Here is a 49,886-nt window from a genome sequence, read left to right on the forward strand (position 1 = left end):
CGGGTGCCGGGGTCGTGTCCTCCTGCCGGCAGGAGGACACGACCCCGGCACCCGGATACCAGAAACTCGTTACTCAGTGTCGCGTGACATTCGATGCGTCTAGGGCGCGTATCGCGTTGCGATCTCTTCATGATCGATTTTCGTGGTGGGTTCGGGTCCGGTAGGTCCCCGTGTATGACGCGCGCGCAGGTGACGGACGAGGAGTGGGCGTTCATCGAGCCCTACCTGCCGGTCGGGGAGTTCGGTCCGTATCCGGCCAGGTTGCGGGCGCAGTTCGAGGGTGTGGTGTGGCGGTTTCGGACGGGCAGCCAGTGGCGGGAGATACCGGAGCAGTTCGGGGCCTGGTCGACGGTGCACAACCGGTTCCGGCAGTGGCGGGACGCCGGGGTCTTCGCGGCCCTGCTGGAAGGCATGATCGCCGAGGCCGCGAAGCGGGGTGCGGTGGACCTGTCCCTGGTCAGTGTGGACTCGACCACGTCCCGCGCCCATCACGACGCCGCGGGGATGCATCTGGATCCCGACGTGTTGGCGGCGGTGGAGAAGGCCGCCGTCGAACAGGAGAAGGCCAGGCAAAAAGGGGTGAGGCGGAAGCACAATCCGGACGCGGAGTCGAGGACGGCGACGGGCGGGAGGAACGGCGACGGGTCCGACGCCGGCACAGGGCCCGGCTAAAGGCCGCACTGCTGGGACGGTCACGGGGCGGGCAGACCAGCAAGATCCACCTTGCCGCCGACCGGCGGTGTCGACCGTTGGCGTTCGTGTTGACCGAGGGCCAGGCCGCGGACAGCCCGCAGTTCGTCCCCGTGCTGAAGAAGGTCCGGGTCAGGGGGCCTGTCGGGCGTCCCCGCGTCCGGCCCGACGCGGTCGCCGCGGACAAGGCGTACTCGTCCCGCGGTAACCGCGCCCACCTGCGCGGGCGCGGTATCAGGGCTGTCATCCCGCAGAAGGCCGACCAGGCCGCCAACCGGAAGAAGAAGGGCCGCGGGGGTGGTCGGCCGGTCCGCCACGATATCGACCTCTACAAGGAGCGGAACACCGTCGAGCGTCTGATCAACAAGCTGAAGGCCTGGCGAGGTATCGCCACCCGCTACGACAAGACCCCGGGCAGCTACCTCGCCGGCCTCCACCTCCGCGCCTCCATGATCTGGATCAAGGAACTTGCGTGACCCATCCCTTGATCACAACCAAATACGCGCCCTAGGACGCTACCTCGCCCTGTCGATCCGTTGACCAGCGCGGATAACCCGAAGTGACGGGAGTAGGGGCGACCGTGAGTAACTAATTGTGGACGGTACCGTACCCGACGGTGGTGAAACCGTACGGCTGCGGCTTGTGGTAGGTGAAGTGGTAGGTGCCGCTGTTTCCTACACCGATCCAGCAGTAGCCGTGCTGGCCGCCGGTCGTCGGGTAGGCGATCGCCGAGTAGTCGGTGCTGCCCTTGTGGAGCTGGATCACGATGTAGGTTTGTGGACCCGCGCTCGACGTCGCCGTGAAATCGTTGCAGAAAATCCCGTTGGGCGACGCGTTCATGTCGCGACCCCGCAGGTTGCTGTCGAATTCGACGGTGTAGTTGAACGGCAGGCTCGCTCCGAAAGTGCTGACTCCGCCGCCGCTCTCGGTGGTGGTGACGGTCGTGCCGCCCGGGCCCTGCGTGTAGTGATCGACAGCGATCCCGCTGGGCGCGACGTAGCTCGACGGCTTCGCGGTGGCGGTAGGGACTGGGACCGCCTTCGTCACGGGAGCGGTGTCAGCGGCACTCGCCTGCCCCGCCATGGCCAGCGCACCGATCAGCGCGGCCAACGGAACCATCAAGCGCAGCCTTCTTGAACTCACGTTGAACCCCTCACAACAGATAAGGAAACAAGAGAGCGCAGCGCAATACGCCACCGACACAGCCCAAGGGTGACGTGATTGCGGCAGCGGAAAACAACCTAGTCGACCTCTCTACGGTCAGTGTGCGTTTCGGAAAAATTTCCGCCAGAACTAGCTCGACCCTTGACGGCCCACGCGCTGCAGGGATGATGCCCGAGCGCAGGCTTCGGCGGGCCACTAAAACTACAGGGAGTAGCGACTGTCGTTGACTGTCTGTGACCATTCTTCCTATTTGAGGTGGCGGACTTTCATCGGCTTCCCGGTCCTTGTCTCGACTGTTCTCCCTGCTTAGTTCGTAGATCAATACAATGGTTATTGATCCCCAGCGCGGTCGGATGCTGGGCCAGGTGGGAACAGCGTGTATGCGATCTACCGAGGATCTTGTGGCGTATGTCGCTGTCAGTTACTGGCGCAGTGCGCGGTTAGGTCTACGCCGGAGACCGGGACAGGCTGTGGAGGGTCAAGGCGGCGCAGCCCGCTTCCTCGGCCGACGGCTGACCCGCCGGCTGGTCGACCAGGACATCGGGTTTGGCCTCGGAGGGGGCGCGCGGCGCCACCTCCATAGGTGGCCGTCGGACGGCGGTGACCACGCGGGGGCTGGCGGCGGGCCGTGCTGGGGTTGCCGGGCGTCGGCCTGGGCCCGGGCCGACGGCAGGGCCTTGCGAAGGTATGGCCCTTTCGGAGGGCACTGCCGGTCGTCTACCCGGTTGGTGACCTCGATCGTGATCCGGACGTTGCGTGACGCGCGGGTCAGCGGGATCGCGATGGTCAGGTCGGCCGGCGGGATGGCTCGGGCGTGGGGAGGACGAATCGGCCGGCCATCAGGTCCGCCTCGTCGTCGGATCACCCCCACGGGCTTGGAAGGACGTCGCGATTCCAGACATCTACGTCTGCTTCGCCGGATTACCCCTGCGGCGTGGGGAGGACATGTCGTCAAGGTCGACGAGGATCCCCGCAGGGGATCATCCCAACGGGCGTGGGGAGGACGCCCGCACGGAGGTGAGTCTGATGTCGCTGGTCGGATCACCCCCACGGGCATGGGGAGGACGTCGAACTGGGCCGGCCAGGACAGCGGGCACGTCGGCCATCGTCAGCCCTAGCGAGCGCGCGTACAGCGCGGCCCGCATCCCGCCGGCCATGGGTCGTGGAATCTACCGGTCTGCGGGTGTTCGGGCGTTGTGGAGCATGGCGGCGAGTTCGTCGAGTTCGGGCAGGTCTGGGCGGCGGCGGGTGAGGGCGGTGTGCAGGTGGCTGATCCGCTGGATCACTGCCTCGCCGGGGGAGCCGGCCATGACGGCCAGGGCGTACCGGCCGGCGTCGGCCGCGGCGACCGGGTTGTTGGGGACGAGGTTCTCGGCGAGTGCGGCCCACACGGCGCCCGCGGTGGTGGCTTGTGTGGCGTCGCGGGCGCCCAGGGTGGCGCAGGCGTGCCACTCGGCTGACTCGCCGGTGCGGAGGTCGGTGGGGGTGAGGGCGGCGTGGAGGCGGTCGCGGGTGTGGTCGAACATCCAGGAATCGGGGTGTTTGGCCAGGGTGTCGCGCAGGGTGAGGAAGGCTTCGCGGGCCTGCGCCATGTCGCCGGCGCCAGCGTGGGCGGCGGCCTCGAAGGCAGTCAGTCGGGCCCGCAGGAACGGGTGCGCTGGTGGCTGGGTCGACCTCCGGGCCGCGGCGGCCGTGTCGGCGGCGCTGCTGAAGCACCCGTTGTGGAAGGACATGCACGTCTGTAGCAGTGCGACCGAACCAGCCAGGAGCGGGTCCTCGCCTTTGGCGTGCTGCGCGGCGAGCGCCGCGAACGTGGCGGCGTTGGCGCCGTGACCTATGTGGAAGGCGAGCCGGGCGAGCAGATAGGAGGACTGCCCGCCGAGCAGGCGAAGCTCCTGATGGACGCGGAGGCTGACGCGGCGGTGGAGCGCACGGTGGATCTGCCGCTGCCGGTGAGCGAGCACCGAGAGCAGCAGGTCGGAGTCGGCCGTGTAGTAGGTGGCCATGACCTTCTCGAGATCTTCGCCGATCTCGATCAGAGTGATCGGGTCAGGGTCCGCGTGGTGCATCAGCCGGGATACGGTCGCCGCCATCGTGGCGAGGTCGCGCAGCGTCTGATCGGGAGTACCCGCTGTCGGTTCGTCGGCACCGTCCTCACCGAGGCCGAGTTCCTTGAGGTGCTGGTCGTGCCAGGCACGCCAGCGCAGGGTGAGTAGCTCCCCGGCACCGCCCAGCACGGCCTGGAGCGCGCAGACCAGGTGAACAGAGGGCAGCTCCCGCCCGTTCTCGATCCGGGACAGCCGCGCCCGGTCGCATCCGGCGAGCCGGGCGACGACCTGTTCCTGCGTCAGACAAGCGTCGCCGCGCAGTTCGCGGACTCGCCTCCCGAGTCTTTCCAGCGAGGTCCCCTGCAGGTCATCGAGGTCACCCATGTCGCCTTTTCTCCGTGCCCGTGTGGTGGCGGATCATCAGACGACGAGCATCATGCCACCCTAAGTAGAGGTGTCAGCACTCAGGAGTTGCGATCTTGTCGCAAACGGAGCTGGTCCGGTGACGAGCCGCATTCGGCCGTTGACCGCGCCTGCCGATAGGCCGCGGCAAGGTCCCGGACGAGCTCTGCCTGGCTGATGTGCCCGGCGGCGGACGGTTCGGCCGTCGCAGCCGCCGTATCAAGGATGAAGGCGAGCGGCATCCGCTGCTTCGCGTGGCTACGCCGTCGGTCGGAAGAGTTCCCGTGTCGCCGCGGACGGTCGGGCCGCCCGTGCGCCGCATCGGAAGTAGCGGGTCGACATCAGCCACAGCAGCGTGCCGCCCGGCCTCGGCGTGGTGTTTCCGTGACCCGTGATCCCGACGGTGCGCCGAACCGGACGCGCTGAGGCGGTGGCGGACGGCTCGGCCGTCACGGTTGCCGCATCACCCCGCCGCCCCCAGGACGGGGAGGGTTCTGCGTTGGCCGCGGACGGTCGGGCCGGCCAGCGCGCCGCACCAGAAGTGAAAGGCCAACTCCGGCCACGTCGGCCAGCCATCGGCTCGCCGCGGGAACCTGAAAGAAAGGGCTGGGCTATGAACAGCGAAACCGCGATCCTCGTCGAGGACATCACCACCCGAGTGCAGCGCGCCATCCGCGTCGGCGACTACCCCGCCATCGTCGGGCTGCACGGCGAGCGGACGCTGATCCTCAGCGACTACGACTACCTGACCAACTGGGTGACCAGCCTGGACTTCGAGATCCGCGCCGCCGCGAAAGCCCAGGTCAACACCACCCACCGATGGGTCTTCGCCGTCGCCCAGGTCTGGCACGACGACGGCGACACCATCCAGGCCCGGCCCCTGTTCACCGGCCCCCTTCAGCCGGGCGAGACCGAGACGATCCACTGGATGAGCTGCGACGCCGACGACGGCATCGACTACGGCCGCGTCCAGTTCGCCCGCCGCCCAGACGGCGAACCCGTCTTCGACGACGCCGAATACTTCGCCTGCCCCATGGACGCCGGCAACCGGCTGCCCGGCGCCGCCATGCACCGCCTCCTGACCGCCGGCATCCCCGACCTGGCCACAGCCATCCAGCAGCGACCCCGGATGGCAGCGATCAACAACCCGGGATGATCACTCCGGCGGTACCCCCGAAGCGGAGTGATGATCACCGAGTCGGGCGCGGTGCTGTGAACCGGTGGTTGAAGCCACCCAGACGATGAAGGCGGGTCAGACCGAGAGGTGGGCGTTCATGGCGCGGGCCTGCTCGGCGAGTTCGGGTAGTTCCACGACGGTGACGCCGGCTTGGGTGAGGAGCTCGTAGCCTTGGCAGTCGGCGACGAAGAGGCTGGGCTCGCGCCAGGCGATGACCACCCGGGGGATCTTCGCGTCCAGGATGTGCTGGGTGCAGGTGCGCGGCCGGGACTTGCGCTGGGAGCAGGGTTCAAGGGTGCTGTAGATCGTCGCGGTGGCGAGCCGGGGGTCGTCAGGGGCGATCTTCGCGAGTGCGGACTCCTCGGCGTGTACCGCGTCGTCGACCTCGCGGGAGAAGCCGAAGGCGATCTCCTCGTTGTTCTCGTCGACGATGACGGCGCCCACCGAGTAGGCGCCGTCGGCGGGCGGGCAGCGGTGGGCGAGTTCGATAGCCCGGGTCATCCAACGGTGGTCATCGAGCTGGGGCATGGAACGGCTCGTCCTTCCCTGGGTCCGGTCCCGGCACGGGTGGTGCGTCGGATGGCCGGTGGGTGGCGGTCAGGCGGTCACGGCTGTGGGGATCTGGTCCATCGCCTGGCGGAACTCGCGTACCTGAGGGACAGTCTTCCATCCGGCGACTGCTTCGTGCAGTGACCGCAGGCTGGTCATGATGCGGCCGGAATGCGTGTGGGCACCAACCGTGAGTGCGTGGAGACCGAGCGTCGCGGCTTGCTCTGGTTCGCGTGCTCCTGCGTGTGCGAGGGCTTCGCGGGCGAGGTAGACGCCGCGGTCGCGGTGGAAGGCGGGGGGCAGGCCGTCGATCGCGGTCCGGAACCCGGTGGCCGCGGCCGGGTAGTCACCGAGTGCGGCGAGGCTGTGCGCCCGCTGGACTTCGATGTAGGCGGGGCTGAAGAACTGCCCCCAGGGGTCGGTGTCGGGTTCGGCCCGGCCGAGGATGTCGTGGGCCCGGTCGTAGAGCGTCAGGCATGTGGTCTTCTCGCCGCGTAGCGCGTGGCCGTGCGCGCTGTAGGTCGCGGCGATGGCGGCGAGGCGGCCGGTCGGCTCGGCGCTGGTCAACGCTGCGTCGGCAACATCAATTGCTTCGCCTGGGTCGCCGCGGTCCGCGGCGAGTTGGCTCTTGCGGGCGAGGATGAACACGGTCGCTTTGGGGTCGCTTGCTCGGTGTGACCACTCCAACGCTCGGTCGAGCCAGTATCCAGCCGTGGCGTGATCTCCGGTGTCCTGGTGGAGCCATCCGAGGAGATCGGCGAACTGCGTTTGGATATGGAGCAGCGTCTGCCGCTGTGGGGTGGAACTCGCGCTGTGGCGGAGGTGGGTGGCGATGAGGCCGGTCTGTTCCTGTGCCGCGGTGATGACCTGGCGCGGTCCGAAGAGGTTGTCGTTCTCCGCGAGCACGGCGCGCAGCCGGGCGAAGTGGTCGACGACGCGTGGGTCCAGCGAAGCCGATCCGGGCGCGATCATCGCCATCGTGGCGAGCGGGCTGAGGGTTGCTCCGCCTGCGGCGGTGAGGCCCAGGCCGCGCAGGAATCCCCGGCGATCGAGCGGCATGAGGACGGTCCTCCCATCCGGGGCGAGCTGAGGAATAAGGATCAAGTCGCCTGGGTCCGTGAGACCGGCTGTGGCGAGGGCTTGCGTTGACGCCGAGGTTTTCCCAGTTCTGGCGGTGCTGGAGTCGGCTTTGACCGGTCGGTCGGTGGCCGATCCCCATCGTGTCGCCGTGAGCGTGATCGAGGAGCCCGCCGAGGTCCCGGCGGCTCCATCCGGCTGGCGGCGCATGCTGTTGATCAGGAACATGTCTGCCGGGGAGAAGTGTTCACGGTCCTCGACGTCGAGCAGGGCGTGGAGATCGCATCCGTACACCTCGGCGAGCACGGCGAGGATCTGCGGGGTAGGACGTCGGCGGGCTGGGTGAGGCCAGTTCTCCACCTCGCACAACCGTGGCGCGGTCATCGGGGCGGCGCCGTCCGGGTCGAGGTCGGCCTGGGTGGCGTAGGCGTTGATGTGGTCGGCGGCCTGCTGCTGTGTCCAGCCGTGTGCGACGCGGTAGGCGGCGCGGGGGCGTAGCCGAAAGCGGCGGGCGAACTCGATCGCGATCTCGTGGTGACTCATGCCGCTCGCGCGCATCCGAGTCCGCAACTCGTCCTGCTCAACCCTTTGGCTGGGCCTGTTCATGGCGGCGTCGCCACCCCTTCCAGGTCAAGGATGCTCGCTGATCCGGCAGGGGTCGCCCACCGATCGGGCCTCGACCGGAACCCGCCCACAGTAACCGGATCCTCACGATAAGGGTGGTAGGTTGCCACCCTTCGCGACCGCCTCGCCCTGCGTCCCGGCGCGACGCTGACGAGTCTGCGGCGGGCTGCCACGCGGGAACGCGGGTGACAGGCGTCCTGGACGGGACTGGCTGCGTACTGTTAGTAGCGCAGTACCAGCCGGTTCTCGGGCTTGGTTATGATCTTGCCTCTCATCTGGCTGGGGATGGGCGCGCCGGCCGGGAAGGCGAGGATTTCAGGGTCGGCGGTGCGGTCCCGGTCCCAGGCGTCGATCTGGTCGACGATGCGCGAGGCGAGATGGTGGCCGAGGGGTCCATGCCCGATGGCGCCGAGCTGCCAGCGCCCCGGGGTGGAGCTGCGCTGGATGGTGAAGTAGGCCAGTGATCCGTCTTTGGCCAGGGCTGGGCTGCGTGAGGCGATCGCGGGTGTGCACAGCCCGGTGGCGACGGCCTGTTGGTCGGCCTCGATGCGGACCGTGCCGTCGTCCACGGCGCTGAGGTGCAGCCAGACGCGGTCGAATGGTTCGTGGCCATGCACGGTCACGTCGGACCAGACGGTGGACTTCTCCTGGTCGAGGACGCCGCGCAGGGCGTCCGCGTCGATGGGCTGGTCCAGGTCGTGGTGCAGGGCGGCGAGGCCGTCGGGGTGGATGATGGTCTTCTGCTCGCCGGGTTGGCCGAGCATGGGTACGAAGCCGCACAGGAAGACCCAGTCGGACTTCCAGTGGTCTTGGTGTTTGGTGAGCGCGACGGCGCGGGTGGTGCCACGCCAGCGCAGCGGGAGGACGAGGCGGCCGTCGGGGGCGAGTTGGTCCCACCAGGTCCGGGGGATGTCCCAGGCGCCGACCGTGACGATGATCCGGTCGAACGGGCCGTGTTCGGTGGCGCCGTCGGCGCCGTCGCGGGTGAGGACCCGGACGTGAGGAAAGCCGGTGTCGTCGAGGTTGCGGCGCGCCGCGGCGGTGACGTCGGCGTTGATGTCGATGGTGGTGACCTGGCCATCGGCTCCCGCGAGCGTGGCGAGAAGGGCGGCGTTGTACCCGGTGCCGGCGCCGATCTCCAGGATGCGCTGGCCGGGCTGGATGTCGAGGGCGGTGAGCATGGCGGCCACGATGGTGGGGCCGGAGGCGCAGCTGAGGTGGGTGCCGTCGGGGAAGGTGTGGGTGATGACCGCCTTCTCGTCGTAGGCGTCGGCAAGCGGTGCGTCGGGGACGTAGCGGTGGCGTTCAATTCGTCGCAGCGCCGTTTCGACCGGCCGGGGCAGGCGCTGGCTGGTGAGGATGCGGTCGACCATCTGGTCGCGGAGAGCTTCCGGCGATGCGGCGGCGGTAGTGGTGTCCATCGGTCTCCTTCGCGGTGTGCGGGATGTGCGGTCTGCGGCGGCGTCGCCCGGTCGCGGCTGCTAGCTGATCAGGAGGCAGCGGTCCCAGCCTGGCAGCGCCGGGTTGGGTGCGATGTCCAGGCTCGCGGCGACGAGCGCGATACCGGCCGCGCCGTCCAAGAACCCCTCGCTGGTGGGTTCACCCTGGTCTCGGAGGTACTGGCGCATCTGGGCTTCGGCGGCGCCGAGCACGGCGTGGAGTTTGTCGGTGTTGGTGTCGGCTGCGGCTCGGTGGGCGGTCAGAAGCAGGCCGGCCCAGCCGTGGCAGAGTCCCGCGTCGGTGAGCCGGGCGAGTCGGCGGACGTCGGTGAGGCATCCGATCATGGTCTCTACCGCGTCGGATGCCCGTTGCCGGTCGCCAATGGCGAGGGCGGCAAGGTGCTGGGCTCGGGCGATTCCGGGACTGCCGTAGCACCAGGAAGGTCGATGCGGTCCCGGGCGGGCGATGTTGCTGGTGTGCAGCTCGTCGTGGTCGATCACCTCGGGCCACCAGGCGGTCTGCCCTTGGCCCCTGCGCCACTGGTCGAGCCACACGAGGAGGGTGTGCAGCGCGTCGGCCTGTCCGGCAACGACGATGCCCTGCCGCAGGGTGATGGCCAGGAGTGCCAGCGGTCCGGCGACGCCGTGGGCCATGCCGAAGCCGGCATGGCCGGCGTTCCACCGAGTGGATGCGTGTCGGTCGGGGCTGCCCGTCGCCCACCAGCCGGGCAGGTCGCGGCCGTCGACACGGATCGGCAGGGTCAGCCGCACCAGGTACGCGAGTACGTCCCGGAGAAGATCGCCCTCCCGGCCGCGGTGCAGGACGAGAGCACCGAGGCCGGTGAGCCCGTTGATCAGGTCATATTCGTGGGCGTAGGGCAGCTGACCATGGTCGATGCGGCGGTGGGCGGCGTGCAGGCGGCAGCGGATGATGGTGGCGATGGCGTCGTCGAGGGTGGCCAGCGCGGTGTGGTAGCCGGGATGGCCGGCGGTGTGCAGCGCATAGGCGACGGCCGGCGCGCCCTGGTACAAGCTGGCGGTGTCCGGCTGGGCGTTCAGCGGGCTTCGTGCCATCGCCGCCGCGAGGTGGTGCACCGTCCCCCAGCCTTCGATGCCAGCACGGGCATGAGCGATCTGCGCCAGCGCGATGCCTGGTGCTCCCTCACCGAGGGACTGGGCCCACTGTGCCGATCCAGCGCTTCCCAAGACCGGGATTGCTGGGAGGCGGAGCGTGTTCATGCGCTGTGCGCCGTGGTGTGCGCGCGTCGGGTGAGGGCGATCTGCCGGGCCAGGCGCCGGCAGGTGGCCTCGTCGACGCGGTCGGCGAGCCTGGCGCGGTTGTGGTGCATGTGCAGGAGCGCGGACAGAACCTGGTCGGCATCGGTGTCGCCGGCTAGGGCGAGCCGATAGCGGGTCAGCGCTTCCCGGCGGGCCTCCCACGCCTGGACGAGGACGTCGGGCAGGGAGGTATCGCCCGGGAGGGTTCCTCGCGTTGCCCAGCGGGTGACCTGCTCGGTGACGGTCCGATCCGCGGACGACGCGGTTTTGGCCGCGAGGTGTTCCAGGAGCCAGCCGTTCGCGCGGACAGGGTCGGGGTGGAAGCTGTCGGCGATCTCCACCATGCCGATGGCGGTGAGCGCCATCGGGTGGACGGCGAGTGGCGTCGCGAGTTGGAGCGCGACCACGTGCGAGTCGGCCGCGAACACCGCTTCGGCGGCGTCCATCGCGGCGCCGTTGCCGTAGCGGCCGACCTCGGGGTGATAGGTCGCCAGGGACAGCCGGGACGCCACGCCCGCGTCGCAGAGCTGCTGCCCCCACTGACCGACCGCACAGGCCACCGCGGCGTACTCCTCGGGGCCGGCGGCCCGAATCCGCAGCCGTAGATGATCGGTCTCGCGGACGCTGCGGTAGCGGGCGAACCAGTACGGCCGGTCGCCGTCGAACAGGGCAAGCAACTGGGGCAGGTGCGTGCGGAGGATGTCGTCGAGACGTTCGGGATGGGTGAAGATCTGCGCGTAGAGCCAGGAACTGTGCGGCGAGGCTGGCCGGTGCGCGACGTTCGCGTTGGTCACGAGTGGCAGGGCGCCAGTGACGAGGTTTGGCGCCGCTGGCACCGCGCGGACGAACGGCATGACGATCTCGTGCACGTGGCCGCCGATCCACCGCGTGCCCTCGGCGGTGTCGGCCTCGGTCAGCGTCGCGTGGCCGTGTTTGTCCAGGTGTTCGCGCAGGATCGCCAGGTGCGCGTCCACGGTGAGATCCAGGCGTAGTGACCGGTGATCGTCATGGAGCTCTACCGTGTCCGGGCAGGCCCATCGCTGCCGCCATCGGGCGAATGCCTGTTCCCAGCAGTGGGCGCCGGCGTGGAGGGCTGTGTGGTCCGCGGCGCTGATCCGCCACGTCGCGGGCGACAGGATCGCGCGCCGGTAGCGCACCCGAGGCATGTAGGGCAGGCGCGCGGCCAGCGGTCCCCAGTCGAACTCGGTGAAGCGGGCGAGGAAGCCACGGGTCAGCGTGGCGAGGAACCGGGCCAGCGGCGGTGCCTGCTTGCGCAGGGCGAGCGCGTGGAAGACCTGCGGTTCGACGAGCTGGCGCCGCGAGATGCTGACCAGGTGCAGCCCATCGGCCACCGCGACGATACCGAGGTCATCCAGGCGGATCGCGGTCGCGTCGTCAGTCCGGTGCTCGCCGACCGGTAGCACGTGAGGCAGCCAACGGGGAACTCGAGAGACGTTCTCCGAATGGGGGAACAGCGGCGGGAACGACAGCTGGACCGGCAGCGCGCCCTCGACGGCCGTAGGCGCGGCGGCGAAGACGGAGTCCAGGCCGGCGCGGCTGACGGCCGAGCCGAACCGGCAGGTGAGCGTGCCGAACGCCCACGCAGGGTGGACGCTGAACGTGTAGTCCCCTGCCGCAAGCGCCTGGACGGTGGAAGCGTGCACACGGGCGCCCAGCTCGACGTGCGGCGGAATCCAGCGCGGGTCCACCGGAGTGTCCGCCGTGATCACGGCGATGAGCTCGTCGGTGAGCACGAGCTCGCGCTGTCCTGCGGTGACCGCGTCCCAGGCCAGGCGCAGCAGTTCCTCGTCGCGGCGGCTGACCGTGACCTCGGGCTCGGCCAGCATGGTGCCCGGGAAGCCCGCTGGCCAGCCGATGCCTGTATCGGGATGCACCGCGTCCCGGACGGGCACGAGCGCTCCTGTGCCGTAGCGGTCCCAGAACTCGCGGCACCAGTCGTTCCACCCCTGGTCCGGACGCGGCTGGCGGGTAAGCCGCAGTAAAGCACCTACCGCGTAGGCCATCTCGCCAGCGAGGTCGACGGAGACGGCAACATCACAGTCGAGGTGAAGATCACCCGCCAGTGGTGTCCGGCCAGCCGGCGACAGACGACGCATGCGGGCCGATGCCTCGTCCCGTAGCCGTGGCCGCGCCCGCGACGCGGCGTCCTCGGCGTTGTGGGCGCGGATCACCCGTTGGATGGCACGTAGCTCGCTCAGCGTGGTACCCGCCGCTTCAACACCGCCGGCCACCGCGCGTTCGACCGTCGCGACCATGTGCTCCAGCGGGTCGGTCACCGTCATGGGCGCACGAAGGCTTGTGATCAGAATGCCCTGCGTGACCAGATCGCCGAGGGTCTGGCGGACGGCCGAGAAAGGTACGGCCGGGAACGCCATCGCGACCTGGTCGAGCAGGACGTGGAACGGGATCGGCTTGGCGGCCAGGCCGCGGACGAGGCGCATGACGGAGGTGTTGCGTACCGTCACCCGCCCCGGGCCGCGGGGCATCTCGATCCGGTCGCCGCGTTCGACCAGCAGGTCGCAGGCCACGACATCCAGATGCGTGAGCAGGTCGGGCAGCGCCTCGAGCCGTTCGGCGACATCGTCCAACCACAGTGTGTCCGCCCGCAGGACCAGCCGGTGGCCCACACCCCAGCGCACCCGCACGTCCTCGCCGACCTGGACCCCGGCAACCCCCGCGAACAGGCCGAACGGGGTAGGGCGTCCCATCGAACGCAACAGGTACCGGACGACCGCCGAGGTCACCCGCCGAACCTGCCTTCCGCCCGCCGGCTGGCCGTCGAGCACAGCCTCGACCTGAGCGGCAAACGAACCGCTCGCGTAGCGGATCGCATCGGCGAACCCGGGCAGCGCCCAGACAGCGCGTAGCCACGACCGGCACGAGTCCGGATCAGACAACGTCGGCCATTCTCCCGGCTGCTGGGACAGCGGAAGGACCGCCGCCCGCAGCATCGCACCACCAGCGTGGCGGTACAGCCGCACGTTCGCGTCGATCATCACCCCTCCGTCGAACGCCGCAGCCGCCGGCCCACCGCGCGGAGACAACCGGTGAGCCGGAGCCGCAGCCCCTACCCGATCAGTCGCTGATACACGCGGACCCACAGGTCGAACCGCAGGTGTCACTGGTGTCGCACGCCCGGATCGTGTAGCCGGGCGCCGCGTCGACCGTCACCTGCACATCCAGCTGGAACTCGTCCAGCAGGCCGAGCGGCGCCGGATCGGTCCGCTCCAGAACCGCGCTGGCGGAACCATCGAGCGTCATGGTCATCAACTCCTTCAAAGGAGGACAAACAGGGCCGCGCCCGGAGGGCGTGCCGCAAGGATGCTCCGCCCCGGCCCGTGAATCATTCCCTCGACCCAGAATCTTGTAATTCGTGCTCCTGGTGCGCTTGACCTGCGAAAACAGCGTCCGTAGCCAGATTCTGTTCGGCGCTGAGCCCGGGATTGACGTCGAATCGTTCGTCAGCCACGAATCGGCATGCCCCGCGTGACCGCACGCGCGGCGGCCGCCACGTCGCGGCGGCGCGCAGGCCTCGGCGAGGGTCTGCAGGGCGAGCCGGTGGGCAGACTGCACGGTGATGCCTGGTGCCACCGCGTGCTACCGATCTCTCTTGGTGAAAAAGTAAGATCCACGACATGGGTACGGACGGCTTTTCGGGGCGTCCGGTGCTCTTCCTCGATGTCGACGGACCGCTCATTCCTTTCGGCCGGTCGGCGGCGGAGTACCCGACCTACCGGGGTGGCTCTGTATTGGGTGGGTGCGGTGCGAACCCGCTGCTGGGCCGGATCAACCCGGACCACGGGCTGCGGTTAGCCGCGCTATCGTGCGAGCTCGTCTGGGCGACGTCCTGGATGGCCGAGGCGAACGACTGCGTCGCGCCCTGGATGGGCCTGCCCGAGTTGGCCGTCGTGACCTGGCCGGACCCCTGTGACCTCGACGAGTGCGACGAGCGCGAGGGCCTGCATTGGAAGACGCGCACGCTGGTCGGCTGGGCGGCCGGGCGCCCCTTCGTCTGGCTCGACGACGAGCTGACCGATGCCGACCGGGTCTGGGTCGCGGCACATCATCGAGGGCACGCCTACCTTCACCGGGTCGACCCGCGATGTGGCCTCGCTGACGCCGACTACGTTGCCGTCCAGCAGTGGCTGACTGACAGGACGAGATCGGAATAGAGGCTCGCCGGCCCGAAGCCATTGTCGATCTTCCTGGGGTGGAGAGATCCGCTCGTTGGTGGCGCGCAGGAGCTGCGGTCCGATCGCCTGCCGGCGACACCTGTAAGGCGGAGGATCGCGGTCCGCCCCGCCCCTGCTGCCTGTGGCGATCCGTGGTTCGCAGGAGACGCTGCACTCGTGGACAGCGCGTTAGGCCGGTGGGCGGAGCAGGTCGGGTAGTTCGGTGAGGGAGTTGATGCGCCAGTCGGCGGTGTCGAGGATGGCGGGGTCGTTGGCCCAGAGGTGGCCGACGGGTCCGCGGCGGATGTGTGCGGTGCGCATGCCGGCTTTGTGGGCGGGGAGGATGTCGTGGTCGCGGTGGTCGCCAACGTAGAGGATCTTGGAGCGGTCGGCGGGGGCGAGGTGGGCGACGTGGTCGAAGAATGCCTGGTCGGGTTTGGTGGCGCCCCATTCGCCTGAGGTGGCGATCGCGTCGGCTGGGAGGTCGAGGGCGCGTAGCATGCGGCCTGCTTTGGCGGTCTGGTTGCCGGCGATGGCGACCCACAGGCCGCGTGCGCGTAGTTCGGAAAGCGCGGGGCGGACGTCGGGGTAGAGATCGGTGTCCTCGATCGTCTCGCCGGCCCCGGTCTCCTCGCGTCGTTGTCGTTCGGTGGCGACGTCGAAGCCGGGGCGGAAGTACTGGAAGGTGTCGGTGTTGCGGCGGCCAGCGGCGATGACGGCGCCGAGTACCGCGGAGAAGGTGTGGCGTGGGACGCCGATCCAGTCGGCCCAGGCGCCGTACTCCCGGGTGTCGTCGAGCAGGGTCTCGCCGACGTCGAACACCACCGCGGTGACCATGATCTTCTCCTGTCTTGGCAGCGGTGCTCGCCGTCGACGAGGCGCGGTTGGCGGGACCGGTTCAAAGCGGGCTGGTCGTCGGTCAGATGGCCACTTCCTGGCCCGCGGGCAGAGCGAGGGTTGGTAGGCGGTCGCCGAGGTCCTGGACGGCTGGTAATCGGGCCCAGTTCGGGTTGGCGTTCAGGTGGTGGTAGATCGCGTGGGCGCGGGTGGTCGTGCGGATGTGGTCCTTGCCAGCCGCGGCGCGCAGGGCGTCGTTGACGGCGCTGGCGGCCTGTTCGGGGTCTGGTGTCTGGCGGCGGATGAAGGCTCGTGCGAGGGCGAGGTGGGTTCCGGCGAGCTGGGCGTACCGGCCGGTCTGTCCCAGGAGGGTGAGGGAGTTTCGGGCGTGGGGTTCGGCTTGGTCGCCGCGGTTGAGGTAGCCGAGGGTGACGGCGCTGAAGGCCTCGTAGGTTTCCTCGTCGCCGGGTTCTGGGCCGGGTAGCGGGGGTCCGGTCCAGATGTTGTCGCGCATCGTCCGTAGCGCGGCGAGGGCACCGTCGGCGTCGCCGGTCTGCGCGAGTGCTCGTGCCAGTGAGCTGGCTAGCGTCGGTACGACGTAGGGATGTGCGCCGGGTTGGGCGCGGCGGGCGATGTCCGCCGCCGTGGCGAATTCGCCGGCGAAGAACGCGACCATCGACCGCAGGACGGCGACCGAACCGGCCAGCAGCGAGTCGCGCGCCGCTTCGGCGTGCTGTCCGGCCAGTACCAGGAACGTCAGTGCCGCGTGGTCGTCACCCATACCGAAGGCTAGAAGTCCCCGATACAGCGCGTACTGGCCGGCGACGAGTTCCAGGTCGGTGCGGGTGGGGCCGGTGACGCGGCTGTCGAGGAGGGCCTCGGCGGTGGTCCAGGCCTGCTCGATCGGCGCGACCAGTTCGGCGTGCGGGGTGATGGCGTACCGGGTCGTGAGGCGGTGGATGCCGTGTTGGAGCTGGGCGAGAGTGAGCGGGTCGGGTGTCGAGGCGGCGATCACGCGGGAGATCCGCGCTGCCTGGTCGACGGGTCCGAGCGTGGTGGCGGACGTGGTGAACAGCAGGCCGGTGGCGAGCAGGGTGCGGCGATCCGTGGGACTCACCTCCTCGGCGGCGGGGAGGTTTCCATCGTCGCTCCCACTGCGGGTCGTGGTCTGCCCATCCGGCCGGCCCGCCGGATTCGGGGTGTGTCCGCCGGGTGGGGCGAGTAGGGCTGTGGCGGTGGTGTCGAACATCGTCTCGAGGACGCGGCAGGACGCGGGGTGAGGGAGTGAGGGTAGGCGGCCGGCGACCCAGCGGGTGGCCTGGCGGCGGCTGATGGCGTGGTCGCGTCGGTCGGGGCCGGAGCGGCGGCCGGCGCGGTTGAACTGGCGGACGAACTCGTCGACGGTCCAGTGCCGTTCGGCGAGCAGGTGGGCGAGCAGGGTTCGGGGGACGGTGACCGAGGGCATGCGGCGCCTCCCAAGGGGTGGGTCGAACCGGGCATCCCTCACGATCCGGGTCGGTTGGCGTGTTGTCACGGCTCCACAGCGCCGCGTGTCGAAACGTCGGTGAGAAGTCCCCCGAACGGCACCCGGACAGCGCCAATACGTCCTCGTCATGGCTGTAGCCGTGGCTTGGTGGACGCCGGCTGGGCAGGGCGGGGCCTGTCCGTAGGGGTCGTGGAGGAGTCGCTCGGAACGGCCGGCGGTCGCGGTGATCGTGGCGAGCGCGGGCCCGGCCGGTGGTCACCCCCACACCGCTGGTCGGGTCCGTCCACGCGACGACGGAAGGGCCCTCGATGCACGTGATGATGGAGATTGACGGCGGGTTCGGTGGGCTGGACACCGTCGACCTGGAGCCGTTCTCGTTGCCGGCCAGGCCGGGGGTGGTGCTCGACCGGCCCGCGGAGGTCGGCCCGGTGTTCGTGGCGTCGCATCCGTTCCCGCCGGAGAGCGCGGCCCGGTCGCTGGCCGCGATGCGTGGGGAGCGGGTGCTGGTCGCCTGCCCGTGGCCGGTCTCGCCGGCGCGCACACGGCTGGCTCTGGCGGTGGGCCGCCAGCTCGCCGGCGCGCGGGAGGCGGGCTGGCCTGGACCATTGCCGGTGGTGGTCTGTCCGGTCCGGCCGCGCTGCGCCTGGCAGTCAGGTGGGGTTGTGGTGCCGCACCTGGTGTCGGTGGTGACCGAGCAGGCGGCGCAGGTCCGGGTCGTGTGGGAGATCACCGACCACGGCCAGACCCCCGGCTGGCTGTCCGGCGTGGCCCCGGCAGGTGCACTGTCCATTGCGGTGATGGCGTGACGCGGGCGTTCGCGGCCCCGGCGGGCCGCCCTTCGGAGGGGGCGGGATCCGAGGTGAGGCTCCTGCCTGCCGCGGAGGTGGCCGCCGCGGGTGGTGGAGAGGACTGGGCGGCGGTCGCGGGGGCGCTCAATGCCCGGATGGCGTTGTGCCGGATGGGTCAGCACCGGCTCGCCGAGGCGTCGGGGATCTCGGTCGCCACCGTCAGACTGCTCCAATGCGGCACCGGGCGTCGTCGGACCCGCGACGCGACCCTGGCCGCGCTGTCGCGGGCGCTCGGCTGGCCTGATGGCCATCTGGTCCACGTCCTGCTCGGCCAGCAGCCCGTCGAGAACGACGGCGCGCGGCTGCGCGCCGTTGGCGCCCGAATCCGCCCGCCCCACCAGCCCCGCCGTTCCGAGGCGCGCCGGCCCGTGTCGGGCGACGCGAAAGACGCGCAGCGGGCCTCCGACCGCGTCGGCAACCTGCCAGCGCTGGCCGCCGTCACCGAGGACCTGGCCGTCGTCGCCGATCTGCTCGCCGACGTGCTCGGCCACCTGACCCGGATCGCCGCGACGGGTCCACAGACAGCTCGGCAGTAAAGCAAGCCCACAGGCAGCCCGGCAGCAAAGGAGGAACGACATGTCCGACGTCGCACCCGTCACACGGCCCGAGGCGACCCACCTGGCCGCGTCGCCGGTCTGGTCCCGGCTGGCCATCGGCTATGTCTGCCCCATCGGTGATGGGTACGTCACTGCTGGGTTAGGCACTCCCGGGGTCCGGATTGTCGGTGTGTGACTGTAGGTTGCCGGTATGGGTGATCCGTTGAACCCGCATGACGCGGTGTTCCGCCGGGTGCTGGGCGAGCCGGCGCACGCGGCCTCCGAGCTTCGGTCGGTGCTGCCGGCCGGGCTGGTCGAGCGCCTCGAGCTGGACCGGCTGGCCCCGGTGCCGGGCAGCTTCGTCGACGAGACGCTGCGGTGGCGGCATTCCGACCTGCTGTTCACCGTCCCGATCGACGACCGCGAGGCGTTCATCTACGTCCTGGTCGAGCACCAGAGCAGCAACGACGCGCTGATGGCGTTCCGGATGTTGCGGTACGTCACCCGGATCTGGGACCGGTTCCTCGTCGACCATCCCAAAGCGACCCGGCTGCCAGCGGTGATCCCGCTGGTCGTACACCACCACCGGCGCCCGTGGGCCGCGCCCACCCGGCTGGAGGACCTGGTGGACCTTGACGGCCAGGCCGCCGAGGCGGTCTGGGAATACCTGCCCCGGTTCGGTTACCTGCTGGACGACCTGGCGGTCGTGGACGGCCCGGTGTTGCGGGCCCGGCCACTGACCCCGGCGGTGCGGCTGACCCTGCTGCTGCTGAAGATCGCCCCGGGGAACCGGGCGCTCGCCGGCGACCTGCATGGCTGGGACGAGGACATGCGGGCCGTCATGGCCAACAACATCGAGCTGTTCAGCGCACTCCTGTACTACATTCAGGTCGTGGGTGAGACGCCCATCGACGACCTCCACGACCTGGTCGCCTGGCTGGGACCGGAAGCGGAGAAGGCATACATGACCACCGCAGAAATGCTCCGTGCCGAGGGTGAGGCCCGTGGCCGCGCCGAGATGCTGGTGAAGCTGCTGACGATCAGGTTCGGCCCGGTCCCGCAGACCGCGCTCGACCTCATCCACGCCGCGTCCATCGACCAGCTCGAGACCTGGGCCACCCGGGTCCTGACCGAGCCGACGCTGCAGGACGCCCTGCGCTAGACCGCGCTGACCGACACCGCTGAGGCTGACCCGCGGCGGTCACCGCGACACGCGGCGAGTTGCCCGACCTGGTCACCTGGCTGGGACCGGAAGCGGAGAAGGCCCACATGACTACCGCAGATGTGCTCCGCGCCGAGGGTGAGATCCGCGGTCGCGTCGAGATGCTCATGAAGCAGCTGACGATCAGGTTCGGCCCGGTCCCGCAGACCGCGCTCGACCTCATCCACGCCGCGTCCATCGACCAGCTCGAGACCTGGGCCACCCGGGTCCTGACCGGGCCGACGCTGCAGGACGTCCTGCGCTAGACCGGCGCCGGCCGAGCTGGGTCTCCCAGCGCGAGACTCGGCGAGGGCGCACCGACCGAGCCGTGGGGCTGCGACGCCCAGGCCCTTGGCAGCAGGGCCAGGGGGCGGCGATGCCGTGGGCGACGCCGTTGTTGCCATGCCCGTCGTCGATCGCCTCGCCGGCGGGCCCGGCCGCCGACCACCAGCCGGGCAGCGTCCGGCCGGCGGCCCGGACCGGCCGTGCCAGGGCGACCAGGTAGGCCAGCGCCTTCCGGAGCGGCGGCCCGGTGACGTCGCGGGTCAGCAGCAGCGCGCCGAGGCCGGTCAGGCCCTGGACGAGATCGAATTCCGCCAGCCGCGGCGGCAGGCTGGCGGCACCTTCGCGGCGGCGCTGCGCGAGACCGGCTCAGTGGCGGCCGGTGAGGTGCCCTGGGACCAGCCGGGAAGCCTGACGATTCTCGCCGACCTGCTGAACAGCGGCGTGGACCGCCGACGCTTCCTCTCGGCCGGCGCCGCGCTCTCGGCCTCGGCGAACAACTGGTCCAAGGCCCTGGACACGGTCCCCGCGACCGGGCCGTCCGCGCACTTCCCCGACGGCCCGGCCCCGTTAGCCCATGTCGACGACCGCCTTGACCACCTCAGGCATCTCGACGACGAACTTGGCAGCGGCCAGGTGCACCAGCTGGCCCGCGGCGAGCTGTCCCTGATCGTCAATCTGATCAGGTCTCGGCGCTACGATGGGCCAACCACGCGCCTCCTGTACACGATGGCGTCCGAAGCGGCGCGGCAGGTGGCCTGGAGCGCCTTCGACCAGGGCCGTTCCGGCGTCGCCCAGCGCTTCTTCGACGGTTCCCTGCGCGCCTCCGTGGAGGCCGGCGACCCGATCAGCGGCGCCTACGCATTGTCCTTTGCCGCGGTCCAGTGCTACTCCACCCCGCAACACGCGGGCCGGGCGATGGCCCTGCTGGAAACAGCACAACGACAGGTGAACCGGAAGACGACTCCACGTCTGCGCGCCATGCTGGCCGCCCGCACCGCCCGCGCGCTGTCGAAGACCGGCGCGCGCAAGGAGTGCGCGCACCAGCTGAACCTCGCCCGCGCCGCCCTGGACGAAGGAACACATGACGACGACCCGAAGACCCTCTACTGGGTCGACTACGGCGAGATCGAAATGATCGCCGGCTCCGCCGCCCTCCAGCTCGGGGACCCGGCCGAGGCGGTGCGCCGCTTCCAAGCCGCCATGGAGGCGTCGTACCCCGGCGATGACGAGTATCCCCGCAGCCACGCGATCTACCTGGCCCGCGCCGCCGAGGCCCATCTCGCGCTCCGCGACCTCGACGCCGCCGTCGCGACCGCCCGCCACGCGGCCAGGTGCCTCGGATCCGTGGACTCCGCGCGCTCGGCCTCCGAACTCAAGGAGCTTCGCGCCAAGCTGGCGATGCACGTCGCGCATGGACCGGTGCGGGAGTTCCTACAGGTCGGATAGGCCGAGCAGTTCACGGAGGCGAGCAGCCACGACCTTCTCGTCCAGCGCCAGCAGCGGTGTCATTCCCAGCCGGTACGCGGCGGCGAGGTTCTCTTCGGTGTCATCGACGACCAGGCAGCGGTCGGCCGCAACGCCGAGCTTGCCGAGGGTGAGGTGGAAGATCTCGGCGCTGGGCTTGCGCACCCCGTGCTCCGCGGAGAACACGATCTCGTCGAACGTGCCGCGCAGGTCGATCCCCGAGTAGGGGTCGTAAGGCTTGCGCCCGAGGCTGTTCGAAAGGACCGCGGTCCTGATCCCGGCCGCCCGTGCCCGGCGCGCGACCTTGAGCACCTGGTAGGCGGGGAACGCGTCGTGCAGATAGCGGCCCATCAGGTTGTCGGGCGCGACGCCGATCAGGGCGGCGAACCCGAGGTTCCAGTCGGTCTGGGTGATCTCCCCAAGCTCGAGCCGCCGGAACAGCTCCCGCCCTCGAGGGTCCGCCCAGGCGCGCAGGAAGGTCCCCCGCCGGAGCCTCTCCCGGTCCTCGAAGTAGGAGATCACCTCGACCATGTTGAAGGTCAGAACCCCGAAGAAATCGAAGATCACGCCATCGAACGCGGGCTTCGCGGTTGTCGCCACTCCCAAAGGCTACGATCGGCCTGCCGCCCGCGCTGGTGCGCGCCTCACGGTAAACATTCAGATCGCTTGATCTTTTATAGATGATCTCGTTGAGGCCCCGCGTGATCAGAAGATGCCGTCCGTCCACCATTGGGCGCTCCGGTCGTCCCCTACGGCTATCCGTACGGCCCAGTTCGCATACACCCGTAGAGCAGGGGTCGCATGGGGCCGGCCAGCGTCGAAGATCCGTCCCTGGTGGCGGGACGACCTCACTTACGGAAGCTGACTCGTACAGGCCGAGTTTGCCGGTGTGACCGGGGGACGGCTGCTGGAGGTCGCGCACCAGGTACCCGAACACGCCGGCGATGCGGCCAGAGCCTGTGAGCGCAGCAAATGACCAGAATCAGAGCTGCGTGGGGAGGAACGGGCTGGCGTTGCCGTGGTAGGTGATGACGAGGGCGTCGCGGGCGCGGGTGGCGGCGACGAAGAGCAGGGAGCGGTCCTTCTTGCGCTCACGGTCGTAGCGGTGCGGGTCAGTGTCCTGGATGCGGTCGAGGAAACCGCGGGGGATGTAGCCCTGGCTGGCGGCGGCGATGATCAGCTGTCGGTATTCGAGGCCTTTGAAGCGATGCATCGTACCGACGTGGACGGCGTTCGCGCCCGCGCTGGCGGCCGGGCCGTCGGATCCGATCTCGACGGCTTCGACGCCGTCGGCCGTCAGGGTGGCGAGTACGTCAGCGGCCAAGGCACGGGTGGGAACGCAGACGGCGATCCGGCCACCGGTTTGGGTGACGGCGCCGGGCTGTGCGTCGCCGAGCCATGCCCGGACCTGGGCGCTGATCGTGCGCTGCTCGTCGTCCCAGGTGACGTGGGGGACGAGCTCGGGCTCACCGCCACTGAGCAGGCTGCGGTAGCCGGCGAGGTCCTCGGTGCCGTCGTCGAGGTTGTCGTAGCTCTCACCATGCAGGAGTTGGAGCGCGAGCTTCAGGATCTGGCGGGTAGTCCGATAGCTGAGCGTCAGCTTGTGGGAGCGGCCCCGGATGTTCACGCCCAGACTGCCGAGGCTGACGACGTTGTCGTAGATCCGCTGATGGGTGTCGCCAACGAGGAACATGTCGTTGACACTGGGTGCGACCATGGCGCGTAGCAGCTTCCAGTGCGCCGGGCTGAGATCCTGGGCCTCGTCGACGATCACATGCTGGTAGCGGTAGCGCGTGCCAGGACCGGACTGCTCCGTCGCACTGTCGGAGGAAGCCGCCGTGGCTCGGTCAGCGCGGGCGATCTCTAGTTCGGCGGCGCGTTCGGCGACCTGCTGCCATGTCCACACGTTCTGATCGGCAAGCCGCTTGGTGAACCGTTCGGTCAGCTGCCAGACCACGTCGCGGTCCTGGCGGGTGAGCTGCCGGCCGCGGCCTGGGCGCCGCGCCCGGAAGTAGTCGGCGCGGGAGCCCAGCACCTGTCCGAGGATGACCTGGGACCATTCGGCGGCGAGGAACTCGGCGGAGAAGCGGGTCTCGCCGAGTTCAAGGAGCATCGCCTTCCACTCACGGATCTCGGCCTCCTGGCCGATGGTGCTCCGCCGAGAGTCGTCGGCGTCGGACACAACCCGGGCGGCGAGACTGTCAATATTGACGATCTCGACGCGCGCGGTGTGTTCGGGACCGGCCAGCTCAAGCAGCCGGGTGCGCAGGTCGGCGGCGAGGTTGCGGTTGAACGTGGTGAGCAGAATCGGCCGACCGGTCGTTCCTGCCGGCAGGTCGATCGCCAGGTGCAGCGCCCGGTGCAGGGCGACGATCGTCTTGCCGGTTCCGGGGCCGCCGCTGATCCGCGCCGGTCCGTTGTAGGTGTTGTCCGCGAGCTTGCGCTGGGTCGGGTGCAGGAAGACCTGCCACCGGGCGAACGACTCGGCGAGGATCGCGCGCAGCGCCTCGTCGTCGCTCGTCACCGGTGTCGACGGCCGGGCGACGGCGGCGGCGTAGTCGGTGGTGTCGACGGGTTCCGGCGCGGCGACCGGAGCGGTGACGATCTCCATGACCTCGTCGACGGTCTTGCCGTCGTGGAGCGCCATGAGGACATCGGACGTCAGTTGCGGCACGCAGTCGACGAATTGGAGCAGCTGGTCCTCGGTGGTGAGCTTCCGGATCGACGGGAGCAACGGCTCCGCGACGCCGAGCTGCAGCAGCATGGCGTCGTCGACGTGCCGGAAGAGACCTCCACCCTGTTCCGGGATGGCCGGGTCGGCTGAGGTGAACCTGGGCGACGTCCCAGTCCGCGGTTCGGCTTTGCCAAGGACGCGGCCGACGACGCTGTCTCCTACGGCGGCCAGGTCGACGACCTCGATGCCGCCGGTCACCCGGTTGATCTCGTAGGCATAGCGGTCGAGGTCGTCGTACACCTCTTTGCGGTCCTTGACCGAGACCAGCAGATAGTCGCCGCCGCCGACGTGCAGCAGCAGCGCCCGGTGGTCGTGGCCGACACGGGCCGAGTAGAGGCGTGAGCCGCCCTTGAGCTGCTTGAACCGCAGTGAAGGGTGGTTAGGGTCCGCACGGAACTTCGACTGGAACTCGTAGACCGCGCCCTTCACGACCCGCGGGAGCTCGAGGATCTCCTTGTCAGCCCGGTCGAGGATCCGCAGGGTAACTCGGACCTGGGTATTCACCGTGTGCCTTCCTCTTCCTCGGCCAGGCTGGCTTCGCCGACGGTGCCGACATGGCTGTTGTCAGGGATGTCCGCCGGACGGGGCCGACGGACGGCGCCACGGCCGATTCGGGCGGCCAGGTCCGCGGCGGTCCAGCCGGTCGCCGGGCGGACGTCCCAGCCGGCCGCCCGGTAGGCGTCGTCCCGGTCGGCGGCCTCCTGGTCGGACCGGTCGACAGAGGCGAGCACGACACCGACCCGCGTGTCCGGCCAGGCCAGCTCCGCCTGCCAGGCACCGGCCCCCAGCTCGAATCCGACCTCGGGCACCGGAACGGCTCCGGCGGCGTCGGCGGCCAGGGCCTGGACAAGATCGGCGATGCCTGGTTCGTCGGGGTCGACCAGGGCAAGCACTTCCCGCCATACGGGGTCGGCGAGAGCGCCAGGCCTACTCGCGGACCGCGCGGGCGTCGTCGGGCGGCCGAGCCAGGTGGACGTCTCCTGGTCGAGCGCCCGCGCCGCTTGCGCCTCGTCGAAACCGCCTCCCTCGGCCGCGGCGAGCAGGGTCGGGTCGAAGTCGTCGAGGCCGGTGACGGTCAGCTGGACGGCGTCGCCGGCGCCGTCCGCGAGGAACTGGACCAGGTTCGTCCAGGCCAGCCATGACGCCCACCGGCGGCCATGGACCGACGTGATCCCGGCCGCGTCGAGCCCTCCCGGTGCCTGGCCGTGGGACTCGTGACCCGCTGTTCCACCAGCTTGTTCGCTCGCCGAGCCGACGGCCTCGTCCCGGTCGTCGACGACGACCAGCGCGGAGAACACCCGGTTCGCCACGCCGGCCCGGTCGTCGATCAGGGCAAGCACCGGGCAGCCGGCATCATCGTGCGCCCGCACCACGGTGATCGCTCCGGTGGAACGTGCCAGCTGCCCGCCGCGCAGCCCGGCGACGATAGCCGCGGGAACACCGGGCGCGTCGACCTGTGTGCGCCGGACGCCTGCGGTCGCGAGCAGACCGGCGACCGTCGCTTCGGCCCGCATCCGCCACTGGCCGCTGTCCGGGTCCGCGAGGAAGGCGAGGAGCTGGTCGACCGGGTTGACCCAGACGTACCGGTCGAGCTCGTCGGCCGGTCGCGAGGCTGTGAGGTGCCGGTACATGCGGTGTGCCAGCTGCTGGGCCTGGCCCTGGTAAGGAGCACGTGGCGGGGAGGGCGCGCCCGGCGTCCTGGTTCGCCACTCGTCGACGTCGTTCCAGGTGAGCTGGAAGACCCGCACCCCGTGGGCACGTAGCCGGGAACGTTTGTCGGCGTCGTCGGCGAGCCGGTTGTGCTCGGCGGAGGCGTGGTAGCGGAAGCCGTCGAGGTAGACGGCGACTTCCATGGGCGGGCCGTCGAGCCGGGCGAAATGCACATCGGGCCGGGTGCCGGCGATGGTGTGCTGCAGCCGCATCCGCCAGTGCGCGATCCCGCCGTCGGGCCCGGTGATCCGAAGTTCGGCGACCCGGACGCCGCCCGCGATGGTCGCGCTCGCGCTCAGCGTCCCGGGAGTGTCCGTTCGGGCGGCCCAGGTCCGCAGGCCGTTGAGGAACCGAGCCTCCAGCTCGCTTTCCACCAGATGGATCATCGATGCCTGGTCGGCGGGAGCGCTGTCAGCGACCTCCCAGCCATCGAGCAGTTCGCGCAGAACGGCGACGGCCTCGGCCCGCTGGATCTGGGCGAACTCGTCGCGGCGGGCGTAGCGCAGCAGGCAGCGAGGACAGCCGGGCCGGCCGGCGTCTACGCATGGGCAGGTCTCGATCGCGTCCAGAGCGGCGGTCAGGACCTTGTGGAAACTGTCCGGGTCGGCGAGCCGGTGCAGGTAGCCGGTGCCGCCCGGCTGGCTGTCGTAGAGGACGAGGAACTGCCGGGTCGTGCCGGTCGCGCTGTCGGGCATGACCGTGGACGTGAGCCGCAGATGGTCGGGGCTGCCCCGGTACGCGCGGGAGATCCCAAGCCGCAGCGCCGCCGCGAAGGATGCCCGCCGGGTCGTGATCGACTGTGTCAGGGCGGGCACCAGGATGCGGATCGCCTCGGTGTGCAACTCGTCGGCGAGCAGCACCGGCTGGTGGCGTGCCGACGTGGGGTTACGGCGGTGCCGGCAGTAGAGCCGGTGGTGCTCGTGGCCGCGCAGCCCGTCGCCGGACTCCGACCGCTCGCCGTTCACGGTCCCTGGGCCTTCAGCTATCTGGCCGAAGCCGGTGCCGCTGGCCGTGGTCGCGGGTGGGCCGTCCACCGCGGTGCCGCCGCAGTCGACGCACACCTGGAACGGGTTGAGCGACACCGTGTCGCCGGCGAAGAGATCTGTCGGGTTCCGATCGGGCCGGGTCGCGCCGAGGTTGAACGTGCGGACGGCCGCGGGACGGGCATAGTCGACGCCGAACGTCGCTCCGGTGTGCCGCCAGGAGCGCAGGATCCGCGCCGGGTCGACGTCGACGGTGGTCAGGGTCGTGTAGAAACGGCCCTCGCGGTCGTCGACCTCGTCGCGGATCCGGACATCCTCACGCCGGTCGATCGCGGTGACCCTGGTCGGGCGAAGCACGGTGAACTTCGAGCCGGAGTCGCCGATGCCGGTGTGCCGGCAGCGCTCGCACGGCCCGGTGTTGTCAACAAGGTGACCGTAGGACTCCTGCGGCCCGGCCGACGCGCCGGCGGCCAGCTCGGGCTGGGGGGTCCGCACGAAGCCACAGGCGGGGCAGATTCGCCACGTCTCCCAGGCGGGCTTCGTGCGCGGGCCGATATCGAGGCCGGTGACGCGGTGGGCGTAGCCGCGCACGTAGTACGTGTTCCCGGGAGCGATCTCGGTCAGGGCCTGGCGGACGGGGCGGTCGTACTCGCGGACCTCGCTGATGTACCGGCGCTCGCCGTTGGCGCTCTGCTCTTCCCAGGTGAGGGTGGCCTCCAGCGTCGTCGCGCCGTCGAACAACGCGTAGTTCGGCAGCAGCCCCAGGTCGACGAGGGTGCCGTGCGCCGACCGCCCGGTGATCTGGCCGGCGAGGCGGGCGAGCGCGCCCCGCTGCGCGGACAGGGCCCGGTAGTCGCGCCGCTGGTCGTCGTCGGACTGCAGCAGACCGGCGCGGGCCAGGTCGATGGTGTCGAGCCGGCCGCGCAGGCCCGCGATCCGCTGCTCCCACGCCGCCACGGCCGCGTCGATGACGTCTCTGAGCCCGCCGACGGCGAACTCTCGCAACTCGGCGGCGGCGGTCGCGCTCAGCTGCGCGCCGCCCGCGCTGGCTTCGGTCGTGCCCCCAGTCCAGGGGATGTCGTCGCCGGTCGCGGTACCGCTGTCGGTGCCGACGGCTGGCTCGTTCCCGGCAGGACTGTCGTCGGTGACGCCGAACAGGGCCAGGAAGTTCTCGACTTCGGCCGCGCCGGTCTTCAGCGCGGCGAGGGTGAAGTCCGTGAGCCAGCTGTCGAGCCCGAACAGCGCTCCCGCCCGGCGCGGCAGCGGGCGGGCTCCGGGCAGGCGATCGCGGGCCGCGAGGTCGATCAGGTGGGCGAGGTACTGGCGGCGCAGGATCTCGATGGCCGACAGGTATGTGCCCGGCGGCGCGATCTCCCCGGCGATCATGTCGCGGGGCTCTGTCAGGTAGTACTGCTCCCGCTCGCCCCGGCCCAGCAGCGTAAGTACGAACGCGTTGCCGCTGGCCCGGCCCGCGCGGCCGGCGCGTTGGACGTAGTTCGCCGGTCCGGCGGGCAGCGACGCGAGTAGCACCGTCTCCAGTTCGCCGATGTCGATGCCCAGTTCGAGCGTCGGCGTACAGGAGAGCACGTTCGGGTCGGTGTAATGGGCGCCGTCGCGGAACCTCCGCTCCACGGTCTCCCGCTGCTCCCGGGTGAGCAGGCCGGTGTGCTCGTCGGTGACGACCCGGAACGCGCCACTCTCCCGGTAGAGACGCCGGTAGTAGTCAGCGGAGGCCCGCGGCAGGACGGCGTGCCGCAGCGTGCCGGGGCAGCGGTAGCGGTGGCACGGCTGGCCGACCCAGTCGGCGATCCGTGCTGGTGGAACGGTCTGCGTCCACGCGCAGGCGTCGCAGCGTACGCCCGCGTCCCGTGCCTGCTCATCATCGAGGCCTAGGACGGTGATGTGCCCGGGCTGCAGGCCGTAGACGGTGATCCCCGAGGCCGGCGTCGCGCCCCGGCGGGGCTGGTGTGAGTTGCCGAGCGGGCGGACGATGACCCGCTGGGCGACCGCGCCCTCCTCGGCGAGCCGAGGCAGCAGGGCGCGCAGGTAGTCCGACGCGTGGTCGCGGCCCAGCCCGAGCGTGCGGGCCGTCCAGTCCTGGTACCAGTTGCCGGTGCTGGCCAGCAGGTCGAACTGGGTGCGTGGCCGGGATGCCGTCATGAGGAACGCCGGGGCCGCCAGGCTGCGGGGGAACGCGGGCATGCCGTTCGGCCGGCCACCCCAGATCCGGAAACGCCGGCCGCCTTCGGCCAGGTACTTGTCCAACCAATGGTGATACACGGCGCCGCGGATCCGCAGCCGCTCCAGCAGGCCCCGCAGGTAGGCGTCGTAACGCGCGTCCGTCAGCTCGTCGGGTGACAGCGGCTGAACCTGGGTGCGCAGGAGGGTGTCGCGGGCTAGGCCGCGGATCCGCGCGGCGTCCCGCAGATCGACCTCGGCCGCGACCGAGCGGGTCAGCTCCAGCGTGCGGCCATTGCGGGACCGCAGGCCGAACTCGAGCACGGTGGCGAAACCGAGCCGGTCGGCCAGCAGCCGCCAGGTGGCGCGCCGGCCCCGTTCCCGGCCTGACAGCAGCGCGTCGACGCCTTCGACGTCGTGCAGTTCGGGCGGGACCAGGGCTGCCAGCGTTTCCGGGTCGGCGGCGTCGGCGATCAGGTCCGCGATCAGGTCGTTGAGCGCGACCGGCCGTCCGTCCGTCAGCTGGGCCGCGAGCAGCGCCCGAAGCGAGAACGTGAAGGCACGGGCCGCCACGAACCCGGCCCGGTGGGCCGCGTCCTGAACCGAGTCGTTGAACAGCAGGGTGTGGCGGGACTTCGGCGTCGGCAGCTCGCCGCCGGTGAACAGCTGGCTGATCGAGACGGACGCCAGCGCCGCGAGGCCGGCGCCCAGGTAGCGGATGCCCTGTTCCAGGCCGCAGGCAGGGCAGCGGTCCGCCTCCGCGCCGGCCTCGTCGGCGAACGCGCACAGCACCGCCACGCCCGGCTGTTCGACCGCGGGGTCGTAGACATGTAGCGCGGTGCCCGCGGCGTCGAGGATCATCACCGGGTTCTCGGCCGGCGCGCCGCGTTCGTGCTCGGTCGCCTGGATCAGCGCCCGGACTCGCCGCTTCTCCCGGCCGACCCCGGCCCGGTAGATCTTGGTCGGATCGGTGACGAGCTCGTACGGATTGCGCTCTGGGGAGAGTGCCGCCCAGCCGGACCGGCCGCAGTGACGGCAGTACACGGCTGGCAGCAGCGGCTGCCCGCTGTCCGCGACCACCGAGGCCGCCGACACCGCCGCGCCGCCGGGCATGGCTGGGACCGTTGGGGCGTCGCCGTCGTCCATCGCGACCGTCGTCGCGAGGTCCAGCGCCGGCGTCGGCGCGGGACGCTGCTCGCCGTCCCACGCGAAGGCGGGATGTACGGCGACCGCGCGCAGCAGCCGGGAGACCGCCCGCACCCACAGGTGGGTCTCCACCGCGACGAGTGGGCGGCGCGGGTCGTCCGGGTCGCGGGCCGTCGAGAGCAGCGCGACGAACCGGGCCAGCGCCGCCGCCGCGACCTCCGGCTGGTTGGTCAGGGCCAGACCCCAGGCACGCAGGTCCTCGCGGGGGAAACCTTCCAGTGCCTCATCGGCGGTCCGGGGCAGGTCGCCGAGCAGGCGCAGCACGGCACGCGTCAGCTTGTGCCGGCGTAGGAACGTGCCCAGCAGCGTCGGCGTCAGCGGCCCCTCGGCCGCCGGGCCGAGAACGGCGACAGCCAGGGGGCGCATCGCCGCCAGTTGGCGGGCACGAACAGCCTCGTCATCGGCGGGGCCGGCGAAGCCAAGGGCGGGACCATCGAAAGGCAGCGTGGCGAGAGCGGCCGGATCTGGGTCGGGTAGCGAGAGGTCCGGCTCCTGGAGCACCTCGCCTGGGGACAGCCGGTCCTCGCCGATCACCGAGGTCTCGTCGAACGGCGTTCCAAAGATCTCCTCGGCGACGGCGCGGATCGCCAGCACCGTGTCGTCCGCGAGCGCGCCCGAGCCGAGCGTCGCCGACGTCGCCACCGGGCAGACCGGGCCGAGCGGCCGGCCGGGCTGAGCCACGCCGATGACCGCGCCGAGGCGGCGCAGCAGCATCGCGACGTCGGTGCCCTGCGCGCCGTCGTAGGTGTGGAACTCGTCAAGAACAACGTAGGCCAGGCTGCTGTCCTGCCAGAGGGGGACGTCCTCTGAGCGCTGCAGCAGCTGGTCGAGCATCTTGTAGTTCGTGATCAGAATGTCGGGCGGGCTTCGGCGGATTGCCGCCCGGTCGGTCAGCACCCGGCGGTAGCCCTCCGCCGGGGTGTCCCCGATGTAGAGGCCGGCCGTGACGGCAGCCAAGTCCGGGTGCTCCAGGTAGGCGTTCAGACGGGCCGTCTGGTCGGAGGCCAGCGCGTTCATCGGGTAGAGCAACAGCGCCTTCACACCCGGACGGCCCACGGCGGCTTCACGGCGGCAGTGGTCCAGGATCGGTACCAAGAACGCCTCGGTCTTGCCCGAACCGGTGCCCGTCGTGAGCACTGTCGGCTCGGCCGGGCCGTGCTTCGTCGACAGCCGCGCGAACGCCTTCGCCTGATGCGCCCGCGGCGTCCAGTCTTCCGGCGCCCAGTCGACGTGCTCCCGCCAGCCGGCCTCGGCGTCGCGGAACGGCATCCGGACGCGGACATACGGACCGCGGTAAATCCCGTACTCCGGGTCGTCGAGAAACGCGGCCAGCGCCTCCTGCTCACCGGAGTCCGTCAGCGCGAACGTCGTCGTCAGATACTGCGTCAACGACCGCCGCAGCCCCTCGGCGGCAATGGTGGGCCTCATCCGACGGCCTCCAAGCTCACAGGATCCTCGGACTCCCGCCAGCCAGCTTCACGGGCCGCCTGCAGCCGAGCCGAGAAGACCGCGTGCGCGGCCCGCATCTCGGCCTCGCGATCGGCCTTGTAGAAGGGAGCGGCGTAACCGGCCGGCGGCAGTTTGTGGGTAGGGCGCTCAAGGTGTTCCTGGAGTTCGATGAAGTCTTCCTTCGTCTGGCCGTGACCGTAAGTGTTGAAGTTCGCCGCGATCTTCCGCCCGTTCGCGTCGAACCACGTCTGCGCGTCGTAGTCCACGAGCTGCGGGAACCGGGACCGGTAGATCGCCACGAGTGCGTCAATGCTGATCCCCAGCCAGACGGACACCAGAGCGTCGATCTCGACCAACGCCGCCCGCCGTGCATACTCCGCCCGCAACGGAGTCTCGCGTCCCCACTCTGGCCCGACGTCCGTCAACGGCTCCAGCTGCGGCCAGGCCACCGCCCAACCGTCCCGATCAACACAATTGGCGTCGTACAACTCGGTCCATAGCGGAGCGTAAGAGGTGGTCAGGCAGTTTAGTCGTAGCGTGCGAAAAATCAGCGCAGATGCCAATGGGTGATCGAGAGAGCCATTTGGCATCGCTCTCGCTTCCGTGACATGCAAGTGCGCCCGTCCTGCGATTCGCAACACATAGTCAAGAGGAAGCGCACTCCAGAAGCCGGCTACGAGTACGGTCATCTGGTTGCTGGGAGCGGCGAGGGAGTGGACGGCATCCACATGCGACGGCCCGGGTGGCAATATGGCGGCGAACAGTGACCGTTCGGTGTTCGTGGCAATCATGGATCGCCAGAAGAGGCGGAAATAGTCGGAGAATGGCTTGTCGTTCCACACGTCCTGTGCTGCCACGAACCGATCGGGTTGGCAGGCGGGGACGTAATCTGTGGCGGGAATGTAGTTCCCGGACAACCTCACAAGACCGACCGGCTTGTCGGTGTGCTTCGTCTCGGGTGGCTGCTTCGCTATCGGCGTCGATATCGCGAACTGGGGTCCACGGATAATGACTTCGCGCCAGTCTGCCGAACTTCGAGTTTCCGCCCGGATCAAACCGGCTTTCTTGGCTCCCGATTCGTTGTAGCCTCGGCTCATCCACAAGACGTCGTCGCCGACCCGATGGCGCCACGATGACAGCGACTCGATCGCGTTCTGCTCGTCCGAACTTAGCGGAAAAAGGAGACGCGCCTGCTGTGGGTCGTCGGCCTTATCGCCAATAAGACCGTTCCACTCCGCGAGTGTCTTCATGTTAACGTCTATCAGACGCCTGCGATGCGGCCGCAGGTCCCAGGTCCCGAAGCGCTTCATTCCAGGCGTGCCACCGGTACCATCATGGTCAATCGACGCGGCCAGCGTCGCGGGATCACATAGCCAGTTTACGTGACCGAAAGAGGGTTCCCGGATTCCCCCATAAATATGAACGCCGAACTCCGTGTTCCAGTTGATGTCACTGAAGATCAATAGTCTATTATGGAAGTGGGCGTGGAGGCGGAGGTGGCCGTACGCTGCCGCACGCAGACGCGCCTCCTGGGTACCTGAAAAGTGCGTGTCTGGGTGTATGAGACCGCCAGTTCCTTGCCGATGGGCATGCCGGAATACTTGGACCATGAAGGCGCGGTACAGGTTTGGCTGTGATCCGGACAGCAGGTCATATGTTGCCCCCGAACCAAGAGATGCGACCAGTCCCGCATTGGAGGCGAGTTCCGAGAGTAGGTACGCGCGCGAGCTAGGCGCGGAAATCCATTCCTTCTTCCTGGAGTTCCAAACCTCTACAGGCGGCTGTTCATGCAATGTGAACCACGGGTCATATTCCCCAAGGATGACTCCTTCGTCCCAGCGTGGACGGAACCATGGAGGATTACCGACCTGGAGGTCGAAGCCGCCGTGTTGGAAGACTTGGCCGAACTCGACCTCCCAGTGGAAGAAGCCCTGGCGCTTGGCGATCTGGTCGACCGTTTCTAGCCAGGGGAAGAGCTCCGGGAGACGCGTCCAGTCCTCCTGGCCCATCCACGCGGCCAGGCCGTCCTCGTGGTCCTCGAGGGCGTCGAGGGACGTGAACTGGCTGATCAGGGAATCCTGGGCGACGTCGCCCCGGCCGATCAGGGCTGTGGCGAAGCGGATCCAGTGGTCGAGGCTCGCCAGCGGGACTGCGCCGCGGGATCGTTCTGGTCGCTTCGCCGACTTCCCGCTGGACAGCGTGGACCGGCCGTTCGCGGCGGCGGGCGCGGCGAGCGCCAGGCCGGTCTCCTCTCCGAAGATCGACAGTTCTTCCCACGTCACGACCCTGGTCGCGTCGTCGTCAGCTGCGCGGAGACGCTCGGCCGCCGGCTCGGGGACAACGCTGGTGACGGTGAGCGGGGCGCGTCCGTAGTCGAGACCGGTGCCGTCCAGCAGACCGGCGCCGTCGACGGGCCAGAACCAGAGAGCGCACCAGGCGTCCATCAGCTTCTTCAGCCGCCAGTACGGCGTGCCGGGCGCCTCCAGGTCGTCTTTGATCTTCTGGCGGGAGACCAGTTCGCGGACCTCGGGGAGGTCGTCGGCGCCCCAGACGTCGATCTGGCGGCGGATCTCGCGTTCGGAGATCTCCAGGCGCTGCTGGACGAGGCTCCACAGGTACTCGACGCGCCGGGCGAGCGCCGCCAGCTGGTCGGCCTGGCTGGGCTTGCTCTTCGTGCCCTTCGTCGTCGGCGCCTTGGTGATGGCGCGGCGCCACGTGGCGAGCTTCTTCGCGTCGTCGGGCGCGAGCTCCTTAGCTTCCTTCTCGGCGGCGACCGCACCCCAGCCGGCGGCGGGCAGCAGGAAGTGGTGAATGGCCCCGGCGGGCAGCTCGCCGTCGCGGAACGGGTGGTCGACCGGGGCGCTGTTCAGCCATGAGCGGTCGGCCAGCGTGGCGGGCAGGTAGTAGCGGCGGCCGGCGCCGACGAGGGAGTTGCCGCGGCGCAGGTGCAGGCCGAACCAGGGGGCCTGTAGGCCGGCGTGCATGACGTTCAGCCAGAGCGAGACGTCGGCGAGCTCGATGGCGGTGGCGTTCAGGTCGACGCCGTAGCTGTTGTGCAGGGCAATGTAGGCCTTGACCTTCTGCAGCTCGACGGCGTAGCTCTCCGGGTCGAGCAGATTGTCGAGGGTGCCCTCCTTCTGCTTCTCCTCCTGGCGACGGCGCAGGTACTCGGCGGCGACCTGGTTGATCGCCTCGTTGAGGAACGCGCCGGAGCCGAGAGCGGGCTCACAGATCGTCCAGTCGAGCATGTCCCGGGCCTTGAAGTCCGGCCCGGCCTCCTCGATCCGGTACTTCAGCGCGAGCTGGACGGTGACCTCGGTAAGCGACTGCGGGGTGTAGTAGGAGGCCGACGTCTGCCGGTCGCGTCCGGAGAGCCGGTAGACGAACGACCCGGCCGGATAGCGGCGACGCTGCTCCGTACGGTGGCCGTCGTCGTCGATCTCGCGTACGAAGACGTCGTCGTCTTCGTACGCGTGGGCCTTCGAGGCGGGCACCATCCAGCTGCCGTCCTTCGGGTCGCCGCCCTTAGCGACCTCGTAGAGGTCTTCGCCGGCGATGAAGCCGGAGTAGGACATCAGCCCCTCATAGACGGCGCCCAGCTGGTTGATGCCGAGCTGGGCGTAGGAGATGAAACCAGCCCGCCTGCGCCCACCGCCCTTGATCTTCCGACCACCCTTGGTGATCATAAGGCGGCGCAGAACCCGGTAGAGGACGGCGTTGCGTAGCCGGGTGTCGATCGTCCGCTGCGGACCGTCGGCGCCGTCCTCGTCCTCGTCATCGGGCCACGGCAATGACTGGCCGATCAGCGTGATGGCGTCAGGGGCGAACAGGTCGGAGCGCAGCGGCTCGAACCGGATGCCCTCACCCTCACTGACCTTCGGCGCCGCCCGTCCGGCTCGCCGCCGCGCCTCGGTGTCGGCTTTCGCCTTCTCAGTCACCGCCTCGTCGGAGGCCGGCCCCCCCTCGGGAACCGCGGCGTCGGTGCCGGCGGGCGTCTGGCTGTCGGGCGGCGTCGTGCCATGCGCGCGGTAGCCATCATTGACGACGCGGAACAGTAGGTCCAGCGAGTCGAACAGGTGGGTGCCGTTGCGTGACGCCGGGCTGGGGGGCAGCCGCCGGGCGACCAGGTCGCCGAGCCGGGCCAGGCTGTACCCGTCGACGTATTCGGGATGGTCAACCGGGAGCACGTGCAGTTCGGGGCGGGCCTCGGCGTAGAGAAGGACGAGGATCCGGTACAGGTAGCGCAGCGACTCCTGGGTCAGCCGGGTGCCGAGAGACGCCAGGTCATCGATCTGCTCGGGGCGGACGCCGGCCTCCGCGAGCCGGGCGAGGATCTCGTTCGCGATCAGCTCGACGGACTCACGCAGCCCGTTGCGCAGCTCAGCGGTGACCCCGACGGCCTGCTTCTGCGAACCCGCGATCAGCTCCGCGAGCGGCTCGGCGCCGCCGGCCTCGGGCGGGCAGAGAGCGTCCGCGCCGAACAGCGCCGCGATCACCTCGAGCTCGCCGCCGGGCTTCGTGTCGTTGCGGCCGAATGCCACGTCGAGGTTCGCGGCGAGGAAGCGCGCCTCGCCCCAGGTCCGGCGGTCGGCCAGGATGATGACCGCGCCGGCGAGCAGCAGCACGAAGCGCGGTGGCTCGTCGGCGGCGAACAGGTGCGAGACGAGGCGCATCCCGTGGGTGACCCGCTCGCGTGGACCCAGGTCGACGGGGTCCAGCAGGCGACCGGCCCCGGCCGCGTCGACTGCGGCGTCGATCTCGGTCGCCCAGCCGCACTCGACCGCCCACACCCCGTCAACCGCGGCGGCAAGCGGCACGGCCACCTCGACGCCGGCGTGGACGACCGTCCGGACGTGCCGCTTAGGCGGGAAGGAGAGCCCGGCGAGGATCTGCTCATGCAGCCAGTGCAGCTGCCGGGCACGTTCGGCGTCGTCGCTGTCGCCGCCCAACGCGACCAGGTCGCTCTTGCGGTCGTAGTAGGCCGACCGCAGGCCGCGCAGCCCGGCCCGTGGCGTGACCGCGACCGCGAGGGTCTCCTCCGGGACCTCGGCGGCCTCGCCTCCGCCGCCGGCAAGGACGAGCAGACGCAGGGTAGCGGCGGGCTCCGCGACCGCGACCGTTCCACCGCCGGTGGGCGTCAAGGCAGTGGTTGCTTCAACGCCGGCGGCCGGGGCGCCATAGCCAGGGTCGGCCGGGGGCTCGACGAGAGTGGTCGTGACGGCCGGAACTGCGGCCGCTTTCTCCCGCTCGGCCCAGCGTGCGGCGACCGATTTACGGATCTCGCCGGGGAGTACCTCGTCGATGAAGTACGGCGAGAGGTACTCGCCGCGGTTCGTCAGAGCGTCGAAGCTCATCGGGACGCTCCCGTCGGGATCTGGGCGGGCACGGCCGGGGCGAGCACGGCGAGGACCCGCAGCAGCGGCTCTCCCGTGGTGTGCAGGCGTTCGACCAGGTCACGCTGCCGCTTCTCGGTGTCGCGCACCCGCTGCTCGCGTCTGGTCAGCTGACGGATGGTCTGACTGTCGTCCTGCTGTTGGGTCGCCAGCTGGTCGATGCCGAGGGGCAGACTGGTCTGCACCCACCGGTCCAGGCGGGACAGATACCCGTCGAGTGGACCGGTGACCTGCGCATCCCATTCGGCCCGCCGGGCCTCCAGGTGTGCCCTCGCGGTACTGACCACCTCCGAGACCAGCGCCTGGAGCGGGGCGAGGTCGACAGCCGCCTGGGTGTTGGTCATGCCCGGGCCGACCCTGGCGGCGGCCAGCGCGACCTCCATCGGGCGGATGCGGTCCGGTCCGGGGCGGCCGCGGATGGCCATCCACTCCACCACCGTCGGCTGACCGAACTGGTTGCAGTAGACGCCCTGGACGAGGAACTCCGGCTCGTCGACAGGCACGGTCAGCACCGGGGCCTGCTGGCGGTCGAGCCGGACGAGCACCTTGTCGACCAGCCAGTCGACAACAGGGTGGATGTCGGTGATGAGCCCCTTGTCTGGCCACAGCGTCTCGCGACCGCGGCGGGACGCGACCAATGCGTCGCCCGCTTCGGTCTTGTCGAACGTGAGGCGTAGCTTCAGGTTCCCATGCTGATCGCGCAGCCGGGCCAGATAGCTCCGTGGCAGGTCGGAGAGCCGCGCCTCCAGGTCCTCCGGTGCGTTGAACGCCCTGAAAGTGCCGTCGCGCGTGAGGCCGACGGCTTGCTCGGCCTGCTCGTCGTAGACCTCGTCGAATGCCTCGTCGACGAACGCCGAGAGCGTGGTGAACAGCTGAGGCGGCGTGACTGTCTCCGGCTCCGGGTCGCCGGTGTGTGCCTCGGCGTCCGGGTCCAGGTAGGCACCGAGAAGATCGTAGGTGGCCTCCTGCGCGGCCTCATCCGCCTCGTCGGGCTGATCCTCAGACTTGTCCTCGTCGGTCCGGAGGCCAAGCGGGTCGTCGTCGCTGGTCCGCGGGCCGGTCGACACCGCGCGGCGCGCGGCGCCGGCGTCCAGGGACTCCTCGACGGTGCGCCCAGCGAGCAGGTCCTGCATCAGGCGGCGCTCCTCGCGCTCCGCCAGATACAGGCCGGTGACCTCCTCGGCGGTCCCGAGGGCGACGTAGGCCTCCTCCTCGGCGGCAAGCAGCTTCGCCGCGACAGCCCGGTCGTCCAGGGCCCGCGGCGTCGCAGACCTGAGCAGCAGGGCGGCGAACTCGGGAGCGTGCCGCTGGCCGTAACGATCGATGCGGCCGTTGCGCTGCTCGATGCGGATGAGGCTCCACGGCACGTCAAAGTGGATCAGCCGGTGGCACGAGCGGTGCAGGTTCACGCCCTCGGAGGCGACGTCACCGGTGAACAGCAGCCGCACAGGGCTGCCGGCGAGGGAGAACTCCTCGACGATGCGTTGCTGTTCGGAGTCCGTCAGCTTGCCGTGCAGGAGCCGGGCGGCGCCGCCGTACTCCCGCCGGTTGAAATCCGAGTCGAAGGCCGCGTCGCTGAGCCGGCGGTTCGCGGGCAGTTGCGCCACCGGCAGGCCGAGTTGCGCGGGCACGACCTTGGCAAGCCAGCGCAGGGTGGCCAGCCGCTCCGAGAAGACCACGACCCGGGTATCGGAACGCGGGTCAACCCCGGCCTTGCGCAACTGGTCGAGCAGCGCGGCGAGCTTCGTCGAGTCGTCGTCGGACATCCCGGCTGCCAGCCGGCGCAGCTCCTGAAGCCGGGTCTGCTCGTCCACCCGGTTCTCGGCCTGCTTGTGCGCGGAGGACTTCAGCCGGCTGTCGATGGTCTCCAGCAGCGCGTGGTGCGACGACAGAAACGCCTTGGCCACCGTGTACGCGAAAAGCTGCTGCCCTCCGCCGCCCTTGATCCTCGGTACTGCCGCTGTCTTGGGCTCGGGCGCCTGGACCCAGCGCGCAGTCAGCTCCGCGAAGATCCGCTCCTCCGCCGCGCTGGCCGGGCATTCCATGCGCAGCGAGTCGCCGCGGTCGGCCCACCGGTCGAGGACCTTGTCCCGGACCTCCGACGAGCGCTTTGTCCGCCGGATGTAGAGATGCTCGATGTCCTCGCGCTGGTAGGTGTTGAGGTTCGCGATCGCCGCGGGATCGAGCATCCGCAGCAGCTCGCCGAACGACCGCTTGTTGCCGTTGTGCGGGGTCGCGCTCGCGAGGATCAGGGCGTCGGTCTGCGCGGCGAGCGTCCGCGCGAGCCGGTTACGCAGGCTGTTCGCGCCGATCAGGTTGTGTGACTCGTCGATGACGACCGCGTCCCACCGGGTCTCCTCCAGGTGGTGGCCGTACCTGCCGACGTTCTTGAGCGTGTCGATCGAGACGATGACCCGCTTGAAGTAGGTGAACGGGTTGCGGCCCGCCGGGATCTCCCGCTGGATCCGTTCGATGCCGACCGAGTCGAGCCGCACCAGCGGGATCGAGAAGCGCGTCCACAGCTCGTGCTGGAACTGCTCGAGAACATGCTGCGGAGTGACCACCAGCAGCCGCTCACCCCGGCCACGGCGGATCAGCTCGCCCAGCAGCAGCCCGATCTCCAGCGTCTTGCCGAGACCGACGACATCGGCGATCAGGATCCGTGGCTGCAGACCCGCCAACGCCAGCTGCGCGGGACGCCACTGGTATTCGAGCTTGTCCAGCAAGAACCCTTCGGTGAGCGCGAGGCGTCGCTCCGCGCGCGGCAGCGGGGTACGCCGCAGCACCGCCTCCAGGTACAGCCGGCTCCGGCGGAACCTCGTCGAGCCGTCCCGGACGAGCTGGGTGTCCTCCGGCCGCAGAGTCACGATCGTGTCGAGGCCCGGGCCGTCGAAGAACGACGCCTCCAGCCCACGGACGAACTCGGACGCACCGACGACGCGCACCAGGTAGCCATCGTGGCTGGTCCGTGTCACGCCGCGGACCAGCCATTCCTCATCCCGGATGAGCACCCGCGCGCCCGGGGCAGGCGGCGTCGACGACGGCGGTGCTGTGACCACGAATTACCTCTCTCGGGAAGGCCAGGGGCCTGCGACGGCTGCGAGCCGTCCGGACCGGGCCGTCGAACTGTTCACGCGGGGCATCACCTGGCTGCGCGACGGAGCGCCTGTCACAACGGCGCGTCCCGCGCATAGGCGGCGCGCAGCTCGTCCACGAGCCAGCCGACCTGCAAGGGGCGCGACGTGCGTGCCGGTGGAGGCGCCGTGGTCCTCGGCCGGCCCGCCAGCGCGGGCAGCAGGTCTGGCGGGATCAGCGGCGGGCCGGTGACCGTGGTCGCCTCCGGGTCGAACGGCGCCGACTCCGCCGCTGACCGCGGCGGCAAGCTGTCCCCGGCGACATCCGGCCCGTGGCCTTGGGCTGGGATGCCCAGCGATGACGAGACGTCGAGAACCGTCGGTTCGGGCACCGTGTCGTTGGCGACGCCGCGTACCGGGCCGGGCACGTCATCGTCCTCGTCCGGTCTGGCGGTCAGGCCGTCCGTGGCCGAGACGTCCAGCGTCACCGGGACCGGGGCGGCGTAGGTGGTGACGACGAGTTGTCGGCGCATCCCGCTGATCGATCCGGCCGCGTCGACGACGGCGAGCAGCTTGCGCTGTACCTCTCGAACGGTGGGCCGTCGCGCCGGGTCGTGGACGACCATGCCGGCGAGCAGGTCGGTCAGCTCTTCCGGCACACCCGACAGATCCGGCTCGACGGCGGGGTCGGTGATCTCCCTGATGAGCGCGGGAATGGTCCGGGGCTGGTAGAGGGTGTGCGCGGTCGCGGCGTAGACCAGCGTCGCGCCGAGCGCGTAGACGTCGGCCGCCGTCGTGATGGCGGTACCGCCGGTTGCCTGCTCCGGCGGCAGGTAGGCCGGGGTGCCGATGATGGCGCCGGAGGCCGTGTTCTGCCCCGCCTGGCCCTCGAGGACCGCGAGCCCGAAGTCGATGACCTTCGGGCCGTCCGGGCCGAGCATGACGTTGTGTGGTTTGAGGTCGCGGTGCAGCAGCCCGACGCGGTGCAGCTTGTCGAGCGCATCGGTCAGCGTCATCCCAAGGACCGCGACCAGCACGCCCGCCAGCGGGCCGTCCTGCTCGACGTGCTCGCGCAGCGTCTGGCCGGGCACGTACTCGAAGGCGAGCCACGGCGGGTCGTCGTCCATCCCGTCGGCCTCGAACCGCGCGTTGCGCGACCCGTAGACCAGCCGCAACGTCTGGATCTCCTCGGTGAACCGCCGCCGGATGTCATCCCCGCCGAGCAACTCAGGCTTGATCACCTTGAGTGCGACGTGTTCCCCGGTCGCTGACCGGGCGAGGTACACCCGCCCCATTCCGCCAGCGCCTAGCCGCGCCACCAGCCGGTACCCGCCGATCATGCTCGGGTCTGAGGGCAGCAGCGACTCCACCCATGCCCCCCTCGGCCACGCCAGGTAGCAACCGCATACCTGGTCGGAGCATTGGAGTCTTCCATATGATCGTATTGATGCCTAGACGGGCCAGATGTGCACCTAGCGACGTCCTAGGGGTTCCCGCGTGCAGCACAACGTGATAGCCACGTTGCGTCGTCTCGCTCCCATGGATACGGGTGCGCCGCTAGGTGTGTCGACCGGTAGCTTGCGCCAACCACATCGAATGGTGTGAGACGCAGAGGCCGGCGTCGGGGCAGCGGACAGCGAAGAGCGGGGGAGACGGTGGCGGACGTTGTTCGTCTCTGCGAGTGGGGCGGTCCTGGTGAGGAGGCGACCGCGATCTACCTGCGGGACCACCTTCCGGCCAGCTGGACGGTCGTCTGTGGCCGGCAGATCGTGAGCGGCACGAAGACCCGTGATTCGGACTTCATCGCCGTCGGGCCGAGCAGCGTCATCCTCATCGAGGAGAAGTCCTGGCACGGCCAGCTCAGCGGCACCGAGGAGCGCTGGTACGACCGGAAGACCCGCAAAGTGCTGGGCAGCCCGGTCAGCCAGGTCAACGGAGTTGCCCGCCTGCTCGCTGGTCGCCTCGAGAAGGTGGTCCCCGCCAAGGGGCGCCCCGGTGTACACCTCGTCCGACACTTGGTGGTGCTCTCATCGTCGGACGTGCAGTACGACATCGCCGACTCGCGGGTCGCCGACCAGGTCGTCCGCCTCGTCGGCTGTGAGCGCAAGCTGCTTGAGATCGACAAGACCATGCGCACGCAGTTCGACCTGGCTCCGTTTCGTGCCCAGATCCTCGCGCTGGTCACGGGCCTGCCGGACCGGCCGGCCCGCCCGGCCATGCTCGGCGACTACACGATCGTCGAAGAGCTCGACGCGACACCGCGCGGGCCCCGATACGTGGGAATGCACCGCGACGGCAGCGCGCGGATCCTGCTGACCTATCTGCGCCGGGGACTGTCGGAGAAGGAGCTCGCCGCCAGCGACCAGGAGGTCCTGCGCGAGTACCACGCGATGCGCAAACTCGCCCCGACCGGCGTCGTGTTCCGGGTCGACCCGTACTTCGGCGTGGATGACGACCAGATGTGGGTCGCGCCGATGGGCTTCCCGCCGCCGGAGCTGCGCAACCTGCGGGAGAAGGTAGTCGGCGGCGAGCGGCCGACGGCGGCGGTCTTCACCGAGGTCGCGGCCCATGCGTACGAAGCGCTGGCTGCCGTGCACGACGCGGAGATCGTGCATCGCGCGCTGCACCCAAGCAGGATCTTCATCCCGGAGACCCACAACCAGGTGACCTTCTCCGACTTCCTGCTGGCGAAGTTCACCGGCCACAACGTCACGATCACCGACGTCGACGAGATCGACGACCTCGGTCGCCCGTTCCGGGCACCCGAATGCCGCGCCTCGGCGCACGCCGCGACCGAGCGGTCTGACATCTATTCCCTGGCCCTGTGCCTGCTTGCCTGGCTTCGTCTGGACAAGGCGGACCCGGACGGGATTCCGCCCATCCCCGCGGCCCTGCCGGACCCGGTTCGCGCGGTGCTGGCCGATTGCCTCCGGCCGAACCCGTCCGGCCGGCCGACGGCCCACGAGGCCGCCGAGGCCTTCGCCGGCTACCTGCGCCAGGAGCGGCGACGGCCGGTCCGCCCCACCGCCGGGGCGAAAGTCGACAAGTACGAGCTTGTCGAGGCGCTGGGCGCCGGGGCGAGTGCGACCACCTGGTTGATGATCGACCGGCGGATGGACATCCGGCACACGCTGAAGATCATGCATGCGGCGGGGACGCAGGACAGGCTGGCCACCGAGCTGAAGAACCTCCACAAGCTCAAGCACGACCGGATCGTGCGAGCGACCGACTACCTGCTGCAGCCCTTCGGCCCGGCGCTGATCGCCGAGTACGTGGCGGGGCAGACGGTCAAGAAGCTTGCCCCGACGCTGCGTGGCAACGCGGGCGCCTGCCTGAAGATTTTGCACGACATGCTTGATGCCCTCGAGTACGTGCACCAGCGGGGTGTGGTGCACCGGGATGTCTCGCCGAACAACATCATCGTTGATGCGGACGACCGGGCGACTCTGATCGACTTCGGTGTGGCTTCCGACGCCGCCGATCGCAGCATCGTCGGAACGCTGCCGTACCAGGCGCCGGAGATCGCCGCCGGCAAAGCCTGGACGGCCGCGGCTGACCTCTACTCCCTCGCTGTCGTCTGCTTCGAAGCGCTGACCGGTCGCCTGCCCTACAGCGACGACGGCCGCTCCCAGGACAAGTACACCCTCGTCCGGCCCACAAACGACGAGATCGCGGCCGCCGGCGGGCTGGCGCTGCTCGAGGTCCTGCTGCATGGCGCCAGCGACAGCGCCGAGACGAGGTTCGGCTCAGCCGCGGCGTTCCGCGACGCGCTCACCCACAGCCTCGCGCAGGAGGCCGCCGCGCCGGTCACGCTGCCTGACGATGCTGCGCATACTCCCGAGTTCCAGCGGCCTGTCGGCCCGGAGACGGCGCCTGCCCTGCGTATCAACCCGACCGTCGACGACATCCGCCAGCTTTTCCGCAACAGCCGGCTCGGCAACAGCGGCAACCGGGGGCTCGACTCGCCGTTCGCCGACCAGACCTACGTCACCACCAGGCTCGACGACCAGCTCGCCCCGAGGATCATCGGCGGCCGGCCCCGGCTCGTCGTCTTCAGCGGCAACCCGGGCGATGGCAAGACGGCGTTCCTCGAGCGTCTGAGCGGCACTCTGCTCGCCAAGGGCGCGATCGAGCAGGCCCGCGACGCCGCCGGCTGGCGGATCGCGTTGGCTGGCCACGAGTTCGCATCCGTCTACGACGCCAGTGAGTCCCACGAGGGACTTTCCGCGGACGAGCTGCTGCGCCGGGCTCTCGACCCGCTGACCGACCCGGCCAGGGCCGACCGGTACACCGCGCTGATCGCGGCGAATGATGGGCGCATCCTCGACTTCCTCGAACGCGAGGCGGCCCGGTACCCCGAGATCGCCGCCCTGCTCAGCGGCGGTGCCGGCGCGGCCGCCGAGCAGGCAGGTGTCCTCCGGATCGACCTGAAGAACCGGTCCATGGCCTCGGCCGGCCCCGCGGCCGGTTCGCTGACCGTCCGGATGCTCGACGCCCTCCTCGACACCGAGCTGTGGTCCACCTGCGCGGGCTGCCTCGCCGAGCCGCGCTGCCCGATCGCGCGCAACGTCACCGAGTTGCGCGACGCTCAGGTGAAGGACCGGCTGCACCGCCTCGTCCTCACCTCGCACCTGCGCCGTGGCCGCCGTCCCACGATCCGCGACCTACGCTCCGCGATCGCCTACCTGGTGACGGCCGACGTCGGCTGCGGCGACGTCCACCGGGAGTTCGAGGCTGGCGAGCTCAGTCTGGCCACGCCAGACCGGCATTTCAGCGCCTCAGTGTTCGACGATGTGGGCGGGCACGACCGCCTTCTCGGCGAGTGGCGCCTCCTGGACCCGGGCAGGGTCGCCGCCCCGCGGGCGGAGCGCCTGCTCGCTCCGCAGGCGCGTACCGCCGACGCGATGAGCCGCGCGAAGCGCCACTTCTATTTCACCGCCCCGGCCGAACAGCTCGCCGCCGTCGGCCACCTTGGCCCGTACCGCCATCTCGACACGTTCACCGCGATCCTCGCCGGCGGGCCGACCGACGCGGCGCTCGAACCGCTGTTGCGCGGGCTGTCCCGCTGCATTGGCCCGGTCGGCTACGACGGCGCGGGGGTAGCCGTCTCCGTCGGCGAGCCCGCGGAAGACGGCGGAGCGGTCGTGAAGATCCTGCCCGCCACGGAGTTCCGGATCGAGACACGCCCGCCCGACGACAGCTACGTCGAGGCCACGGCCGACGCGTTCACTCTTCGCCACAGTGGCGGCCAGGCGGCGCTGACCGTCGACATCGACCTGTTCGAGCTGCTCATGCGGGCCGCCGCCGGCTACCTGCCGACCAACGCCGAGGCGACGCCGCTGCTCGAGGAGCTGGGACTGTTCCGCTCACGCCTGACCCTCCAACGGGCGCAGAAGGTCATCGTCATTGAGCCGAACGGCCGGCGTAACGCCATCGACAAGACGGGCACGACGATCGAGCTGCTGGGAGCCGAGCGATGAAGCTCTACCCGCCAAAGGACCTGCGCTCGTACTCGTTCGAGAAGCTATCCGGCTACGAGCTCAACGACTTCGATGTCGACCGCTTCCTGCCGGTGCTCTTCCAGCTCGTCGTCACCCGAGGCTGGGGCCTGGGCCGGTCGGACGCGCAGCCCACCGAGGCCGCCCGCTACATCGAGGAGCTCGCGCGTCATCCGAGCATGCGCGGCTTCGACAACGAGCACGGCCGCGCGGTGCTCGAGCAGTGGGTCAACACGACGGTGGTCCGGCTCGGCTACGAGGGCCGGGGCCGGCGCGAGATCCAGCTCGCCGCGGTGCAGCCGATCCACATCGGCGCCTACCGGGCCGGCCTGCCGGTCGAGGGCACCCGGCATCGCAAGGTCCATCTGGTCGTCCACCGGCTGCTGCGCGACGCATTGGAGCGGCGCGGTCACCAGAACCCGGCCGAGGCGTTGCGCGAGCTGTTCCTTCACGCCTTCGGCGATGGTGTGACGATCTCCCACGAGGGCGTCCCCGCGTTCGACGGCACGACCGCCACTCTCGACGCGAACGTCCTGCTCTCTCTGTACTACCTCGAGGCTTTCAGTGCCGGCCGGCCCCTGAAGGTGTCCAGGCGCCCGCTTGACTGGGACCCAGTCATGCCAGGGGTGATGGTCGACCTCGGCGACCAGCTGCTCGACTTCCTGTCCGTCTATCAGCGTGGGCTGCCCACGATCGCGCTGGCCCACCACCTGGCGGCGCTGGTGAACCTGGGTCTGTTCACCACGTCGTTGCGGCTGTTTCACCTGGTCAACGACGTGACCCGCGGCGGGAGTGACCCCGCCGACTTGGCCGCGGACCTCCCCACCGCGCAGACCGAGATCTATGTCGACTTCACCCGGCAGCTCGGCGGCGACTCCGACCGGCTAGCCGGCGAATGCGTCGACCGCGACCTGGAGCGCCTGCCCACCTATCTCGAGGGCATGCTGCTGCTCAAGACCCTCGACCGTTACGGGCGCAACGAGGCACGGCTCCGGCACTACATCGAGCACAAGACCGGCCCGGACTGGCTGCGGGGGCTGCTAGCGATGCGTGCCGATCCGCTCGTCGAGCTGCGCGCCGGCTTCGAGCTGGAGCAGATCGTCACGGAGACCGCCAAGTACAACGACTGCACCGCCGACGAGGCCCGCGCGGAGATCGAACGAGCGACGCCCAGCGACGGGCAGCTCGACCAGGTGGTGGCGGCGATCCGCGAGTCGCAGAAGGCAAACGCGATGAAGAGCGCCCGGGCGTGGTTCTGGAACACCGGGGGAATGCGCAAGCAGGCCGGCCTGCTACGCGGCAATCAGCGTGGCAAGCAGGCCTGGCGCTACGCGATGACCGACGAGCTGCTCACCACCCTGCTGCTGAGCACCCTCGTCGACCGCGACACCGGCGAGGCGCTGCCGAGGATGCGGCTCGGGACTCTGCTGGAGAGGTTCGAGGCCGACTGGGGGCTGCTGATCGCCCGGCCGCCCGCGGGATACGCGGACGCGGCGTCCCGGGCGGTCGCGTCCGCGAACCTCACCGCCTTCACCGGCCGACTGCGTCAGATGGGTTTCTTCTCCGATCTCTCGGACGACTTCAACGCCCAGTACGTGACTAATCCGCTGATCGCGGCCGGAGCACACCGATGACCAATCTCAGCCCCGCGCTGGCCGCCAGGGTCGCCGCCCTGCTGGTGCGCGACTTCCTCCGCACGGCCACCGCGGGCCGCTGCCTGCGTCTTGACCACCTGTACGAGAGCGATTGCCATGGCATCCGCGACGTGGCCCGGGCCCAGCTGCCGGCCTCGTCAAGCGGCGCCGTACCTGTCCAGATCGCCGTGCTGGGGGCCGAGAACCGGGCCGACGACACGGTGATCTCGCCGGAGCGGGCCATCGAGCTGCGCAACCGCAAGGCGTCGGCGCTGCTGCTGCTGGTCCCCGCCGGAGCTGACAGCCCGACCGCGAGCAGCCTGGAGAACTCGTTTGAGTCCATCGATCTCGAACTGATCCTCCGAGCGATCCTGCGCGACCTCGTCGGCCACCTCCCGCGCGCGCAGCGCGAGCTGTACGACCAGGTGCTGGCGGCCCAGTCGGGCAGGCCGCGGGTCTTTCCCCTCTCCAAATAGGCACGCGCCGAGTACGTACTCGCCCTCGCCGCGGCCGCGGAGGCGGAGGCGGACGGTGAGGCCGAGCAGGTGCCGCGGGCCGCTGGAATGAACCTGCATCTGCTAGGCCTGATCCCCGACCTGGGTGGCGCGTCGTTCATCGACCGCCTCGCCGACAACGCGGCGTGCGTCGCGGCGCTGGTCAAGCCGGGCCGTTCCCAGGACGACGCCAGCACGCGGCTGCGGAGCTGCCCGCTGCGGCAGGACGACGCCGCCGCCTACCGGGCGATCGAGCGGTTCGTCGTGGCCGTGCCGCGGCTTTCCGACCGAGCCTGGCTGCGAACGCTCGCCGACCCGCGCCACCGCGCGCTGACCTTCGAGCGCTGGCCGCTCAATCCTTCGACGGACAGCGACCTGCTCTCGCTGTATGTTGACCCGTTCGCGGTCAACGGCATCATCCCCGCCTCCACCGGACTGCGCGACTCGCGGGACGGGACGCTGCCGTCCTGCTCGGCGAAGGGTGGCTTCATCAAGGTCACTTGGACGACCGAACCGGGCCGGCCGAAGGAAGTCGCCAAGTGGAACGTCGAGATACTCCCGTCCGAGGACTACTACGGCCCAGAGACCGACTTCGACGTTGACCTGCCACATAAGTCCCCGAAGGGGACGTTGCGGGCGTGCAAGCTCACCATCAACCTTGACTCGGAGGACGTCGAGCGGGCTCCCAAGACGGTCGTGGTTCGTATACAAGCCCTGGACCGGAACGGCCAGGTGCTCCGGCTCGCCGACGGCGAGCTCGCTCAGGCAACTAGCCAGGAATTCCTTCTTGACGCCACCCCACCGTCGGAAAGCACGACAGTGCGCCGGGAGAGCGCGTCGTCCCTGCCGATCGCCCGCCTGCGGGCGGTACTAGCCGGCGCCGAGGCGGAGACTGAGTCCAGCGAGGGCTGGCAGGAATCAGATCTGGCCTACCTCCAACTGCGGTTCAGTCGTAGCCATGCCAGCCGGCTCGCGCTAAGCATCCCGTTGCGTGAGCTGGAGGCGCGGAATCCGTCAACATGATTGGGACAGTGTTGTCTAGAAATTAGTTACCGGTCGTGTCTGGCTCTGCTGGCTGGTCTTCCTCCTGCTGGGGCCGGTTGATCCAGGCTGGCTGGGGCAGCTTCGGTGGAGTCGGGGGTCGGCGGACGAACCGTTCGGGGTGGGCGGCGTAGGCCCCGTCGAGGACGCGGGCGCGGGTCTCGCGGACGAGGGCCGCCTCGCCGTGGTGGACGGTCGCCGGGGTGAGCAGGCCGATCCCGGAATGTCTGTGTTCGTTGTTGTAGTAGTCGAAGAAACGTCGGCACCAGGCTCGGGCGTCGGGCAGCGTCGCGAACGAGGCCGGGAAGTCGGGCCGGTATTTCAGTGTCTTGAAGTGGGCCTCCGAGTAGGGGTTGTCGTTCGAGACCCGGGGTCTCGAGTGGGATCGGGTGATCGCGAGGTCGGCGAGCAGGAGCGCGACGGTCTTCGAGGTCATGGACGTGCCGCGGTCGGCGTGGATCGTCAGCTGGTCAGGGTTGACGGCCTGTTTCTCGCAGGACGCGGTGATGAGGTCCTCGGCGAGTGCGGCGGATTCCCGGTCGGCGACCATCCAGCCCACGACGTAGCGGCTGTAGACGTCGATGATGACGTACAGGTAGAAGTAGCTCCATTTCTTCGGGCCACGCAGTTTCGTGATATCCCAGCTCCAGACCTCGTTGGGTCTGGCCGCGACGAGCTCGGGTTTGACATGGGCCGGATGGGTCGCCTGACGGCGGCGTTCGCCGGTCTCCCCACGCTCGGCCAGGACGCGGTACATCGTGCGCGGCGAGGCCAGGTAGACGCCCTCGTCGAGCAGCGTCGCCCAGACCTGGTCCGGCGAGGCGTCCACGAACCGCTCCGAGTGCAGCACCTCGACCAGGTGCTCGCGCTCGGCCGCGGACAGCGCCGACGGCTGGCGGCGTTCCTTCTGCGGGATCGGCGCCGGACGCGGCGGGGCCGGGCTTTTCCGGTGCCGCCGGTAATGCGTCGCCCGCGCCCGGCCCAACGCGGCGCAGGCCGCGCTCACCGACACCTTCCCGACGAGACTGGAAAGACCTTCCTCGACTATCCGTTCCGCCTGTTCGGCGAGTTCGGGCCGTCGGTGGTCCCGGGCATGCCCTCGGAGAGCTTCTCCAAGAGCAGTCATGGCGGCGTGCCGCCACCCTTTCGGAATGAGAATTTGCTACCGGTTCCGGTGGCAGCGACAGCCGTGAT

Annotated in this window: 28 protein-coding genes and 1 pseudogene; 12 read left to right on the forward strand and 17 right to left on the reverse strand. The window is 69.9% G+C overall.

Annotation, left to right across the window (positions count from 1 at the left end; all coding sequences use genetic code 11):
- Positions 1 to 174: 174 nt before the first annotated feature.
- Positions 175 to 1,166: pseudogene (locus I6A81_RS38270) on the forward strand (IS5 family transposase).
- Positions 1,167 to 1,278: 112 nt separating this feature from the next.
- On the opposite strand, the gene I6A81_RS38275 reads toward I6A81_RS38270, so the two are convergent.
- Positions 1,279 to 1,800: a hypothetical protein gene (locus I6A81_RS38275; RefSeq protein WP_203001925.1), complete on the reverse strand. Its 522-nt coding sequence runs from the start codon at positions 1,798 to 1,800 to the stop codon at positions 1,279 to 1,281.
- Positions 1,801 to 3,023: 1,223 nt separating this feature from the next.
- The gene (locus I6A81_RS38280; RefSeq protein ID WP_203001924.1) at positions 3,024 to 4,286 is read right to left on the reverse strand and encodes a helix-turn-helix transcriptional regulator; all 1,263 of its coding nucleotides are present in this window, start codon (positions 4,284 to 4,286) and stop codon (positions 3,024 to 3,026) included.
- Between the two features lie 631 nt (positions 4,287 to 4,917).
- Between I6A81_RS38280 and I6A81_RS38285 the strand changes: the two genes are divergently transcribed.
- Positions 4,918 to 5,460 carry a hypothetical protein gene (locus I6A81_RS38285; RefSeq protein WP_203001923.1) on the forward strand — a complete coding sequence of 181 codons (543 nt, stop codon included), beginning with the start codon at positions 4,918 to 4,920 and terminating at the stop codon, positions 5,458 to 5,460.
- Positions 5,461 to 5,556: 96 nt separating this feature from the next.
- On the opposite strand, the gene I6A81_RS38290 is transcribed toward I6A81_RS38285, so the two are convergent.
- The 6 genes from I6A81_RS38290 to I6A81_RS38315 form a co-directional block, all read right to left on the reverse strand.
- On the reverse strand, positions 5,557 to 6,009 hold the full coding sequence (locus I6A81_RS38290; protein WP_203001922.1) for a deaminase: 453 nt from the start codon (positions 6,007 to 6,009) through the stop codon (positions 5,557 to 5,559).
- A 69-nt stretch (positions 6,010 to 6,078) separates the two neighbouring features.
- Entirely contained in the window at positions 6,079 to 7,713 is a 1,635-nt protein-coding gene (locus I6A81_RS38295) for a helix-turn-helix domain-containing protein (protein ID WP_203001921.1), read from the reverse strand.
- Between the two features lie 239 nt (positions 7,714 to 7,952).
- Positions 7,953 to 9,152: a methyltransferase, FxLD system gene (gene fxlM, locus I6A81_RS38300; protein WP_203001920.1), complete on the reverse strand. Its 1,200-nt coding sequence runs from the start codon at positions 9,150 to 9,152 to the stop codon at positions 7,953 to 7,955.
- A gap of 60 nt (positions 9,153 to 9,212) precedes the next feature.
- The gene (locus tag I6A81_RS38305; RefSeq protein ID WP_238428662.1) at positions 9,213 to 10,376 is read right to left on the reverse strand and encodes a lanthionine synthetase C family protein; all 1,164 of its coding nucleotides are present in this window, start codon (positions 10,374 to 10,376) and stop codon (positions 9,213 to 9,215) included.
- Between the two features lie 29 nt (positions 10,377 to 10,405).
- Entirely contained in the window at positions 10,406 to 13,465 is a 3,060-nt protein-coding gene (locus tag I6A81_RS38310) for a lantibiotic dehydratase (RefSeq protein ID WP_203001918.1), read from the reverse strand.
- A gap of 79 nt (positions 13,466 to 13,544) precedes the next feature.
- Positions 13,545 to 13,730: an FxLD family lanthipeptide gene (locus I6A81_RS38315; RefSeq protein ID WP_203001917.1), complete on the reverse strand. Its 186-nt coding sequence runs from the start codon at positions 13,728 to 13,730 to the stop codon at positions 13,545 to 13,547.
- A gap of 374 nt (positions 13,731 to 14,104) precedes the next feature.
- Here I6A81_RS38315 and I6A81_RS38320 point away from each other — a divergent pair, with 374 nt between their 5' ends.
- Entirely contained in the window at positions 14,105 to 14,641 is a 537-nt protein-coding gene (locus I6A81_RS38320) for an HAD domain-containing protein (RefSeq protein WP_203001916.1), read from the forward strand.
- Between the two features lie 189 nt (positions 14,642 to 14,830).
- Here the strand turns inward: I6A81_RS38320 and I6A81_RS38325 are convergent, their stop codons facing one another.
- Together I6A81_RS38325 and I6A81_RS38330 are read right to left on the reverse strand one after the other, a co-directional pair.
- Complete coding sequence (locus tag I6A81_RS38325) at positions 14,831 to 15,478, reverse strand: HAD family hydrolase (RefSeq protein WP_203001915.1); 648 nt, start codon at positions 15,476 to 15,478, stop codon at positions 14,831 to 14,833.
- 82 nt (positions 15,479 to 15,560) lie between these two features.
- Positions 15,561 to 16,943: a hypothetical protein gene (locus I6A81_RS38330; protein WP_203001914.1), complete on the reverse strand. Its 1,383-nt coding sequence runs from the start codon at positions 16,941 to 16,943 to the stop codon at positions 15,561 to 15,563.
- Between the two features lie 338 nt (positions 16,944 to 17,281).
- Here I6A81_RS38330 and I6A81_RS38335 point away from each other — a divergent pair, with 338 nt between their 5' ends.
- The 5 genes from I6A81_RS38335 (at position 17,282) to I6A81_RS38355 (ending at position 21,280) form a co-directional block, all read left to right on the forward strand.
- Positions 17,282 to 17,770: a hypothetical protein gene (locus I6A81_RS38335; RefSeq protein WP_238428661.1), complete on the forward strand. Its 489-nt coding sequence runs from the start codon at positions 17,282 to 17,284 to the stop codon at positions 17,768 to 17,770.
- Between the two features lie 53 nt (positions 17,771 to 17,823).
- Positions 17,824 to 18,348 (forward strand): hypothetical protein, encoded by a 525-nt coding sequence (locus I6A81_RS38340; protein WP_203001912.1) that lies wholly within the window; start codon positions 17,824 to 17,826, stop codon positions 18,346 to 18,348.
- A gap of 211 nt (positions 18,349 to 18,559) precedes the next feature.
- Complete coding sequence (locus tag I6A81_RS38345; protein ID WP_203001911.1) at positions 18,560 to 19,510, forward strand: Rpn family recombination-promoting nuclease/putative transposase; 951 nt, start codon at positions 18,560 to 18,562, stop codon at positions 19,508 to 19,510.
- Between the two features lie 107 nt (positions 19,511 to 19,617).
- Positions 19,618 to 19,815: a hypothetical protein gene (locus tag I6A81_RS38350; protein WP_203001910.1), complete on the forward strand. Its 198-nt coding sequence runs from the start codon at positions 19,618 to 19,620 to the stop codon at positions 19,813 to 19,815.
- Positions 19,816 to 19,951: 136 nt separating this feature from the next.
- Positions 19,952 to 21,280, forward strand: coding sequence for a hypothetical protein (locus I6A81_RS38355; RefSeq protein WP_203001909.1), 1,329 nt, complete (start codon positions 19,952 to 19,954; stop codon positions 21,278 to 21,280).
- Here the strand turns inward: I6A81_RS38355 and I6A81_RS45920 are convergent.
- The 6 genes from I6A81_RS45920 to I6A81_RS38385 form a co-directional block, all read right to left on the reverse strand.
- Positions 21,266 to 21,898 (reverse strand): HAD-IA family hydrolase, encoded by a 633-nt coding sequence (locus tag I6A81_RS45920; protein ID WP_203001908.1) that lies wholly within the window; start codon positions 21,896 to 21,898, stop codon positions 21,266 to 21,268. The genes I6A81_RS38355 and I6A81_RS45920 overlap by 15 nt on opposite strands.
- A gap of 382 nt (positions 21,899 to 22,280) precedes the next feature.
- Complete coding sequence (locus tag I6A81_RS38365; RefSeq protein ID WP_307875189.1) at positions 22,281 to 24,536, reverse strand: UvrD-helicase domain-containing protein; 2,256 nt, start codon at positions 24,534 to 24,536, stop codon at positions 22,281 to 22,283.
- The gene (locus I6A81_RS38370) at positions 24,533 to 31,537 is read right to left on the reverse strand and encodes a DEAD/DEAH box helicase (RefSeq protein ID WP_203001907.1); all 7,005 of its coding nucleotides are present in this window, start codon (positions 31,535 to 31,537) and stop codon (positions 24,533 to 24,535) included. The genes I6A81_RS38365 and I6A81_RS38370 overlap by 4 nt, the downstream gene beginning before the upstream one ends.
- The gene (locus I6A81_RS38375) at positions 31,534 to 36,912 is read right to left on the reverse strand and encodes a DNA methyltransferase family protein (RefSeq protein ID WP_203001906.1); all 5,379 of its coding nucleotides are present in this window, start codon (positions 36,910 to 36,912) and stop codon (positions 31,534 to 31,536) included. Before I6A81_RS38375 ends, I6A81_RS38370 begins: the two co-directional genes overlap by 4 nt.
- Positions 36,909 to 40,010, reverse strand: a complete 3,102-nt coding sequence (locus I6A81_RS38380) for an SNF2-related protein (protein WP_307875190.1) — start codon at positions 40,008 to 40,010, stop codon at positions 36,909 to 36,911. Before I6A81_RS38380 ends, I6A81_RS38375 begins: the two co-directional genes overlap by 4 nt.
- A 110-nt stretch (positions 40,011 to 40,120) precedes the next feature.
- Entirely contained in the window at positions 40,121 to 41,395 is a 1,275-nt protein-coding gene (locus I6A81_RS38385) for a serine/threonine-protein kinase (protein WP_203001905.1), read from the reverse strand.
- Positions 41,396 to 41,680: 285 nt separating this feature from the next.
- Between I6A81_RS38385 and I6A81_RS38390 the strand changes: the two genes are divergently transcribed.
- The 4 genes from I6A81_RS38390 (at position 41,681) to I6A81_RS38405 (ending at position 48,674) form a co-directional block, all read left to right on the forward strand.
- Positions 41,681 to 45,505 carry a protein kinase domain-containing protein gene (locus I6A81_RS38390; RefSeq protein WP_203001904.1) on the forward strand — a complete coding sequence of 1,275 codons (3,825 nt, stop codon included), beginning with the start codon at positions 41,681 to 41,683 and terminating at the stop codon, positions 45,503 to 45,505.
- Positions 45,502 to 47,157: a methylation-associated defense system protein MAD7 gene (mads7, locus tag I6A81_RS38395; RefSeq protein ID WP_203001903.1), complete on the forward strand. Its 1,656-nt coding sequence runs from the start codon at positions 45,502 to 45,504 to the stop codon at positions 47,155 to 47,157. Before I6A81_RS38390 ends, mads7 begins: the two co-directional genes overlap by 4 nt.
- A complete protein-coding gene (locus tag I6A81_RS38400; RefSeq protein WP_203001902.1) occupies positions 47,154 to 47,633 on the forward strand; it encodes a hypothetical protein in 480 nt (159 codons plus the stop codon). The genes mads7 and I6A81_RS38400 overlap by 4 nt, the downstream gene beginning before the upstream one ends.
- A gap of 69 nt (positions 47,634 to 47,702) precedes the next feature.
- Positions 47,703 to 48,674 carry a hypothetical protein gene (locus I6A81_RS38405; protein WP_203001901.1) on the forward strand — a complete coding sequence of 324 codons (972 nt, stop codon included), beginning with the start codon at positions 47,703 to 47,705 and terminating at the stop codon, positions 48,672 to 48,674.
- A 22-nt stretch (positions 48,675 to 48,696) separates the two neighbouring features.
- On the opposite strand, the gene I6A81_RS38410 is transcribed toward I6A81_RS38405, so the two are convergent.
- The gene (locus tag I6A81_RS38410) at positions 48,697 to 49,818 is read right to left on the reverse strand and encodes an IS3 family transposase (RefSeq protein ID WP_285222845.1); all 1,122 of its coding nucleotides are present in this window, start codon (positions 49,816 to 49,818) and stop codon (positions 48,697 to 48,699) included.
- Positions 49,819 to 49,886: the final 68 nt, after the last annotated feature.

This window comes from Frankia nepalensis, from assembly GCF_016786325.1.
GTDB classification, from domain to species: Bacteria; Actinomycetota; Actinomycetes; order Frankiales; family Frankiaceae; genus Pseudofrankia; species Pseudofrankia nepalensis.

Coding starts and splice junctions, on each gene's coding strand:
- I6A81_RS38280 (WP_203001924.1), bottom strand. CDS start 4,286: ATGGGTGACCTCGATGACCTGCAGGGGACCTCGCTGGAAAGACTCGGG.
- I6A81_RS38285 (WP_203001923.1), top strand. CDS start 4,918: ATGAACAGCGAAACCGCGATCCTCGTCGAGGACATCACCACCCGAGTG.
- I6A81_RS38290 (WP_203001922.1), bottom strand. CDS start 6,009: ATGCCCCAGCTCGATGACCACCGTTGGATGACCCGGGCTATCGAACTC.
- I6A81_RS38295 (WP_203001921.1), bottom strand. CDS start 7,713: ATGAACAGGCCCAGCCAAAGGGTTGAGCAGGACGAGTTGCGGACTCGG.
- fxlM (WP_203001920.1), bottom strand. CDS start 9,152: ATGGACACCACTACCGCCGCCGCATCGCCGGAAGCTCTCCGCGACCAG.
- I6A81_RS38310 (WP_203001918.1), bottom strand. CDS start 13,465: ATGATCGACGCGAACGTGCGGCTGTACCGCCACGCTGGTGGTGCGATG.
- I6A81_RS38315 (WP_203001917.1), bottom strand. CDS start 13,730: ATGACGCTCGATGGTTCCGCCAGCGCGGTTCTGGAGCGGACCGATCCG.
- I6A81_RS38320 (WP_203001916.1), top strand. CDS start 14,105: ATGGGTACGGACGGCTTTTCGGGGCGTCCGGTGCTCTTCCTCGATGTC.
- I6A81_RS38325 (WP_203001915.1), bottom strand. CDS start 15,478: ATGGTCACCGCGGTGGTGTTCGACGTCGGCGAGACCCTGCTCGACGAC.
- I6A81_RS38330 (WP_203001914.1), bottom strand. CDS start 16,943: ATGCCCTCGGTCACCGTCCCCCGAACCCTGCTCGCCCACCTGCTCGCC.
- I6A81_RS38335 (WP_238428661.1), top strand. CDS start 17,282: ATGATGGAGATTGACGGCGGGTTCGGTGGGCTGGACACCGTCGACCTG.
- I6A81_RS38345 (WP_203001911.1), top strand. CDS start 18,560: ATGGGTGATCCGTTGAACCCGCATGACGCGGTGTTCCGCCGGGTGCTG.
- I6A81_RS38350 (WP_203001910.1), top strand. CDS start 19,618: ATGACTACCGCAGATGTGCTCCGCGCCGAGGGTGAGATCCGCGGTCGC.
- I6A81_RS38355 (WP_203001909.1), top strand. CDS start 19,952: ATGCCCGTCGTCGATCGCCTCGCCGGCGGGCCCGGCCGCCGACCACCA.
- I6A81_RS38370 (WP_203001907.1), bottom strand. CDS start 31,537: ATGAGGCCCACCATTGCCGCCGAGGGGCTGCGGCGGTCGTTGACGCAG.
- I6A81_RS38375 (WP_203001906.1), bottom strand. CDS start 36,912: ATGAGCTTCGACGCTCTGACGAACCGCGGCGAGTACCTCTCGCCGTAC.
- mads7 (WP_203001903.1), top strand. CDS start 45,502: ATGAAGCTCTACCCGCCAAAGGACCTGCGCTCGTACTCGTTCGAGAAG.
- I6A81_RS38400 (WP_203001902.1), top strand. CDS start 47,154: ATGACCAATCTCAGCCCCGCGCTGGCCGCCAGGGTCGCCGCCCTGCTG.
- I6A81_RS38410 (WP_285222845.1), bottom strand. CDS start 49,818: ATGACTGCTCTTGGAGAAGCTCTCCGAGGGCATGCCCGGGACCACCGA.